The organism is Novosphingobium sp. BL-A-41-Hi4A-0G (genome assembly GCF_055521735.1).
Genome location: NZ_CM145501.1, coordinates 2,634,317 through 2,687,500 on the forward strand (window position 1 = coordinate 2,634,317; position 53,184 = coordinate 2,687,500).

Annotated in this window: 47 protein-coding genes and 1 pseudogene (1 of these 48 running past the window's edge); 23 read left to right on the forward strand and 25 right to left on the reverse strand. The window is 63.5% G+C overall.

The genetic code is table 11. From position 1 onward, the window contains the following. Positions 1 to 53: 53 nt before the first annotated feature. The 5 genes from ACZ1JX_RS12715 to ACZ1JX_RS12735 are packed head-to-tail and all read left to right on the forward strand — an operon-like array spanning position 54 to position 5,915. Entirely contained in the window at positions 54 to 794 is a 741-nt protein-coding gene (locus ACZ1JX_RS12715; protein WP_465123914.1) for a FadR/GntR family transcriptional regulator, read from the forward strand. Positions 795 to 826: 32 nt separating this feature from the next. Beyond that, on the forward strand, positions 827 to 2,392 hold the full coding sequence (locus tag ACZ1JX_RS12720) for a class I adenylate-forming enzyme family protein (RefSeq protein ID WP_465123915.1): 1,566 nt from the start codon (positions 827 to 829) through the stop codon (positions 2,390 to 2,392). Next, positions 2,389 to 3,858 carry a thiolase C-terminal domain-containing protein gene (locus tag ACZ1JX_RS12725; protein ID WP_465123916.1) on the forward strand — a complete coding sequence of 490 codons (1,470 nt, stop codon included), beginning with the start codon at positions 2,389 to 2,391 and terminating at the stop codon, positions 3,856 to 3,858. The genes ACZ1JX_RS12720 and ACZ1JX_RS12725 overlap by 4 nt, the downstream gene beginning before the upstream one ends. Next, a complete protein-coding gene (locus tag ACZ1JX_RS12730) occupies positions 3,855 to 4,724 on the forward strand; it encodes an HTD2 family dehydratase (protein ID WP_465123917.1) in 870 nt (289 codons plus the stop codon). Before ACZ1JX_RS12725 ends, ACZ1JX_RS12730 begins: the two co-directional genes overlap by 4 nt. Before the next feature lie 39 nt (positions 4,725 to 4,763). Continuing rightward, on the forward strand, positions 4,764 to 5,915 hold the full coding sequence (locus tag ACZ1JX_RS12735; protein ID WP_465123918.1) for an FAS1-like dehydratase domain-containing protein: 1,152 nt from the start codon (positions 4,764 to 4,766) through the stop codon (positions 5,913 to 5,915). 313 nt (positions 5,916 to 6,228) lie between these two features. Here the strand turns inward: ACZ1JX_RS12735 and ACZ1JX_RS12740 are convergent, their stop codons facing one another. Continuing rightward, positions 6,229 to 6,495, reverse strand: coding sequence for an alpha/beta fold hydrolase (locus tag ACZ1JX_RS12740; RefSeq protein WP_465123919.1), 267 nt, complete (start codon positions 6,493 to 6,495; stop codon positions 6,229 to 6,231). Between ACZ1JX_RS12740 and ACZ1JX_RS12745 the strand changes: the two genes are divergently transcribed. Together ACZ1JX_RS12745 and ACZ1JX_RS12750 are read left to right on the forward strand one after the other, a co-directional pair. Further along, positions 6,494 to 7,183 carry an FCD domain-containing protein gene (locus ACZ1JX_RS12745; protein ID WP_465123920.1) on the forward strand — a complete coding sequence of 230 codons (690 nt, stop codon included), beginning with the start codon at positions 6,494 to 6,496 and terminating at the stop codon, positions 7,181 to 7,183. The two genes, ACZ1JX_RS12740 and ACZ1JX_RS12745, sit on opposite strands and share 2 nt — an antisense overlap. Before the next feature lie 183 nt (positions 7,184 to 7,366). Then, positions 7,367 to 8,806 carry a wax ester/triacylglycerol synthase family O-acyltransferase gene (locus tag ACZ1JX_RS12750; RefSeq protein WP_465123921.1) on the forward strand — a complete coding sequence of 480 codons (1,440 nt, stop codon included), beginning with the start codon at positions 7,367 to 7,369 and terminating at the stop codon, positions 8,804 to 8,806. Positions 8,807 to 8,932: 126 nt separating this feature from the next. Here the strand turns inward: ACZ1JX_RS12750 and ACZ1JX_RS12755 are convergent, their stop codons facing one another. Then, on the reverse strand, positions 8,933 to 9,709 hold the full coding sequence (locus tag ACZ1JX_RS12755) for an IclR family transcriptional regulator domain-containing protein (RefSeq protein WP_465123922.1): 777 nt from the start codon (positions 9,707 to 9,709) through the stop codon (positions 8,933 to 8,935). Positions 9,710 to 9,819: 110 nt separating this feature from the next. Between ACZ1JX_RS12755 and ACZ1JX_RS12760 the strand changes: the two genes are divergently transcribed. The 7 genes from ACZ1JX_RS12760 (at position 9,820) to ACZ1JX_RS12790 (ending at position 18,092) form a co-directional block, all read left to right on the forward strand. Beyond that, entirely contained in the window at positions 9,820 to 10,521 is a 702-nt protein-coding gene (locus tag ACZ1JX_RS12760; RefSeq protein ID WP_465123923.1) for a 3-oxoacid CoA-transferase subunit A, read from the forward strand. Further along, positions 10,518 to 11,159 carry a 3-oxoacid CoA-transferase subunit B gene (locus tag ACZ1JX_RS12765; RefSeq protein ID WP_465123924.1) on the forward strand — a complete coding sequence of 214 codons (642 nt, stop codon included), beginning with the start codon at positions 10,518 to 10,520 and terminating at the stop codon, positions 11,157 to 11,159. The genes ACZ1JX_RS12760 and ACZ1JX_RS12765 overlap by 4 nt, the downstream gene beginning before the upstream one ends. Positions 11,160 to 11,192: 33 nt before the next feature. Beyond that, a complete protein-coding gene (pcaF, locus tag ACZ1JX_RS12770) occupies positions 11,193 to 12,401 on the forward strand; it encodes a 3-oxoadipyl-CoA thiolase (protein ID WP_465123925.1) in 1,209 nt (402 codons plus the stop codon). A gap of 209 nt (positions 12,402 to 12,610) precedes the next feature. Next, positions 12,611 to 13,915 carry an MFS transporter gene (locus ACZ1JX_RS12775; RefSeq protein WP_465123926.1) on the forward strand — a complete coding sequence of 435 codons (1,305 nt, stop codon included), beginning with the start codon at positions 12,611 to 12,613 and terminating at the stop codon, positions 13,913 to 13,915. A 239-nt stretch (positions 13,916 to 14,154) separates the two neighbouring features. After that, positions 14,155 to 15,387 (forward strand): amidohydrolase family protein, encoded by a 1,233-nt coding sequence (locus tag ACZ1JX_RS12780; protein WP_465123927.1) that lies wholly within the window; start codon positions 14,155 to 14,157, stop codon positions 15,385 to 15,387. A gap of 173 nt (positions 15,388 to 15,560) precedes the next feature. Beyond that, on the forward strand, positions 15,561 to 16,445 hold the full coding sequence (locus tag ACZ1JX_RS12785; protein WP_465126409.1) for a LysR family transcriptional regulator: 885 nt from the start codon (positions 15,561 to 15,563) through the stop codon (positions 16,443 to 16,445). A gap of 114 nt (positions 16,446 to 16,559) precedes the next feature. Then, entirely contained in the window at positions 16,560 to 18,092 is a 1,533-nt protein-coding gene (locus ACZ1JX_RS12790) for a carboxylesterase/lipase family protein (RefSeq protein WP_465123928.1), read from the forward strand. An 18-nt stretch (positions 18,093 to 18,110) separates the two neighbouring features. On the opposite strand, the gene ACZ1JX_RS12795 is transcribed toward ACZ1JX_RS12790, so the two are convergent. The 17 genes and pseudogenes from ACZ1JX_RS12795 to ACZ1JX_RS12875 all read right to left on the reverse strand — a co-directional run bounded on the left by ACZ1JX_RS12795 (position 18,111) and on the right by ACZ1JX_RS12875 (position 37,941). Beyond that, a complete protein-coding gene (locus ACZ1JX_RS12795) occupies positions 18,111 to 18,710 on the reverse strand; it encodes a carboxymuconolactone decarboxylase family protein (RefSeq protein ID WP_465123929.1) in 600 nt (199 codons plus the stop codon). Next, the gene (locus ACZ1JX_RS12800; RefSeq protein ID WP_465123930.1) at positions 18,707 to 19,699 is read right to left on the reverse strand and encodes an alpha/beta fold hydrolase; all 993 of its coding nucleotides are present in this window, start codon (positions 19,697 to 19,699) and stop codon (positions 18,707 to 18,709) included. The genes ACZ1JX_RS12795 and ACZ1JX_RS12800 overlap by 4 nt, the downstream gene beginning before the upstream one ends. Beyond that, a complete protein-coding gene (locus tag ACZ1JX_RS12805; protein ID WP_465123931.1) occupies positions 19,699 to 20,058 on the reverse strand; it encodes a hypothetical protein in 360 nt (119 codons plus the stop codon). Before ACZ1JX_RS12805 ends, ACZ1JX_RS12800 begins: the two co-directional genes overlap by 1 nt. Positions 20,059 to 20,283: 225 nt before the next feature. Continuing rightward, positions 20,284 to 20,931 carry an NIPSNAP family protein gene (locus ACZ1JX_RS12810; RefSeq protein ID WP_465123932.1) on the reverse strand — a complete coding sequence of 216 codons (648 nt, stop codon included), beginning with the start codon at positions 20,929 to 20,931 and terminating at the stop codon, positions 20,284 to 20,286. A gap of 33 nt (positions 20,932 to 20,964) precedes the next feature. Then, positions 20,965 to 21,822, reverse strand: coding sequence for an amidohydrolase family protein (locus ACZ1JX_RS12815; RefSeq protein WP_465123933.1), 858 nt, complete (start codon positions 21,820 to 21,822; stop codon positions 20,965 to 20,967). Continuing rightward, the gene (locus ACZ1JX_RS12820) at positions 21,822 to 22,877 is read right to left on the reverse strand and encodes a Rieske 2Fe-2S domain-containing protein (RefSeq protein ID WP_465123934.1); all 1,056 of its coding nucleotides are present in this window, start codon (positions 22,875 to 22,877) and stop codon (positions 21,822 to 21,824) included. The genes ACZ1JX_RS12815 and ACZ1JX_RS12820 overlap by 1 nt, the downstream gene beginning before the upstream one ends. A 225-nt stretch (positions 22,878 to 23,102) precedes the next feature. Next, on the reverse strand, positions 23,103 to 25,349 hold the full coding sequence (locus ACZ1JX_RS12825; protein ID WP_465123935.1) for a TonB-dependent receptor: 2,247 nt from the start codon (positions 25,347 to 25,349) through the stop codon (positions 23,103 to 23,105). Between the two features lie 413 nt (positions 25,350 to 25,762). Then, positions 25,763 to 28,216: a TonB-dependent receptor gene (locus ACZ1JX_RS12830; protein ID WP_465123936.1), complete on the reverse strand. Its 2,454-nt coding sequence runs from the start codon at positions 28,214 to 28,216 to the stop codon at positions 25,763 to 25,765. Between the two features lie 127 nt (positions 28,217 to 28,343). Then, the gene (locus ACZ1JX_RS12835; protein ID WP_465123937.1) at positions 28,344 to 28,907 is read right to left on the reverse strand and encodes a cytochrome b; all 564 of its coding nucleotides are present in this window, start codon (positions 28,905 to 28,907) and stop codon (positions 28,344 to 28,346) included. Then, entirely contained in the window at positions 28,904 to 29,983 is a 1,080-nt protein-coding gene (locus ACZ1JX_RS12840) for a fumarylacetoacetate hydrolase family protein (RefSeq protein ID WP_465123938.1), read from the reverse strand. Before ACZ1JX_RS12840 ends, ACZ1JX_RS12835 begins: the two co-directional genes overlap by 4 nt. After that, positions 29,961 to 30,893: a VOC family protein gene (locus ACZ1JX_RS12845; protein WP_465123939.1), complete on the reverse strand. Its 933-nt coding sequence runs from the start codon at positions 30,891 to 30,893 to the stop codon at positions 29,961 to 29,963. The genes ACZ1JX_RS12840 and ACZ1JX_RS12845 overlap by 23 nt, the downstream gene beginning before the upstream one ends. An 85-nt stretch (positions 30,894 to 30,978) precedes the next feature. Further along, complete coding sequence (locus ACZ1JX_RS12850; RefSeq protein ID WP_465123940.1) at positions 30,979 to 31,893, reverse strand: LysR family transcriptional regulator; 915 nt, start codon at positions 31,891 to 31,893, stop codon at positions 30,979 to 30,981. Positions 31,894 to 31,955: 62 nt separating this feature from the next. Then, positions 31,956 to 33,029, reverse strand: coding sequence for an amidohydrolase family protein (locus tag ACZ1JX_RS12855; RefSeq protein ID WP_465123941.1), 1,074 nt, complete (start codon positions 33,027 to 33,029; stop codon positions 31,956 to 31,958). Then, positions 33,026 to 33,358: a hypothetical protein gene (locus ACZ1JX_RS12860; RefSeq protein ID WP_465123942.1), complete on the reverse strand. Its 333-nt coding sequence runs from the start codon at positions 33,356 to 33,358 to the stop codon at positions 33,026 to 33,028. Before ACZ1JX_RS12860 ends, ACZ1JX_RS12855 begins: the two co-directional genes overlap by 4 nt. A gap of 178 nt (positions 33,359 to 33,536) precedes the next feature. After that, positions 33,537 to 34,079, reverse strand: a pseudogene (locus ACZ1JX_RS12865) (Rieske 2Fe-2S domain-containing protein); the annotation flags it as partial. A gap of 195 nt (positions 34,080 to 34,274) precedes the next feature. Beyond that, on the reverse strand, positions 34,275 to 37,316 hold the full coding sequence (locus ACZ1JX_RS12870; RefSeq protein WP_465123943.1) for a ligand-binding sensor domain-containing protein: 3,042 nt from the start codon (positions 37,314 to 37,316) through the stop codon (positions 34,275 to 34,277). Further along, the gene (locus tag ACZ1JX_RS12875) at positions 37,306 to 37,941 is read right to left on the reverse strand and encodes a response regulator transcription factor (RefSeq protein ID WP_465123944.1); all 636 of its coding nucleotides are present in this window, start codon (positions 37,939 to 37,941) and stop codon (positions 37,306 to 37,308) included. Before ACZ1JX_RS12875 ends, ACZ1JX_RS12870 begins: the two co-directional genes overlap by 11 nt. 328 nt (positions 37,942 to 38,269) lie before the next feature. On the opposite strand from ACZ1JX_RS12875, the gene ACZ1JX_RS12880 reads away from it, so the two are divergent. From ACZ1JX_RS12880 to ACZ1JX_RS12915, 8 genes are all read left to right on the forward strand, one after another. Continuing rightward, complete coding sequence (locus ACZ1JX_RS12880; protein WP_465126410.1) at positions 38,270 to 39,100, forward strand: alpha/beta fold hydrolase; 831 nt, start codon at positions 38,270 to 38,272, stop codon at positions 39,098 to 39,100. Positions 39,101 to 39,104: 4 nt separating this feature from the next. Next, on the forward strand, positions 39,105 to 39,587 hold the full coding sequence (gene dps / locus ACZ1JX_RS12885) for a DNA starvation/stationary phase protection protein Dps (RefSeq protein ID WP_465123945.1): 483 nt from the start codon (positions 39,105 to 39,107) through the stop codon (positions 39,585 to 39,587). A 24-nt stretch (positions 39,588 to 39,611) separates the two neighbouring features. Continuing rightward, complete coding sequence (locus ACZ1JX_RS12890) at positions 39,612 to 40,289, forward strand: hydrolase (RefSeq protein WP_465123946.1); 678 nt, start codon at positions 39,612 to 39,614, stop codon at positions 40,287 to 40,289. Positions 40,290 to 40,320: 31 nt separating this feature from the next. Further along, positions 40,321 to 40,566, forward strand: a complete 246-nt coding sequence (locus tag ACZ1JX_RS12895; protein ID WP_465123947.1) for a DUF1427 family protein — start codon at positions 40,321 to 40,323, stop codon at positions 40,564 to 40,566. Positions 40,567 to 40,664: 98 nt separating this feature from the next. Beyond that, entirely contained in the window at positions 40,665 to 42,512 is a 1,848-nt protein-coding gene (locus ACZ1JX_RS12900; RefSeq protein WP_465126411.1) for an amidohydrolase, read from the forward strand. 4 nt (positions 42,513 to 42,516) lie between these two features. Further along, entirely contained in the window at positions 42,517 to 42,945 is a 429-nt protein-coding gene (locus ACZ1JX_RS12905) for a DoxX family protein (RefSeq protein ID WP_465123948.1), read from the forward strand. 29 nt (positions 42,946 to 42,974) lie between these two features. Next, complete coding sequence (locus tag ACZ1JX_RS12910) at positions 42,975 to 43,682, forward strand: YoaK family protein (protein ID WP_465123949.1); 708 nt, start codon at positions 42,975 to 42,977, stop codon at positions 43,680 to 43,682. Continuing rightward, positions 43,679 to 45,031, forward strand: a complete 1,353-nt coding sequence (locus ACZ1JX_RS12915) for an alginate export family protein (RefSeq protein ID WP_465123950.1) — start codon at positions 43,679 to 43,681, stop codon at positions 45,029 to 45,031. Before ACZ1JX_RS12910 ends, ACZ1JX_RS12915 begins: the two co-directional genes overlap by 4 nt. An 86-nt stretch (positions 45,032 to 45,117) precedes the next feature. Here the strand turns inward: ACZ1JX_RS12915 and ACZ1JX_RS12920 are convergent, their stop codons facing one another. The 6 genes from ACZ1JX_RS12920 to ACZ1JX_RS12945 all read right to left on the reverse strand — a co-directional run bounded on the left by ACZ1JX_RS12920 (position 45,118) and on the right by ACZ1JX_RS12945 (position 51,165). Then, the gene (locus ACZ1JX_RS12920) at positions 45,118 to 45,972 is read right to left on the reverse strand and encodes a TorF family putative porin (protein WP_465123951.1); all 855 of its coding nucleotides are present in this window, start codon (positions 45,970 to 45,972) and stop codon (positions 45,118 to 45,120) included. Positions 45,973 to 46,198: 226 nt separating this feature from the next. Then, positions 46,199 to 47,734 carry a SulP family inorganic anion transporter gene (locus ACZ1JX_RS12925; protein ID WP_465123952.1) on the reverse strand — a complete coding sequence of 512 codons (1,536 nt, stop codon included), beginning with the start codon at positions 47,732 to 47,734 and terminating at the stop codon, positions 46,199 to 46,201. After that, positions 47,731 to 48,426, reverse strand: a complete 696-nt coding sequence (locus ACZ1JX_RS12930; RefSeq protein ID WP_465123953.1) for a carbonic anhydrase — start codon at positions 48,424 to 48,426, stop codon at positions 47,731 to 47,733. The genes ACZ1JX_RS12925 and ACZ1JX_RS12930 overlap by 4 nt, the downstream gene beginning before the upstream one ends. Positions 48,427 to 48,541: 115 nt before the next feature. Beyond that, the gene (locus ACZ1JX_RS12935) at positions 48,542 to 49,849 is read right to left on the reverse strand and encodes an ATP-binding protein (protein WP_465123954.1); all 1,308 of its coding nucleotides are present in this window, start codon (positions 49,847 to 49,849) and stop codon (positions 48,542 to 48,544) included. Then, the gene (locus ACZ1JX_RS12940) at positions 49,849 to 50,571 is read right to left on the reverse strand and encodes a response regulator transcription factor (RefSeq protein ID WP_465123955.1); all 723 of its coding nucleotides are present in this window, start codon (positions 50,569 to 50,571) and stop codon (positions 49,849 to 49,851) included. The genes ACZ1JX_RS12935 and ACZ1JX_RS12940 overlap by 1 nt, the downstream gene beginning before the upstream one ends. Positions 50,572 to 50,829: 258 nt before the next feature. After that, positions 50,830 to 51,165 carry a DOPA 4,5-dioxygenase family protein gene (locus ACZ1JX_RS12945; RefSeq protein WP_465123956.1) on the reverse strand — a complete coding sequence of 112 codons (336 nt, stop codon included), beginning with the start codon at positions 51,163 to 51,165 and terminating at the stop codon, positions 50,830 to 50,832. A gap of 226 nt (positions 51,166 to 51,391) precedes the next feature. On the opposite strand from ACZ1JX_RS12945, the gene acs reads away from it, so the two are divergent. Next, positions 51,392 to 53,184 carry the 5' portion of an acetate--CoA ligase gene (gene acs, locus ACZ1JX_RS12950; protein ID WP_465123957.1) on the forward strand. Its footprint extends 157 nt past the window's final position, so only the first 1,793 of its 1,950 coding nucleotides appear in the window; its start codon is at positions 51,392 to 51,394; its stop codon lies off the right edge, out of view.

Genomic DNA, 53,184 nt, shown 5'->3' on the forward strand with positions numbered 1-53,184 from the left:
ACCACGGAAGACAACACGGAAATGCACGTTGGGGAAGTGGATCGGGAAGGCAGATGCTGGACGCGCTCGGCAGGATCAAAGTTCTCAAATCCAGCGACCTGCTGGCCGAGCGCCTGAAGGAAGGCATCCTCAGCGACGAGTATCCGCTGGGCGCGGCCCTGCCGACCGAGCGCGAACTTGTCGAGACGACCGGGCTCAGCCGCGGCTCGGTGCGCGAAGCGCTGCGCATCCTTGAAGCGCAAGGCCTCGTCGAGACCCGCTCGGGCCGATACGGCGGCTCGACCGTTGCCCAGCCGAGCGATGCCCTGCTGGCCAGCCACATCGCGCTCTATGCCAAGGGCCGCAGCGTCTCTTTGCGCTCGTTGGTGGGCGTCAGGCTCGCACTTGAGCCGATGGTCGCCCAGCTCGCCGCGCAGAACCGGACCGACGAAGACCTTGCAGCCCTTCGCGCAATCTCCGCGCGCCTCGAAGCCGCAGCGGCAAACGACGTGCCCTCGTTCCTGCAGGAAAACGTGAAGTGGCACGATGCGCTGGCTCTGGCGAGCGACAACGAACTGCTCTGCACGCTCAGCCGCTCGGTTTCCGGCCTGATGTTCCAGGCCTCGGCCATCGAGAACTTCGCTTCGTCCGAAATCCGCCAGCGCGTGGTCCGCGCGCACGAGCGCATCCTTGAGGCAATCGAAGCGGGCGATGCCGAAGCGGCAAGGCGCAGGGTCGAGCGTGACGTGCAGGCCTATGCCACGTTCCTCGAAGCGGCTGTCGCGGCAGCGGGCATCAAGCCTGACGGACATTGACGTGAAGAAGTAGAAGAAGAGGATACCGGGAGTTGGAAACGAGACGGGAACTGCACTGGGGGCGGGTCACGGAATGCTACGCCGAGCGTCCGGCGAGCATCCCCGCGCATCTTGCGCAGGTGTTCTCCGCCCGTGCGGACGCGACCGCGCTGGTCGATGGCGATGCGCGCATTTCCTACGGTCAGCTTGACGCCGACGTCCGCTCACTCGCTGGCGAGCTCTCACGGCGCGGCATTTCGCATGGGGACCGGGTCGCCGTGATGGTCGGCAACGAAGCCGATGCCCTGCGCGCCGTTCTGGCCATCGCCTGGATCGGTGCCATCGTCGTCCCCGTCAGCACCCGCTCGCGGGAGCCGGAAATTGCCTACATCCTGCAGGATGCTGCTGCCGACCTCATTATCCATGCGGCCCAGTTTCGCGCGGAATTGCCCACACGCGGCCCGCAGCGGGTTGAGACGGGATCGGCAGACTGGGCTGCAGCTCTCAAGGGCACGCCTCTTGCCCGTCCGGCAAGTGGCATCGATGAGGAGGATATCTTCGCGATCCTCTACACGTCGGGCACCACGGGCCGTCCCAAAGGGGCGATGCTGACCCACTTCAACGTGATCCATTCCAACCTGCACTGGATCGAAGCCTTCGGCATCGGTCCAGATGACGTGACCATGCTTTGCGTGCCCTGGGCGCATGTCAGCGGCTTGTGCGGCGTGGCCATGCCGTTCCTGCACGCAGGTGCAACGGTGGTCCTGCTGCGTGATTTCAAGCGGCGTGAGGCGCTCGAACTGGCAGCACGCGAGCGGATCACACACGCCCTGATGGTCCCTGCCATGTATGGCCTGTGCCTGCTTGAGCCCGACCTTGCCGACTTCCCGCTGAGCGCATGGCGCATCGCGGCCTACGGCGGCGCTCCCATGCCCGAACCAACCGCCGCCCGCTTTGCCGAGGCCTTCCCCGGCCTTGCCATGTGCAATTGCTACGGCGCGACCGAGACTACCTCGCCCACCACGATCATGCCGCCGGGCGATTGCGCGGGTCGCCTCGACAGCATCGGCAAGGTGGTTCGCTGCGGCGAAGTCCGCGTGATGGACGATGTTGGGTGCGAAGTTGCTCCGGGCGAAACGGGGGAGCTTTGGATCGCAGGGCCAATGGTCGTCCCCGGTTACTGGCGCAATGAAGCTGCTACCCGGACCGCCTTCGTGGGCGGCTTCTGGAAGTCCGGCGACATCGGCAGCGTCGACAAGGACGGCTACGTCCGCATTGCCGACCGCAAGAAGGACATGATCATCCGCGGCGGCTTCAAGATCTACCCGGCAGAACTCGAAAGCGTCCTCACCGGCCTTTCCGGCGTGGTCGAGGCAGCCGTTGTCGGGCGACCCGATCCGATCCTCGGCGAGATAGTTGTCGCCTTCCTGTGCATCGAGGACAGCACGATGGATGAACATGAGGTCCGCGCATGGTGCGCCGAGCGGGTCTCCGATTACAAGGTGCCCGGCGTCGTCCACATCTTCACCGATCCCCTCCCCCGCAACGCCAACGGCAAGATCCAGAAAGCCGATCTGCGCGAACGGGCCGCGGCGCTTGGCCCCGGAGTTGCCGCATGACCCCGCTCGATCCCCGTACCCCCGTCCTTGTCGGCATCGGCGTTGTCCAGTGCCGCGAGGAAGACTGGACACAGGCACTCGAACCGCTCGACCTGATGATCGAGGCCGTCCGCTCCGCCGGTGAGGACTGTGGCGCGCCTGCCCTGCTCGCCGATGTGGAACTGGTCTCGGTTCCGCGTGGTCGGTGGACCTACGCCAATCCCGGCCGAGCGATCGCCGATGCGGTCGGAGCCAAAAGCGCCCAGAGCCTCCTGTCGACGGTCGGCGTCCTGCAACAGACGCTGGTGGCCAATGCCTGCTCGCGGATCGCGCATGGCGAGATTGCCAGCGCCATCATCACAGGCGCCGATGCCGGATACCGCATCCTGCGGGCAAAGATCTCCGGCGCGCGCGCGGGCGAGAGACAGCAGGATGACGCTCCGGACATCATGCTCGAACCCGCTGCCGAACTGCGCCACCCGGCCGAGCGTGCAGTCGGCTTCGCCATGCCCGTAGGCCTCTACGCGATCATCGACAGCGCGCTGCGGGCCAAGTCGGGCATCACGATTGACGATCACCGCGACGCGCTTGCGGCCCGCCTCAAGCGCTTCAGCGAGATTGCCTCGGCCAACCCCCACGCATGGGACCGCCGCGTTCGCGATCTTGCCGATATCCGCGACGAGGCCCCACGCAATCCGATGCAGGCCTTCCCCTATACCCGAGCCCACTGCTCCAGCTGGAACGTCGACCAGAGCGCCGCGCTGCTGCTGTGCTCGCTCGCCAGGGCCGACGAGCTCGGCATCCCGCAGGACCGCCGCATTTTCCCGCTCGCCAGTGCCGAAGCCAACCACATGGTCGCCGTATCCGAACGCGCGGATCTGACCGAAGTGACCGGCGCGCGCCTTGCCGCCGAGGCTGTCTACACCGCCTCAGGCCTCGGCCCCGCCGATGTCGATCTTGTCGAACTATACAGCTGCTTTCCGGTCGCCGTCGAAGCCTTCGCCCAGGCGGCAGGGCTGACCGGCAAGACCGATCTGACCATTACCGGTGGGATGCCCTACGCAGGGGGCCCCTATAACAACTACTTCCTGCAGGCGACGGCCCGCGCCGTCGAACTCTTGCGCGCAAGGCAAGGCCATACCGCGCTCCTCTCCTGCATCTCGGGCATCATGACCAAGCAGGCCTTCGCCATGTGGTCCTGCGATCCCGGCACGCGGCCTTATGCCAACGTGAATTGCACGGCCGAAGCGGCTGCAACGCAACGGACGGTCGAGGTGCTCGAGAGCTACAGCGGAACCGCAACGGTGGCGGGTGCAACCGTGCTCCATGGGCGGGGCGAACAGCCGCGCGCGGTCGCACTGGTCGATACGCCGCAGGGGGCTCGGGCCTTTGCCTGCAGCCATGATCCGGCACTGGTCGAGCGCTTCGAGACGGAGGAATGGGTGGGACAGGCCGTCACGGTCAAGGACGGGGAACTGGTGCCATGAGCCAGACCATGACAACTGGAGAACCCGACACCGCAAGCGAAGTGCAGGTCGCGCATGACCGCTGCGCCCTCTCGCTCGTCCGCAGGCTCGCCGCCCTGCTCGACCGTGATCCATTGACCATCGACGAGGGCCAGCCCCTGCCGCGCGGGTGGCATGTGATCATGTTCAACGTGCCCACCCGGCAGGCCGATCTGCGTCCCGACGGTGCCGGAGCGCTTGGCGTCGTCCTGCCCGATCTCGGCCTGCCGCGACTGATGATGGGAGGGCGCAATATCCGATTTCTCGGCGACATTCCGATCGGCGCCAATGTCCGTCGCGACACGCGCCTCGCCAAGGTCGCGCAGAAAAACGGGCGCTCCGGGCCCTTCGCTCTGATCGACATCGAGCACAGCCTGTTCGTCGAAGGCAGCGCAACGCCCGCACTGGTCGAAACCACCAGCTACGTGCTGCGTCCGGAAGCCGACGATACCGGAGCCGAAGGCGCGGAGCCGTCGCCGCTTCACGGACAGCCGACCGGCCTGCCCATGGCCATGGCAAAACGGCAATTGCTACCGACAGAGCCGCTGCTGTTCCGGTACTCGGCGATCACCGACAACCCGCACCGCATTCACTATGACCTGCCCTATGCGCAGGACGTTGAAAAGTATCCGGCCCTGCTGGTCAATGGCTCCTTGCCATCGATGTTCCTGCTCGAAATGCTGCGCACGGCCGTTGGACGTGAGCCGGACCACCTCACCTGCCGCAATCTCGCGCCGATGTTCTGCGGCACCGAACTGACGCTGTCGGTGGCCGAGCAGGACGGTGGCTGGGCAATGCTGGTCGAGGACGCCCTCGGTCGCCCCTGCCTTGAAGCGAGCGCATGGTAGTGCTCTCCTGCCAAATCCAGATCCAGGGACATTCCTGACATGACGGAACCATCCGCTTCCCCCGCCCCTATCCCTGCGTCGCAGACGCCAGCCCTCTGGGAAGGTGCGCTCGAAGAGGCGCGCAGCCTGATCGGTGTCGATCTGCGCCGGACCGGCCAGCAGTGGAACACCGAAGCTTCGCCCGATGCGGTGCGCCATTTCTGCTGGGGTATCGGCGACGAAAACCCGCTGTTCTGCGATCCGGCCTATGCCGCACGTACGCGCGCAGGCGGAGCGCTCGCCCCCGGGTGCTTCCTCTATACCATCGACACCACCGTGGTCGCACCCAAGCTGCGCGGCATCCAGTGGCTCTATGGCGGCACCGATTGGGAGTGGTATCGCCCGATCCGCCACCGCGACAGCTTCACCGTGCGCGCACGGCTGCTCGATGCGGTCGAGAAGGAAGGCGGCAACGCCCGCAAGTTCATCCTCCAGACCGGCGAGACGCTCTACACCAACCAGCACGGCGAACTCGTCTGCCGAGCCATGGGCAGCACCGCACGCACTGCCCGCGCCAAGGCCGAAGGCGGCCTCAAGTACGCCCCGCGCGAAACGCACCGGTATTCGCCCGAAGAGCTGGAACATATCGCCCACGCCATCGAGACCGAGGAATTGCGTGGGTCCACGCCCCGCTTCTGGGAAGACGTGACAGTGGGCGACATGGTCCAGCCGATGCTCAAAGGCCCGCTCAACATTACCGACATGATCTGCTGGTACTCCGGCGGCGGTCACAGCTACCAGGCCCACCGCCGCGCCACGATGCACCGCAAGCGCCACCCCGCCGATGCCTTCGTCAATCCCGAGACCGGCGCGCAGGACAGCGCCGCGCGCGGTCATGCCGAAAGCAAGATGGCGCGCGAAGTCGGCATGCCCGGCGGCTACGACGTTGGCCCGCAGCGCATTTCCTGGCTTGGCCAGCTCATGACCAACTGGATGGGCGACGACGGCTTCCTCCATCGCCTCAACGTCTCGGTCCGTCGCCCAAATATCTTCGGCGACGTTTCGTGGTGCCGCGGCCGCGTGGTCGACAAGCGCATCGAGGACGGAGCGCACTGCGTCGATCTTGAACTCTGGGTCGACAACCAACTCGGCGAAACGACGGCGAAGGGCGCTGCGACAGTACATCTACCCTCGCTGGCAAACTGGACCTGAGTGCACCGTCAAACCAAACCCATCGGTTGGAGCGAGATGCCCTGTCAGCTAGCTTTGGCTGCAGGCAGATGAAGGCGCTACAGAAGTCCGCCCCGGTACACCGCCAACGCGCCCAGGAACGACGCCTCGTCGACAGACAGACCTTCAGGCAACCACACTCGGCAGCCCTTGCCGAGTCGCAGTCACTCCAATGCTGACGTCTGGTCGCTCCTGGGGCCTCTAGGTGGGCAGAGAAGATCTCGTCTTTTTAGACTGACAGCTTCCTTCCCTCTCATGGTCCCGCCAGATACTGGCTCAAATCCTTCCAAACCGCTTAAGATGCGCCTGTAAAGAACTCGATGCTTATCCGGTTCAATGCATCAGCCTCCTCCCACTGCGGCCAGTGCGAGGCATAATGCAGTTCGCGCCACTCGACACCTGGAATCAACGCCTTGTATTCCATGGCATTCTTCAGAAAGATGTCCGGGTGGCCCACGCAGGCCACAACCATCGTCGGTCGGGAAACGCTGCGCAGATCGTCGTCGGTCAGCATGTTCTCTTCCCACACGCCAGGGGCAATTCCCCCAAAGACATTGCGCATGCGCAACGATATCGTGACGTGCCAGCTCAAGCCGTTTGACAGGCTTCGGTTCGATGCCCTGCGGAAGACATACGGCGCCGGAGTGGGAACGTTGCGAGAGGCACTCTCACACCTCGTGTCCGATGGCCTGGTGCGAACCGAAGCAGGGCGGGGCTTCTTCGTGGCGCCAGTCTCGGCCTCAGATCTCATCGACATTACCCAGTGGCGGATCGAATTTGAGGCAAGAGCGATTGTGGAGTCGATCCGCAATGGCGACGATAAGTGGGAGGCAGGCATCGTGTCGAGCTTCCACCTGCTTTCGCGCGCCGGTCGGATCTCCACCGCACCGACACCCGAGATCCTGGCGGATTTTGGCGAGAAGCATCGCCAGTTCCACGACGCTCTCGTCTCCGCTTGCGGCTCTCCATGGCTGCTCTACTTCCGCGGCGTCTTGTTTGACCAAGCCCTCCGCTATCAGGCACTTGCCGTGATGAGCCGAAGAAACGAGCATCAGCGCACGCAGGATGACCACCGAGTACTGATGGATGCAGTTCTGGACAGGGATGAGGTTGCGGCCACAGGTCTGATTGCAGAACACATCCAGAGCACAACCGAAATCGTCTTGCAGAGCTTACCTGCCGACACTCCCGAAGTCGCAAGCAGGTCTGGGCGAAAGGCGCGGGCTCGCGCCGTTTCCGTCGAAGCATGAAACTAGCCATCACAGCCTTCATGGAGACGTCGCGGAGCTTCTGATTTGCTCGGTCCGGTACGCCCCGCAGGCATTAGCGGGTTCTCCGTCCCTACCGACTTCATCGGTGCTGTCCTTCGATCAGTTCCGAGGGAACTGCCATGACAAGCAGATTACAAGACTGAGGAAACAGCTATGCCCAGAATGTCGGCGACCGACACGCTTTGGCTGGATATGGAAACGCCGCAGACGCCAATGACGCTCGGCGGGGTGTTTGTCATCGATCGTGCATCGGGAGGCGCCAACGCGCTGCCTCCTGCCCGGATCATGGATTACATCGCGCAGCGGCTTCATCGCGTGCCCCTCCTGCGCCGGAAGCTGGTGAAGTCACGTACAGGACTTGCCGAGCCTTCGCTCGTTGAAGATCAGGACTTCGATCTTGCGTTTCACGTCCGCAAGGTGGCCCTGTCGAAGCCGGGCAATCTGGCACAGTTGAAAGATCTGGTGTCGCGCCTGATCAGCACATCGGTTGACATGGCGCGCCCCCCTTGGGAACTCTACGTCATCGAGGGACTTGACGACGAGCCCGGAATTGCGCCCGGAGCCTACGCAATCCTCACCAAGTTCCACCATTCCGTGTTCGATGGCGGTTCGGTCGGTGCAATCCTGTGGGAGTTCATGCAGGACCATCCCGATCAGGAGGTCAATCAAGCTCCACGCGAGAGTCAGGTAACGACAAGTGACGGGGAGACAGACTGGCTGACCTTGCCGCTGCAGGCTGGGCTGGGCCAATGGATTGCAACCATCAAGGGCATGAACAGCGTAGGTCAGATCGTATCGAATACGTTGGGCCGCAGCATGACATCCCCGACGGAGCAAGAAGAGGAATCTGTTCCTGCCAATGCAATGCTGGCACCGGCAACTCGTCTGTCCGCGAAAGTTACGGCCAATCGGGTTTGTGACTTTGTCGCAATCCCGATGGACGAACTGCGCGACCTGCGCGAGGCCCTTGGCAAGCCCAAGGTGAACGACCTTTGGCTTGCGATCGTTGCCGGCGGATTGCGCCATTATCTTCTCGCTCACAACGATCTTCCTGAAAAGCCACTGATGTCGATGTGCCCGATCAGCGTCCGCGAGGGACACCCTCTGGATGGCGGCAACTTCATTTCAGGCATGCGCGTGACTCTGGCGACTGACATCGCGGATCCGATCGAACGCCTGGAGGTTATCGCTCAAAGCTCGGCCGCAGCCAAGGGCATGGCAAAGGACCTCGGGAACAGCTTCGTCGAGGACCTTCTGGGCCTGCAGCCTTACTTCGTTCGATCACAGATGGCGAAGATTGCCGCGACACTTCCCAACAAATTGAACATTGCGATGCCCTCACCCGCGAACGTGATCGTCTCCAATGCTCCGCCGCCGAAGGGTGGCCACTTCTTCGCTGGCGGGAAGGCGGTTACCACCTATGCATTCGGCCCGCTTCTGGAAGGATGCGGTGTGATACACTCGATCACGGGATTCGATTTCGAGTCCACTGTAGCGGTCACGTCCTGTCGCGAAATCCTACCCGACATAGAGTTCTATATGGACTGCATCCGCCGCAGCTTTGCTGATCTCAAAGCGGCAAGGGCTTCGAGGTCAGCTTGAACCGCATCCACTTTGGCTCACGAATGGCCATGCAGGGGTGCCGATGTTCATGTCGATGGTCTCCTGATGCCATCAGCCCCTCATGGCGTGCTCTACCCAAGGAGTTCGGTCGGTGGCAACGGCTTGTCACGCGAACAACGAAAACTCTCGTGCCGCCTGCTGCAGAACCGGCACGATATGGGTTCGCAGTTTGTCAACGCTCATCCGCGCGCTGGACGTGCCGACGTTGACTGCCGATGTCACGCCGCTCGGACCGACTATAGGCACCGACACTGATCGCAGACCAACTTCAAGCTCTTCATCAACGATCGCGAACCGCTGACGCTCGACCTGCGCAAGGACCGTGGCCAACTGGGCCTTGTCGACGACCGTGTTGGGTGTGAAGGCTGTTGGGACGATCCGATTGAGATAGGCTTGGCGATCCGCCAACGTGCACCCAGCCAGTAGCACCCGCCCCATGGATGTCGCATAGAGCGGCAAACGGCTGCCAATCCTCAGGTTGATCGACATGATACGCGAAGTTTCGGATCGGGCGACGTATCGTACGTGATCGCCGTCCATCACTCCGATCGAGCAGGACTCACCCAGTTCATCGCGCAAAGCATCCAGCAAGGGTTGCGCCCGCACTGCCAGCGAGTTGGGATTCATCAATCCCCGGCCCAGCGCCAGCACATCGTGGCAAACCTCGTAGCCGACAGCGCCCTGCCTCGCATAGCCGAGCCGGCATAGGGTGTAGAGGCAGCGCCGCGCCGCGGCACGGCTCAACCCGCTGCGGCGACTGACATCCGCAAGAGAGATCGGGTGCTCCAGGCCGGCAAGGAGGCGAAGCACGAGCAGGCCCCGGGCTAGCGACATCATGAAGTCGGGATCGCCGGAATAGTCGGCAAGCTGGCTCGCATCCACGGGCTGACCCTTTACGGAATTTCGTTCGATAATCGAACAATACATGCGATTATCGATTGACTCAAGTCCGCCCTGACGGAAACGCAGCACCCGGAAGAGTGGAGATGCCTGTGATCGACAAATCGGTTCGTTCCATCGACGAGGCGGTCGCTCCCATCGGGGACGGCGCGACGATAATGATCGGAGGGTTCGGCAACGCCGGCATGCCCGACGAACTGGTCGAAGGGCTGCTTCGTCGGGACGTGAAGGGCCTGACGATCATCAGCAACAACGCCGGAAATGGCGAAACCGGGGTTGCCGCGCTGATCAAGGCCGGGCGTGTCCGGAAGATGGTCTGCTCGTTTCCGCGTCAGCCGGATTCCCACCATTTCGATGCCGCCTGGCGTGCGGGCGCGATCGAACTCGAACTCGTACCTCAAGGCAACCTCGCCGCGCGCATTCACGCGGCCGGTTCGGGTCTTGGTGCCATCTTCACGCCCACCGGGTTCGGCACGCCACTGGCAGAAGGCAAGGAAGTCCGAAAGATCGATGGCAAGGACTACGTCCTCGAGATGCCGATCAGAGCCGATTTCGCCCTGATCAAGGCGAGCCAGGGTGATCGCTGGGGCAATCTTGTCTATCGCAAGACCGCGCGCAACTTCGGGCCGATAATGGCGATGGCTGCAAAGTGCACAATCGCGCAAGTCACCGAAGTCGTGCCCCTGGGTTCGCTTGACCCTGAGACCGTGGTCACTCCGGGCATCTTCGTGAACCGAATCGTCGCAACGCCGGATGCCGGCGTGAATGCCAACATGCATCGAGGTGCCCAATGACCCCTCTGGATCGGGCCGGTATCGCCCGCCGCGTGGCGCAGGACATCCCGGAAGGCGCGTACGTCAACCTCGGCATCGGTCTGCCGACCCGCGTCGCGGACTTCCTGCCTGCCGATCGCGAGATTTTCCTGCACAGCGAGAACGGAGTGCTCGGCATGGGGCCGTCTCCCGCTCCCGGCGAGGAAGATCCGGATCTCATCAACGCCGGTAAGCAGCCCGTCACGCTGCTCTCGGGTGGCTGCTACTTCCACCATGCCGACAGCTTCGCGATGATGCGTGGCGGCCACATAGACATCTGCGTGCTGGGTGCCTTCCAGGTTGCCTGCAATGGCGATCTTGCCAACTGGCATACCGGAGAAGCAGGAGCGATCCCGGCAGTCGGCGGGGCTATGGACCTCGCCGTGGGCGCACGACAGACGTTCGTGATGATGGAGCTGTTCACCAGGAGCGGAGACAGCAAGCTCGTCGAGCGCTGCACCTATCCGCTGACCGGCCTGGCCTGCGTTTCACGGGTCTATACCGATCACGGCATCTTCGAACTGCGCGATGGCCAGGCCCATGTGACGGAACTGATCGCCGACCTCACGATCGAGGAACTGCGCACGCGCGTCGGCATCGATCTTGTCGACGCCCGCTGAGCGCTGGCACCCCGAGGAGGACAAGACTAAGCCATGACAGACGCATTCATCTGCGACGCCATCCGCACCCCGATAGGCCGCTATGGCGGCGGCCTTGCCGGGGTCAGGGCAGACGATCTCGGCGCAATCCCCTTGCGGGCTCTGCTAGAACGCAACCCTTCGCTCGACCCTGCTCAAGTGGAGGAAGTGTTTCTGGGGTGCGCCAACCAGTCTGGCGAAGACAATCGCAACGTTGCGCGGATGAGCCTGCTGCTCGCGGGCCTGCCCCACACCGTACCAGGCGTCACCCTCAACCGGCTTTGCGCGTCAGGTCTGGAGGCGGTCGGTGCTGCCGCCCGGGCGATCCGGACGGGCGAGATCGGCCTCGCCCTTGCCGGCGGCGTCGAGAGCATGACGCGTGCGCCCTTCGTTCTGGGCAAGGCGGTGGCGCCGTTCGACCGGAACCAGAAGATCGAGGACACGACAATGGGATGGCGCTTCGTCAACCCCGCCCTCGATGCGGCTTACGGCACCGACCCGATGCCGCGCACGGCCGAAAACCTTGCTGCGCACCTGCAGATCAGCCGCGCCGACCAGGACAGCTTTGCATTGCGCAGCCAGCAACGCGCCCACGCTGCCCAGACCAGCGGCTTCTTCGCTGAAGAGATCGTCCCGGTCATGGTGCCCGGCAAGCGGCGTGGCGAAACTATCACCTTCGATACGGACGAACATCCGAGGTCGGACACGACAAGCGCAGACCTCGCCAGACTGAAGCCGCTGTTCGCCCCTGACGGGACCGTCACTGCAGGCAATGCATCCGGGATCAACGATGGTGCGGCCGCACTGGTGATCGCAGGCGAGCAGTCGATCAGGGAAAATGGCCTCGTACCGCGCGCGCGCATTCTCGGCATGGCCTCGGCGGGCGTCGAACCGCGCCTGATGGGATTTGGCCCCGCTCCTGCTACGCGCAAACTGTTGCAGCGTCTGGGCATGACAATCGCTGACTTCGACGCCATCGAACTGAACGAGGCCTTTGCCAGCCAGACGCTCTCCTTCCTGCGCACGTTCGGGCTCGAGGACGATGCGCCGCAGGTCAATCCCAATGGCGGGGCAATTGCCTTGGGTCACCCGTTGGGCATGTCAGGCTCGCGGCTCGCCATGACACTGGTCCACCAGCTTGAGGTTACCGGCGGCAAGCGGGGGCTTGTGACGCTCTGCGTTGGCGTCGGGATGGGACTGAGCCTTGCGGTCGAACGGCTGTAAGGAGCGGTATCCGAACGAGCGACGCGAAGCTTCAAGAGAGCCAGCGAATTCCTGCATAGGGTTCGAACAAATTACTATCGCTTCGCGGCCGCGCGGCGATTGCATTATGATGCACACGGTTCTTAGTGAAAATCACTGAAAAGCCAGGGCCTTCACGTGATGATCGCGAACTGGCTATCGGCAACAACCAGCCTGCCGGGGGAGAACCAATGAACGGTATCGCAATGCCTGCGTCCAGACTTGACCGTACGGCCAGAAATACTCTGGCGGCGCTCTTTCTGGTGCACTTCTTCGCCAGCATGGACCGATACGCGTTCACCGTCCTGCTCGAACCGATCAAGGCCGATCTTGGCGCAACCGACACGGAAATGGGACTGCTTTCGGGCCTCGCCTTCGTGGTCTGCTATGTGGCATTCGGCATCCCTTTCGCCAGGCTGATCGACACCGGAATCCGGCGGACGCTGGTGATTGCAACGCTGGCGGCGTGGTCTGCGGTCACAGGGCTCGCCTCGCTCGCCACTTCCGTGCTCGGCATGGGCCTCTTCCGGGCGGCGCTCGGCTCTGCCGAAGCGGGTGCTTTGCCCGCATCTCTTTCCATGATCGCCGACACTTTCCCCAAGGAACGCCGCCATCAGGCCGTCAGCATCTTCCAGCTGGGCGCAGGCGTCTCGCCGATCATCGGTGTGCCGCTGGTGGCCATCATCGCCGACAATTTCGGATGGCGATACGCGATGGTCGCGCTTGGTGCCGGAGGTCTCATTCTGGCCGCGCTCCTGATACCGGTGCTCAAGGAACCCCAGCGAGGGCGTTTCGACGACCCGACCCAGAACCGCGCAACACCCTCTCTGGGCGAAAGTCTCAAGACGCTTGCCCGGAACCGCGGGTTTGTCTTCCACGTCCTTTCGCATACGCTGATCACCTGCACGACGACGATTTTCGTGATCTGGCTGAATGCCTATTGCGTCCGGGTGCTGAAGTTCTCCGTCACCGAGGCTGGCCTGGTCACTGGGGCCAGCGGCGTTCTGACGGTTGCCGGCATTCTTGGCGGCGGCTGGATCTGCGCCGCCCTGATCAAGGCAAGGCAGGATGATCGCCTGATTGCAGCGTTCTCGGGCATCGTTGCCGTTCTGTGCGCGATCGGCCTTGTCGTGATGCTGTGGCGTCCGGACAGGAGCAACTTCTTTATCGGTTTCGGCATCACCAGCCTCATGGTGTTCGCGCGGGTTGCACCAGCCATGACCTTGTCGACGGACCTGGTGCCACCTCGCATGCGCGGTCTCAGCTCGTCTCTGACTGTCGGCCTCTCAAGCCTGGTCGGCGGCGGGCTCGCCCCCGTCGTGATGGGCAAGCTGTCGGATCACTTCGGCCAGACCATGGGTTATGCCGAGGGGCTCAGGCTGGCATTCCTTTACACCACGGTGCCATGCGCACTGGTCGGTGCGCTGCTCGCTGGTGTTTCGGCGATGCTGATAGCCAGGCCGCAAGCGCGCGCCGGGGCATTGCAAACCGCCTGAACGTCTCGCCAGCATGAACGCGCCCGGTTTCCATCAGCACTGGCAACCGGAGTGTTCTGCTGCGCCACTTCACAGCCCGGGTACGTGAGTTCCGGTTATAGCGTCCCGCTGTTTGAGCATTGGACCTGCCAAAGCAGGCACTCCAAAAACAGAGCGAGGGTGCACCAGTTGTCAGATCGGTCGCGATGAGCCGCGAGCGTCGAGCAACTTGCGTGACAAGGCAGGAAATGGTTCAGACAATGCTTGTTTTCGAGAATGCTTCAATATTCGACGGCACCGGCCAGGCTTGTTTCAATGGTTCGGTGATCGTGAACGGCAACCGCATCGTCGATGTCTGCCGGGGACGCCCCGAAAGCTTGCCAGAACACGCGGTGCGCGTCGATGCCAGCGGCACCACGCTTATGCCGGGCCTCATCGAATCCCACAGCCATCTCGGATTTGGCTCCACGGTCGAATGCGAACTCCCGCTGGGACCGCATTCTCAGGAGTTGCGCCTGCTCCGCACTGCCATGGCCGCGCGCGTCATGCTCGATTACGGATATACCAGCGCCTATTCCGGCGGTGCCATCAATGCCCGGGCCGAGGTTGCCCTGCGTGACGAGATTGCCGCCGGTCGTCAGGTCGGCCCCCGGATCCGCGCATGCTCGTTCGAGCGCGCAGCCGAAGCTGCAAGCGTGGTGGCAAAGCCCGGAAGCGTCAGGACCTATGCCGGTATCGCTGGTCGGGAGTCCGACCCGGCCGGGATGCGGGACTTCGTGAAGGAGATGGCCGACATCGGGGTCGATACGATCAAGATGCTGCTATCCGGCGAATCCGCCGTCGTCCTTGGCACGTCGATGATCATCCAGTTCTACGACGAGGAAGTCGAAGCCGCAGCGGATGAGGCCCGCAAGCACGGGCTGCGGCTCAATGCCCACAGCCACTCGCCCGACTCCGTCAAGATGGCGCTGCGCCACGGCTTCGACGTCCTGTATCATTGCACCGTCCTCGACGACGAAGCGCTTCAGGCGCTGGGCGCAAACAAGGACCGGATCTTCGTGGCCCCGGGCATCGGCGTGAACTGGTTCAGCGTGAACGCCTACTGGAAGTCTGGCACCCCGGAGAAGATCAAGCAGCAGACCGAGACGATGGAATCGGTGCGCGAACTCGCTCCGAAGATCCGCGATCTGGGCGTGCGCTATCTGCCCGGAGGCGACTACGGATTTCCGCATACCCCGATCGGACGAAACGCCAAGGATCTGGAACTCTTCGTCGATTTCCTGGGAATTCCGCCACTGGAGACGCTCCATGCCGCAACCGGGCTGGGCGGACAGATCATGAGCATGGGCAGCGAACTCGGCCTGATCAAACCGGGATACCTCGCCGATCTGCTCCTGGTCGAAGGCGACGTGACGCAGGACGTCACCATCCTACAGAACAAGGACAAGATCCGGGCCGTCATGAAGGACGGACGATTTCACAAGCATCCATGAAGTCTTGACCGGTTCCATGTCAGCGGCACCTTGCTGGACGGTGCCGCTGATTTGCCTGAAACATGATGGCAAAATCGTACGTGCGGTCTAGGATGGCTTCACCGTTCTAAATAACCGGATGAGCAAGGGGTACTGCTATCTCCGAGCTGAAAACAAACATTGATCCGCGCCACCTGCTTCACGTGCGGGCAATCGCAAGGGCCAAGTCCTTCGCGCAGGCATCGCGCGACATAGGTCTCTCGCAGCCGGCGCTGTCGCGCAGCGTGGCGGTGCTCGAGGACAGGCTGGGCGTAAAGGTTTTCGATCGGCACAGAACCGGGGCGGTTCTCAACGCGGCGGGCGAGATTTTGCTGCGGAACGCTGACGGTCTCGTCGACATGCTCAATCGCACCACGGAAGAGGTGCGATTGGCGGCGCGAGAGATGCAAGGGCCGCTGACCCTGGGCGTGACCACTGGGGTCATCCCGAAGTTTCTGCCTGACGTCCTCGAGCAGCTTCACCAGAATGCCACGGGCATGCAACTCCACGTCGAGACGGCCTCGGCACCTGAGCTTCTGGCGCGGCTGGAAGCGAGCCACTATGACCTGATCATCTGCCCGGTCGAAGGCAAGCTCTCGCTCCCCAAGGGCATCGAGCAGGAAGCGCTGTTCAACGATCCCTTCAGTATCGCCTATGGCCCGGGCGGCAGATTTGACCATGGCGACGAACTGGCGATCGAGGACGTTATCGACCGGCCCTGGGTTCTACCCGAGGCTGGCGGCAACTTCGTGCGTTCCTTCTTCGATGTCTCCAACCTGCCGCTGCCCAAGGACTGCATCACCACGAGCAGCCTTTCGCTGGTGATTTCGATCGTCCAGACAACCAACCGCGTCACTCTCGTTTCCCGCACGGCAGCGCTGGGCTTCGGTCCTGCCTTGACCACGGTACCGCTCAAAAGCAGCGGCAAGCGCATGATCGGCTTCATGCGGCGTTCGGCGATACGGCCATCGACGCTTGCAGAACGGCTGATCACCATCTGCCGCGAGGTAGCAAGCGCGCCCCCTTACCGGGTCGAGTGATCGTCCGGAGCCTGTGCTATGAAAAGGGCGGAACAGGCGTCCACATCTTGCGATTGGACTTCCCGACCTGAACCGTGACGATCATTCCGTCAAAATGCATCGGGGGGTATGATCTTGAGAGTTGAATTGGCCTGCGGTCCGGTCCGCGGTGAGCGGTCTCCGCTCGGCGGGTGGCGCTTTCTGGGCATACCCTTTGCCGCGCCGCCCGTAGGCACGCGGCGCTGGCGTGCGCCCGCACCGGTAGAGCCATGGAGCGGGGAACTTTCAGCCACGCGCTTTGCGCCGGCACCGGTTCAAACGCCGCCCGCCCGCGATCATCTGATGAGCCAGTTCTCGTTCGGCACACCGCCAGAGTCCGGCATGGACGAGGATTGTCTCTACCTCAACGTCTGGGCACCCGATGGCATTGCCGCCGGGGGCAGCGCGCCGCTGCCAGTGATCTTCTGGATCTATGGCGGAGGCCACCGCGTCGGCTCGGCGTCGCATCCCTCGACGTGGGGCGAGCGTCTTGCCGCTCGGGGCGCGATCGTGGTCGCAGCAAACTACCGCGTCGGCGCGCTCGGCTACCTGGCACATCCCGCACTCACCGCCGAGAGCGGCAGTTCGGGCAACTACGCCTCGCTCGACCTGCTCGCGGCGTTACGCTGGGTTCGCGACAACATCGCGGCCTTCGGTGGTGACCCGCATCGGGTCACGCTTTACGGTCAGTCCGCCGGCGCTGCGCATGCCAACGTGCTTCTGGCCTCTCCGCTGGCACAAGGTCTTTTCCACCGGGCCATCGTGGTCAGCGGGGGGCGGATGGCCGGAGGTCCCATGGGGCGCCTCAAGCCGCTCGGTGATGCCGAAGCTGAAGGCCTCGAACTGATGGCCAACCTTGGCGCGCCCACGTTGGAGGACATGCGAAGCCTGCCAGCTGCACAGATCATGCAGGCCCACGCCATGTGGAACATCGTCGAAGACGGGCTGGTCTCGACCGGCCAGCCGCAGCAGCAGTTCTCGTCCGGTGCGCATCACGTCGTGCCGGTGCTGGCAGGCTTCAACGCCAACGACTCCGCGCCCTACCCCTCTCCGCAATGGGCGACCATAGAAGGGCTGGCCGCCTTTGCCGCTACCTTCGGCGAGGGCAGCCAAGCATTCCGCGAGCTCTACCCCGCCACAAGTGATGCCGAAGCGTGGGAGCAAAGCTACCGGTTGCGCCGGGACATCGCCTTTGCCTATCAACCCTGGCGTATAGCCAGAGCGATGTCAGGCAATCGGGCCGGTCAGCCGCAACGGCGCGCGACCTCCTGGCTCTTCATGCTCGATCAGGCACCGCCGCTTCCGCAGGAAGAGCACTTCCACGAACCCGTGCCCCCGCAGGGTTACGGGACCTACCATGGAGCCGATATCTGGTACGCTTTCGGCAATTTCGAGGCTGCGCGCTTCGACTGGAGCGATGCCGACCGCCGGGTCCACGCGCTGCTCGCCGATGCCTTTGTTAGGTTTGCGACCGATGGGGAGCCCGGCGACGTCGATGGCATGCCATGGCCTGAACTGGACGGGCAGAATCAAGCGCTCCTGCTCTCGGCAAAGCCGAAGATCGCACCGCTGCCCAACCGGGCGGCCCTGCAGCTCTTCGAGGAGGCATTCACCAGGCGTAGGGCCTGATCGCGTTCGCCCGACGGGCTATGCGTCACGCTCCTGCCCCGGAACCGCGAAGGCCTCTCCGGGACAGGGCGTGCGCGCGACGTTCATCACCATCGCCAGCAGCGAGTAGTACCCGCACAGCGCGGCAAGCTCGACCACCCCCTGCTCGCCCAGAAGGTCTGCGACCAGCCCGAAGGCATCGTCGTCGAGCCGATGTTCGACGAGCAGTCGGGTGCAGCAGGCAAAGACCAGCCGCTCGTCGGCGGGCGCCTCGGCATGGCATTCCCCGTCGCGCAGGGCAGCCAGGGTCACGGAGGCGACGCCAGCGACATGTGCCAGGCGGGCATGGGCACTCCATTCGTATGGCTGGCTCCAGAAGCGTGCGACCACGCAGATCGCGAACTCGCGCAAGCGCTCGGGGATCGTGCAATCGTAGCGAAGGAAGGCGCCAAGCTTCTGCGCTCGGTCGAGGAGTTCGGGGCTGCGCAACAAGGGAACGAAAGGCCCGCGCACTTCCCCGCGCGGACTGCTGATCAGTTCAGCAGCCGCCTCGCGCATGCGCTCGGTCCAAAGCGAGGGATCAATCGGGGGAAAGCGGTCGCCACCTTCAACCACGTCCAGCGGCGGCAGCACACTCATGTCCGCTTCTCCTTTCTGCCCGCCCGCGCCAGAAAGCTGCTCAGTGCACGATTGAACTGCGCGGGCCTTTCCCATTGCGCGGCATGGCCTGCGCCCGCGATCACCACGAGATCGCACCGCCTGAAGAACGTCTGCAGACGCCGGGCCAGCGGCGGCGGGGAATACAGGTCGGCCTCGGCATAGATGAGCAGCACAGGCACGTTGATTGCTCCCAGATCCGCCGGGGTCAGCGCAGGGGCTCGCGCCATCGCCGATCCGAAGCGGGCTGCCGAAGTTCCACTCCTGCCGATACTGGCCGAAACCGATGACGCCTCGATCTCGAGCCACCGCTTGACCCCTTCGGGTTGGGTCGCACGGTAGGACGGAGACAGCTCTTTCAGAATGCTTGGCAGCGCAAGGAACTCGGGGCTGGAAAGGCTTGCCAGCATCCGGGCACAGACACTGTCGTCAACCGCCACGACGCTGCAGGATATCGTCAGCGAAGCCAGGCGTGAGCCATGCCTGCTGGCAAGACGAGCGACCAGCATCCCGCCTGACGCGGTGCCGACGAGATGGCACTTCGACAGGCCCAGCGTATCGAAGATTGCAAGAAGGTCGTTGATCTCGGTTTCGATTCCCGCCCCCGGCGCACTGGCCTCGGCGGTGCCCCGGCGCGAATAGGCAATCACCCGCCAGCCCTCTTTCCGCAGCGCGTCGAACTGGTACTGCCAGGCTGCCGCAGTGCCGCTGGTGGCGTGGACAAGAACCACAGGAATGCCGCTGCCGCCGCTGTCCCAGACGGGAAGCTCGCCCCCCTCGACCACAACCTGGCGCTTCAGGGCAGAGTCCAGGCCGGCAGGCACATCCAGCACAGCATCGATATCGCTCTCGTCCCCTGGCGCACAGGCGCGCAAGCTCCTTGCGCTGACTGGCGCAACCGCCGCCGAAAGCGCGCCTGCTCCCAGGATCGCGCTTTGCCAGGCTTCCCGTCTCGTCAGTTTTCCCGTCATCACTGCATCTCCGGCAAGTCTGGCCGATAGAGAAACCGTCCGGCCGCTTCGAACCAGGGCAGGCTTGCGAAGCGGGCCCGCCAGGGCGTTGTCCGCGCCAGCCGCCGCTCTTCCGAATCCAGCACCTCAAGCGACGATAGCAGATGAACGGCAATGCTCGTCCATCCTGCGGCTCCTTCCCCACGCCCGGTCACGGTAAACCGGCGCGCGCGCAACCAGCCCTCGGCCTTGAGCAACATGGGAATGTGCTCGCTGGCGTACCACTCCTCGAAAGCGGCGGCGGACTCCGGCGGAACGTCGAAAGTGATCAGCATCATCGCGGCGGGACGTCCGGGCTTTGCCCCGCTGTCTGTCACCATTTTGCAGCGAAACCATTCGGCTTGGTCACTTGCGCCATCGATCACCGCTGCCGCCTCCCGCCACGGGCAAAGCACAGCGCAACCTTGGGTTCCTTCAATTCCATCGAAGACTTCGGCTCCGGCGGGCAGACCAAAGCGGCGCCAATCGCGGCCGGGTGCCATCAGAAAGAGATGTTCGATGTCCATGAGTGCCCCTTGCGCACGATGCCAGTTCGGGATCGCGGTTCACTGCTGCGGTGAATAGTCCGTCGGCAACCAGAGTTCGGTCTCGATCGAGGTGATCGCATCACCTAGCCCCTCGTCGCCCAACAGCGGCGAAAGGGCCGGGGCTTCGTCGAGCGCGGTTCTTCGCGCCGTATCGTCCGGATAGCGACTGAGCACATGCACGGTATCGAGCGCGCCTGTCAGCGGGCGCAGGACGCCTGCCGGTTCCATGCCGATGCACCGTTCGGACCAGGACGTCAGCAGGCGGCGAAATGCGCGAGCCGGTCCACGTTCGCGCCGCAGTTCGAAGAGCCCTCCGCGTTCGCCAGGACCCGGCTCGAACAAGCGCCCCGGCCCTTCAGCCCAAGCTCCCGCGACGGGCTCTAGAATTGTGTTCTCCTGCTCGCGTATGAAGGGTGCCGCCTCCTTGATGAAGCTCAGCCACTCCTTGTCTTGACGCAAGCGGGCGCGGCATTCGTCGCGATGCGCAAAGTCGCGATAGGCAAAGAGCTGCAGCGTACGGTTCGCCTTGCCGCTGTGCGAGGTGAAGATGCCCAGCGTCGTCCCCAGACATCGCGTGGTGATCGCAAAGCCGGTTTCCCTGTACATGCGCAGGAACGTCGGGAAGCCTGCCGGAAAGTAGGTATAGGTGCGGAAATCAATGATCATGTTGGTTCCTGGAAAGCAGGGACAGGCACGCAATCAGCAGCTGAAATAGAGCCGCCCCGGATTCTCGACGAAGACCTGCCGGATCGCCTCCGGCTTCGACAGCGCGTCGAGCGCGAGGTCCAGCAGGTCGCGATCCTCGGGCTTCCATCTGACATTGGGATGGGGCCAGTCGAAGCCCCAGAGCGACCTGTCAGGCGCCGCTGCATGCAGTCGCGCAAGGATCGGCTTCATCTTGGGTAGCTCGGTGCGTGCCCGCACGGCACGGTCTGCTCCCGAAAGCTTGATCCAGACGTTGGGTGCCTTCAACAGGTCCTCGATGAAGGCGAGATCGGCTTCCAGACCCGGCGCATCGAGACTGATCCGCGCCATGTGATCGATCACGACGGGACAGTCGAGCGACGCGATGAGGTCGGCCTGCTCGCGCAAGGCGGTCATGTCGAGATGAATGCAGACGTGCCAGCCGATCGCACCAAGTCGCCGAGCAAGCGATCGCATCTCCGGCGGCAGGGGCGCCGGTCCCAGATGGGGCATGAAGTTGAACCGCGCGCCTCTGAGCCCTGCAAGATGCAACAAGTCGAGTTCGACCTCGGCAACGTCGCATTCGACCAGTCCCACCCCGGAACTGAGGCCGGAACTGCGCTGCAAGGCGTCAATCAAGGCGCCATGATCGCTGCCGTAAACCGCAGGCTGCACAAAGACGGAGCGCTCGAGGCCCAGGCTGCCGATATGCCCCCGATAGGCATCGTAGGGTGCGTCCACCGGGTCGTAGGTCCGGTCGGGACGGTAGGGGAATGCCGAAGCAGGTCCATAGACGTGGCTGTGTGAATCGCAGGCACCCGATGGCAGCAACGGCGTCCCGGCATGTCCGGACGGGCCCCGATGCACCGACATCAGCTGTCGCTTCCGACCGCCATCTCGGCCTTGATCTGCCGTTCGATCAGATAGCGCACCTTCAACGCCGGCGTATCGATCCGGGCAGAAATCTCGGGCTGGAGCTTGCGCGTGGATTGCAAGCCTTCCTCGATACGCTCGAGGATCAGCTTGTCCTCGGGCTGGATCTTCTTGTAGCTCGCCAGGCTCGCCGCATCGAAATCGGCATCGCCTTGCCGGATATCGCGAGGCACGAGGATGAAGTACAAGGTGTTGTATTCGTCCACAGGCGTCATGGCGTGCATGTAATGCACCGAGCCCATGTACTCCCCGGTCTCGGTATTGAACATCTCGCCGCCGGTACGGATCAGGCACGGTCCGAAAAACTCGGAATCGAAGTGACGGTCGATCGGCCCGGTAAAGCCGGGGAAAAACAACTGGTGCAGCGGATTGGTCGGCAAACCCCTGCCTCTGCGGACGGCGTTCACCCGCCCGTCCTTTTCGGTCATCTCCACCGGAATCTTCACAACCGCGGCACCGCCCGGAATCGAGACTGGGTGGATGAACGTCACATGCGACAGGTCCATCAGGTTCTCGATCAGCAGGGTGTAGCGCGACTTCAGTTCGAGGATCGGGCGCTGCTCGACGTGCCAGGCCGGATCGCCGATCCCGTAGCCAAGGAGATCGGGCACCGTGCTCTCGTCCGCCAGGGCCGGATCGCCGGTCCAGATCCACACGAAGTCCCCACGCTGGGCGAGCGGATACTTGCGCGTGCAGAACGATGCCGGGACCTTCTCCTGCGATGGAATGCCCACGCATTTGCCTGAGGGGGCAAAGCTGAAACCATGGTAGCCGCAGGTCAGGACGTCGTTCTCCAGCGTTCCCATTTCCATCGGAAAGGAGCGGTGCGGGCAAAGTCCCGCCAGGGCAACGGGCTCACCTGCCTGAGTCCGGTACATGACGACGCGTTCACCCAGGATCGTTCGCCCGAGGGGAGTCTGCGTCAGTTCATTCGCGTAGGCGGCGACCCACCACTGGTTGTACGGGTAAGGTTGGTCGACCTTCAGAGGATGCATGATGTTAACCGCCTTTGAAACAGGAAGTGATTGTTGTCCCGCTGCCTTCGCCAGATTCGGAAACTGCATGGATCCGAACGGACTTTCCGTCATGGTGACTGCGCGCCGACAAGCTCCCGAAACGATGGTTGAAGCGCGATTGGTTAGCAAGACGGCAGCAGGCGGGACTGCCCGCAAGCTGCCGTCGTCGTTTCTAGTGCGAGCGGATCACGTCGCGCCTCGGCATCAGAAGTTGTACCGCAGGCTCATGCCGTAGGTCCGCGGCGGACGGATGGCAGCAACCGACGGCGCATCACCACCCGGATTGGTAAAGTTCGATGTCGCCGACGCCTGTACGTAAATCGGCTCGTTGGTGATGTTGCGGACGTAGCCCTGCAAGGTCCACTTGCGATCGGGCGAAGTGTAGGACAGGCTCGCATCGAAAGTGACGTATCCGTCATCCCTGAAGTAGCGCGATGCGAAGTTGCTGCCCGCAAGGATCGTGCTGCTGGCGAACTTCATGTCCCCGGCAAACTCGATGCCGCCGCCATTGGCCAGCGGAAACTGCTGGGTATACCGCGCGTTGCCAGACCACTTGGGTGCCTGGGGCAGCGGCTGGCCACTGCAATCCACGATCCTGAGCGAACCGTTGGAGCCTCCGCTCAGACAGCCATCCGAACGCACCTGTCCGGCTGGCACTGCAGCGCCCGTGGTTTCGAACACGTAGGTGTCGAAATTGGTGTTGAGGTATTCGCCCGAGACGCTCAGGCGCCCGTTCTTACCGATCGGAAGGACGCCCTCGACGCTGAAGCCCCAGATCGTGCTCTGCCCGGCGTTCCGCGTGACGAACGTCGTGACCCCATCTTCGATCGTCACGAAGGAAATCTGCTGGTCCTTGTACTTCCAGTAGAACGCTTCGAGGTTCAGCAGAGCCGCGCCGAATGTGTTCTTCGAGCCGAAGGTATAGGCCGTCAGGTATTCCGGGAAGAACGGTGAATCGTTGGTTGCCGTGAACCCGCCGCTCTTGAAGCCGCGGCTCGCCGTCAGGTACAGCATGTTGTCCGGCGTGAGATCGTATTCGACACCGCCCTTCCAGGTGAAGGCATCGACGGCGAGCGACGTGTCGATGACCGTTGTCCGCGCGGGATTGATCGTCGGCACAAAGGCCGTGACGGTCCCATTGCGGATTTCGCCCTGCTTGTAGCGGGTTTCCTCGGTGTAGCGACCACCGACGATCAGACGCATCTCGGGCGTGACGTTGATCGTGGTTTCCCCGAACAGCGCCCATGCCTTGGTGTCGAAGTTCGGGAAAATCTGCTGCTGGTAGCGCGTACCGTTGCCGGTCCACTTGTTGATCGTCCGCAGTGTCAGGTCGATCGTCTGGTCTTCACGGAACAGGTAGCTGCCGACCACCCAGTTGCCGAAGCCCGATTCCCCGCCAAGGCGCGCTTCGAGCGAGTACTGGTCCGAGGTTTCGGACGAGATCGTGCCGGTGCCGTTGTCGGTCTCGGCATAGGATGACGAATAACGATAGGCGGGAATGACCGTCAGCGCAGCACCGCCGAAGTCATAGACCATCTCGGTCGATATGCCGTAGTTCTTGTTGTCGAGGAACGGATGATCGAACTGCAACGCCTGGTTGGGATATGCGGCTTGCGTCATGCGGGGATCGTACGGCGACTCCCACGGGTTGCCGAACTGCGCGGGATAGTTGACGCGCCCCGGACCGACGCCACCGACCTTCGAATAGTCAAGCGTGGTCTTCATCGTGAAGCGTGAACTCGGCTCCCACAGAACCTTCATGCGCACGGACTTCGAAACAAGATCGTTCGCGCCGCTGGTCGTGGTTCCGTCACTGTCGACCATCTGGCCGGAAAACCTGACCGCAAGCTTGTCGGTCAGCGTCAGGTTGGCCGCACCCTCGAGCTTCACGAACGAGTAGTTTCCGCCATCGGCAAGGACGTAGCCATCGGTCTCGCCTACGCGCGGGTCCTTGGAGATGACGTTGATCGCACCGCCTGCAGAGTTGCGGCCATAGAACGTGCCTTGCGGACCAAGGAGCACTTCGACGCGGGCAAGGTCGTAGAAGTTCGTTCGGAATGCCGGCGAACGCGCGATGTACACGCCGTCGACGTTCAACGAGACCGATGCCTGCGTGTAGGGATTGCTGGTGGTGTCGCCAACGCCGCGAACATAAGTCTGGACCTGGTTGCCGAGGAAGCCGATCTTCAGACCGGGCACCACGTCGTTGAGATTGATGGCGTCGGTCACGCCGCGCTGGGCCAGTTCTTCCCCGCCAACGGCCGCAATCGAGAGCGAAACGTCCTGCAACTGCTGCTCGCGACGCTGGGCGGTGACGACAATCCCGGTGGGATCGGCCTCGTCGACATTAGACGACTGCTCGGCCTGCTCCTGCGCATGAATGGCTGGCGAGAAGAGGATAGCCGTACTGGCGATGATCGAGCTGAGAAATGCCTTCTTATTCGACGACACGGATTTATGGCAGATCAGCATTTCTTCCTCCCTGATTATCTTTTTGCCTTCCTTCCGGAAAGCCGAAACCGATCAAGCGGCGCCTTGCGACACCGTTTACTTTGACGGACCAACATCATTCATCGGTCCGCTATCGATCAGTCAGCGGAGGTCTAACAAAGATGGACAAGCGCGAAAAATGCGCATTCGAGCTAGCGTATGAAACTTTGCGTATAGGTCGGCGCAGGCCGAATGGTTGATGCTCTTCCGGGCCCGATTGTCAGCCCGAGCGCGGGAGAGCGGGCGGTACTGTCAAAGCAAACGCACCGGTTGCAGGTCAGGACGCCAACGAAAGCTTCGCACAGGACTTGGAGTTGGCTGCAGCGGCACGTCTTGCACAGGCAAGCGTCGCCGCTGCAGCCCTTTGCGCTCCCTCAGAAAGAGAAGCTTGCCCTCATGCCATAGGTGCGTGGCGGCGCGTAGTTTGTGACGACGACGTTGCCTGTGGTGCCCGCGAACTGGGACAGCGTCGGGATCAGGCGGTTGCCGATGTTCTGCACGAAGCCGGTAACCGACCAGTTCCCGTCTTGTCGGCCGAAGCGAAGCGAGGCATCTGCCGAAAAGTCGCTGCCCGAGTTCTGGAAAGCCAGAAACTCGAACGAGGTCATGCGGTTCGAACGATACCGCCCGTCAACAGTGGCGACGAGTTCATAGTCGCCCAAGGCGAAAGTCTGTTCAATTCCGCCATTCAACGCCAACTTCGGCGAGTTGAAGCCATTCTGACCCGAACAGTCGACGACCCATACTGTGCTGGTCGCACCGGTGGTCGAACCCGGGATCGGCGCGGTGCCCGGCGAGGTGCGGCACCCGACGGGCGGCGGCAGCGCATTGTTCGTGGCGTTGCGCTGGGTGTTGTAGACGAAGCTCGTCAGCTTGTTGTCGAGGACCTGCACGGACCCGCGCAGAAGCGTCGTCGCAGTAGCCCGGAACTGCAGATCGAGATCGATGCCCTGGATACGCGACTTGCCGATGTTCTCGGTAAAGAAGCTGTTTCCACCAGTGGAATCGATGCCGAAATGGGCGACCTGCTGGTTGGTATAGTTCCAGCGGAAAAGTTCGAGGTTCAGCTGAAGGCGATTGTCGAAGAAGCGGTTCTTCATCCCCAGAGTCCAGGCGCGGATGTATTCCGGCTCGTAGCTCTCACGCCCGAGGCTGAAATTGAACCCGCCCGACCGGAAACCCGTCTCGTGACTCGCATAGAGGAGCGACTGCGGCCCGACATCGAACTCGACGGCACCACGCCAGGTCGTACGGCTGCGATCGAGCTTCTGATTGAGCGTAAGGGGTGCGAAGAACAGCCTGTTGCCTGACGTTCCGAAGGCGACACTGTTGGCCGGCCCAGGCAACGTAGGGAGCGTGATCTGCTTGCCGAGGTCCTCGAAGGTCAGCGCGACGGGAACCGATGGGCCGCCGATGCAGCCTGCAGGCCTGGTGCAGATCTGGATCAGGTTTCGACCGACACCCACGAACTGCTTCTTGTCCCGCGTGTAGCGGATCCCGCCGACCACCCGCAGGCGATCGGTGGCGTTGAGAGTCAGGCGGCCGAACACGGCCGACGATTTGTTGTCGGCATCGAAGGCCTGAAACGAGTTGACCGTATACTGGCTGAAGTTCTGACGCCCCTTGACGTTCTCGTCGAAATAGAACGCGCCCAGAAGCCAGTCGAACGGACCGATAGGTTCACCGGCGATCCGCGCTTCAAGGGAGAACTGCTCGGAATCCTCATGGACGAGTCCCCCCCTGAACGCAGGACCATTGAACAGACTGCGGACTTGCGCACTGTTGTATGCCGGGATGACCGTGATGGTGCCAATGCCGGTCTTCCAGGTGATCTCGGCGTTGGCACCGAAATAGTCGTTGTCGAGGAAAGGATAGGCCAGCGGCCCCGGATTGATACGCGGTCCGCCCAGCACACGCTGCGCGAAGAATGCTGCGTTCGACGGCGAATGAAGTCCCGAGCGCGGGTCGAAGCCGGTAGGAACCACGGTGTAGTTTGCAGGCGAGGTTGCAGTTGCCTGCGAGCCGGGGCTCAGGTTGATTGCGTGCGTATAAGTTCCACCGACACCGACGCCGCCCACGTGTGAGTAGTTTCCGCTGACCCGAAACGACAGGTCCGGTGTGAGGTTCGCAAGCAACTGTACGCGCAGGGCGTGGCCCTTTTCGTCTCCAGTGCCATCGGCGTTGTAGCCATCGCGGTCGACGAGCTTTCCACTCACGCGCAAGGCGCCGTCCTGGCCAACGGGAACGTTGACGAACCCTTCGGCGTCAAAGGCGTTGTAGTTGCCGTAGCCTATGGCAACGCGGCCGGCCCACTCACCGGGAACGGGCTTTGCCGGAATGACGTTTACTGCGCCCCCCGTCGCGTTCCGCCCGTACAGAGTGCCCTGCGGCCCCTTTAGCACTTCGATCCGCTCAAGGTCATAGAACGCACCGATGGTCGAGCCAGGACGCCCGAGATAGACACTGTCGACGTTGAATGCGACTGCGGGGTCCGTATAACCATTGTTGGTGAAATTGCCGACGCCGCGGATGAAGTAACTCGTATTCACGCCACCGCCGCGGGTGATGTAGAGCGCCGGAACGGCCGCATTGAGCGTGCTGCTGTTCACGATGCCCGCGTTCTCGAGCTCCGAGGTGGAGACAACGTCAAGGGCGACTGCGGCCCGCTGCGAGCTTTCCGTTCGATGCTGGGCGGTGACGACGATCTCTTCGAGGCCGATCACGGTCTCCGGCGCGGCCTGCTCGGCCTGCTCGGCCTGTGCCGCAGCGGGCCTAGCCAGAAGCGTCAGGCAGATTGCGCTCGTCGTGAACAGTAATGTGTGCCGCATTGGTCCCTCCCCTTGGCGGTTTTATTGACGTTGTCGGGGTGATCCGCCGATTGCCCGGCAACGTCCAATCGATAGTAAGGGCACAACTTATAAGCGCTATGAATGGGATGACGCGCGCTCCACCGCCTCAGCCCTTCATCCGATCGAGCAGTCCGTCCTTGAGGACCCACTGGTGCCAGACTGCCGCGACGAAATGCCCGAAGACGAGCGTCACCATGAGAGCAGCGAACACTTCATGGGCGCCATGTGCCTTAACCGCGAGCGGAAGACTGGGCTCTACCGGGAGGAAGGGGAGATCGAATGGACCGGCAGTGATCGGATGTCGCTTGGGAAAACTCGACGTCACCAGCCAGCCCGTGAGGGGCGCGGCGATCATCAGGACATAGAGCGCACCATGCATCGCGTGCGCCGCCCATCGCTGCGCCTGGCCGTTGAATGCGAGGGCTGGCGCCTTGTGGGTAAGCCGCCAGCCAAGCCGGTAAAGGCTGAGGACGAGGATGAGCAACCCCGAGACCTTGTGAATATCGAGGACGAGATCCTCGGAGACAAACTCGATGTTGGCGCAGAGGTACCCCATCGCCAGATTGCCGATGATCGCCGCCGCAATCGTCCAATGGAGGAGCGCGGCAGTTCGCGTGTAACGCTGGGACGGCTGAGCCGTCCCAGCCGATTCCACGGGACCGCTGGTCACGTCGGCCACTCGGTAATGAACGGACCGTAGTTCGGCTTGCCGCTCGTCTCTTCGGCCACGACGACATTGGTCTGGCGCCCCAGATAAGTAATCTCGCTTTCGAGGATATCGCCCGGTCTCATCCAGCGGCCACCGTGCATCGCACCATTGCCTGGGGGCGACCCGGTCAGCAGGAAGTCCCCCGGCATCAGGCGGATCCGCTCCGACGCATAGGAGAGAACCTGTTCGGGCTGGAAGATCATGTCGCTGATCGGCCAGTCCTGCATGACCTCTCCGTTGAGCTTCATGCGAATCTGGACCTTCGAACGATCAACGAACTGCTTGGGAACGATGAACGGACCTGCAGGCTTGAAGTTCGGTTGATGCTTGCTGACCCAATCATGACCCCAGCGAGCGTCGATGCGGCGAAACTCGTCGACCGTCCCGAGATCATTGACCATCACGTAGCCGGCGATCAGTTGATCGGCATCCTCCGGGCGCACGTAGCGTCCGGTGCGGGCAACCACTGCAGCGAACTCCAGCTCCCAGTCGTGGTGCTCGCCGACGAGCGGAAGCGGAATCGGGTCGTACGCGCCGCAAAGCGAACTGTGCAGACCTGTCCAGAAGAATGGCATCCCCTCGCGCGCGCGCCGGTCGACTTCCTCCAGGTTGCGCAGGAAGAACGCTTCGTCGCTCTCTCCCGGAAGGCGCTTGTCCTGATTGAACTTGTTGTAGGTCATCATCTCCGCGACGTGCTGCCGGTAGTTGGAACCGGTGCACAGCATGTTGGGTCGGGAGACGGGTGGGAGACATTCCACATCGGCAAAGGCCAGATCGGCCCCGGCGTCCTTTGCCGAAATGTCAGCAAGAAGGTCGAGTGCGCGGTCCCAATCCTCGAAAAGCGCAAGGGTATCGGCGTAGTGGCTCGACAGGTCGTAAACACTGCCTGCAGCCTGCACGAGCCCGGGGAAAGTCCTGCCCTTGGCACGGTAAGTGCCGATGCCGAAGCTTCCGTTGATCAATCCGGTGGCTTCGTTGATTCCTTCGGGCCGCAGCGCAGGTTTCGGCTTCAGGTCATGCAAAGTAGATTTCGACATTGCGGTCGCTCCATAGATCCATTTCCATATCCTGGATGGCGTGCAGCCCCGTGGTGGCCGAAGCATCCAGCAAGTCGGTGTCCGAGAAGGTTTCGTATCTGAAGCCGTTCGGGTCCTTCCAAATGTCGAAGACATGGCTGCCGAGCGGGTGGCGACCCACGCCCCAGATTTCAGTGCGCTGGCGCCGGGTCAGCCAACGGTGCGCCACAAACTGGTCTTCGGAATTGGGCACTTCGAGTGAAAGATGGTGAAGCCCCTGCTTGCCCGGCATTCCGAACATGCCCAGCACGTGATGGTCCACATGCTCCGAGCCACGATCGAGGCGATAGAAGCCGCCGATCTTGTGGGCTTCATCGCCCAGGTACATCAGATCGCTGGGGATGAGCCCGAGGACGCTGCGGTACCACGCGTCGGTCGCCTGCCAGTCCTGGACAAAGATGCCGACATGGCCGAGCCGTATGATCGGGGGCGGTCCGAGCGGCGACTTCTCCTGAAAGGTGCCGATCCGCGGCTTGTCGTAGCCCTGGTTCAAAAGCAGTGATGGCGGCAGAGGGTCCGGAGCCCGGTCCTGAATACCGTGCACCAGTGAAATATTGAATCCATTGGGGTCCACCAGATCGACTGCGACCCCACCACCGGGTCCGCCCAGCGCACGCAGAGCGCTCGCCCCGTGATCGTCTATCGCCCTGCCAAGGTCGGCTTCGTCATCGACTTCAAATGCGAGGCCAGAAAATTCTGACTCATCGGCTGCTTCGAGCACGACTAGGTAGGCGTGGCGGCCAAGGCCGCGCATGTACCTCTTGCGCCCCAGTGCCGCCGCTTCGACGAGTCCGAAGTCCTGCGCAAACGCGACCCCTCCTGCGAGGTCGCGCACAGCGAGATGAATATGATGCAGTCCCTTGATCGCCATCGAGCGTCCTCCTGTGAGAGGACGAAATGGCGGAAGCTCTGCTATCGGTCTAATTGAAAGAGAGACTGCTTCCTATCAGTCTTGCCTATAGGTTTCCGAACTTGTCCGAGCAGCGCGCGACAATGAGATTGCGCAACCATTGCATGCCGGAATCCTGCGCCCGGAGGCGATGCCAGTTGAGGATCTGTTCGATGGGAGCAATGGGAACCGGCACCCGGTGCAGCCGGATCGGGTAGAGAGGCAGGAAGTGCTCCGCCAGCTTGCGGTGCATCGTAGCAAGCCGCTGCGTTCCGACGACCGACTGCGCAAGCGCCGAAAAGCTTGGGACCAGCAATTCGATCCGGCGCTGGTCCCTGAGATGCTCCAGCGAGATTTCAGACAGCGCCGGGCGCCGGTCCCGGCCGAATGTTGCCGCAACATGGCCCGCAGCCAAAAACTCGCCTTCCGAAATCTCGTCCGCATATTCGGACCCTGTCCACGATACGAGGACGTGCTCGTCCGTGAACAGCGGCATGCTTGGATGGTTATCGAGGTGAAAGGGCCTGACGGTGATCATAAGATCCGCTTCGGCGCGCTCGAACCGCTCTTCGGTGTCGCTGCTGGGGCGCAGGATCTCGACGGACACTTTGGGGGCCTGCCGCGAAACCTCGGCTATGACCTCCGCCATCAGGACCGTCTGGATGTAGTCGGAGGAAACGATAACGAACCTGCGGGTGGACGTCGATGGATCGAAACTGCCGGGCTGGGTGATCTCGCTGCGGATGAGCTCGAGAACTTGCTTGACCGGTGCAGCCAGCTTCTCCGCCTTGTACGTCAGCCGCATCTGGCGACCCTCGAGCACGAGCAACTCGTCGCCGAAGTAATCCCGGAGGCGGTTCAGGGCGGAGGTGACCGCGGGCTGGCTGAGGAAAAGGCGCTTTGAAGCACCCGTCACGCTCTGCTCGCTGATCAAGGCGTCCAGAGCCACCAGCAGGTTCAGATCGAGCTTATCGAATCGCATATGGCCGCATAGCATCAACACGAGAAATGCGTCACCCGCGGGGTATCAACAGGTGAAAACCCTCAAGCCTCCTCCGCGCGCGGCGCGATGTGCAAGCCAAGCAGGTCTGCCGCATTGAGGCCCAGAATGCGGGCCCGGACATCAGGCTCGAGGTGGCTGTGGAACGCCACGGCATCGGGCTCGGCCATGTCGAACGGATAGTCGGTCCCAAGACACAGGCGCTCGGCGCCATGGGTCCGGATCAGGCTGTCGAGCTGTTCGCGATCAAAGACCAGCGTGTCCAGCCAGATGTTCCGCAGATACTCCGACGGCGCGCGCCTGGCGTGCACCCGGCACTCGGGTCGAACCCGCCAGGCGTGATCGAACCGTCCCCAATAGGCAGGCAGGAAGCCTCCACCATGCGCGACGCAGAGCTTGAGAGCGGGATAGGCGTCGAGCACCCCTTCGAAGATCAGGTGGCTCAACGCGATGGTGGATTCGAGCGGATTGCCGATGATGTTGTCGAGATAGTGCTCCGACATGCGTGCGCCGTGGGTAAAGCCCAGGGGATGGATGAACAGCAGGACGCCGAGTTCCTCGGCAGCAGCGAAGAAGGGCCGCACATCCGGCGATGCAAGCTCGCGACCGGCAATGTTCGAACCGATCTCGATACCGCGCAATCCCAGTTCATCGACGCAGCGTCGCATCTCGGCAATGGCCATCCCGGTGTTCTGCAGCGGCACTGTTCCCATGCCCACGAGCCTGTCGGGATGTTTCGCGACAGCCTCGGCGATGCCGTTGTTGACCAGTTGCGCGGCTTCCCGGCCCACTTCGGGCGGTGCGAAATAGTAATACTGGCCGGGAGACGGACTGATGGCCTGCACATCGACCCCTAGCCTGTCCATGTCCGCCAGGCGCTCCTCGACACCGTTCAGGCGCGATCCGATTGCTGCGAACAGTGCCGCATTTGTCGCTCTGGACGCAGGGGACACGAACCGCAGTGGATCGGGCGCGTCGGAAACTTCCCGGCGCACGTAAGCGTCAGCCGCTGCGACGTTGAGATGGCAGTGCAGGTCGACGACAAGGTCCTCGCCGCGCCGGACCACCGGGATGACGGGCTTGCCGTGGCCGCAGGTCGTCAGGTGGTCGCAGCTCATTGTTCTTCATCCAGCATATTCTGGATTAACCGGCGCACCTTCACCGCCGGCGCATCCGATCTGACCAGAAGTTCGCGTTGCTGCGCTGCAGCCTGTTCAACTCTCGTCTCGATGGCTTCGACCGCGTCAATGTCCTGTTGCCTGATCTTCTTGTCGGACTCGAGCTGGAACGCGTCGAGCGTCTCGTCGTCGAGGCGGAAGTTCCGGCAGGCGAAGCCGAAATAGTGGGTCGATGTCGCTGTCTCGGGCGTGATCGCATGAAGGATGTGCAAGTGACCGAGCGCGGGGGGCACGGTGTCGTGACCGGGCACTTTGGTAAACAGCGGCATGTTGGTCCGGATGAGTTCCGGCCCATAGAAGTCCGTGACGGATTCCCAGTCCGCCAAGCCCTCGTAGCGGTGCTCTGCCCCCCCACATCAGGTCGGCGAAATCCGTCCAGGGCAGCTTGCCGGTGCGCACCAGCCGATAGCTGCGCTCGCGCAATTCCTCGCGCATCGGCATGGCCTTCATCGCCTCCCCTCCGGACACGTGGTGATGCAGATAGGGCAGGTGCGTCAGGTCCATGAGGTTGTCGATGAGCAACTGCGCTCTCGCTTTGATGGTGAAGTGATTTGCAGAGCTGAAGCGCCAGCCCGGCAGGCCGAGGCCGAAGTCCTCGACAGGAGGGATCAGGGCGGGATCACAGCGATCCGGATCGCCCATCCAGATCCAGCATAGTTCGCCGGTCTCGCGCAGCGGGTAGCTTGGCTGGCAAAAGCCGGCGGCCGTTCCCTGGGAAGGAATGCTGACGCACTTGCCATCGGCTGCAAACGCGAAGGCATGATATCCGCACACGATGGAATCGCCGTCGACCCAGCCTTTTGCCAAGGGAAAATAGCGATGCGGACACAGGCCGTACAAGGCGATCGGCGCCCCCGCTTGAGTCCGGTACATGACCACGGGTTTGCCGAGAATTGTCCGTTCGATCGGCTGCCGGCTGATCTCGTCCGAGAAGCCGGCCAAGTACCACCGGTTCCTTACGAAGGTCTGGCCATTTTTGAACGGGTACATGAAACTCTTCCTGAAAGGTCAGGAAAGATAGCCGCTTCATGAAGCCAGATGTAATCGATTGAGGGGTCTGGATGCATCAGCGATGCTGATACATCGACGCGGTGGCCTGCAACACGGCATCCCCACCGGTCGAGGGAGGAACAGCTTTTCGGCAGAAAATGCCTCGCCTCAGGCTGAATGCGCTCTCCCGCCCTGCTACCGCGCCTGCAACGTGCGGAGGATGTTTCTCACCTTCTGCATGAACTTGCCGGGCGCTGGCTTGTAGGCGATCTTTGCCGGCAGGATCATGCGAACCGTGGTTCCGAAACCCTCGGCGCTCTCGATGCTCAGCTTCCCACCAATCGAAAACATGCGCTCGCGCATGCCGAGCAGACCGAAATGCCCCTTGGGGGAACCCTTGGCCAACGTCTCGTTGCTTATGCCGATCCCGTTGTCCCGAACATAGGCAGAGAACTCCCAGCGACCGTAGCGCACCCCGACATCGACGCGGTTCGCCCCCGAATGGCAGGCGGCGTTGTTGAGGGCCTCGCCGATGACGGAAAGGAGATCGTCGATCATGCTTTCCGCGATCGGTCTTGGCGTGCGCTGAACGACAAGCGGGGCAATCAGGTCGGCCGGGTAGATCTCGTTCTTCATCAGGCGATTGAGTTCGCGATGCAGATTGCGGGATCGCTCGTTGCGCAGGCCGGTGACCCTCTCGCGACCTTCCACCAGCATTTCCTCGGCGCGTTCGAGCGCGGGTAGCAGAACCGCCTGTGCATCGGGGTCACCGGCAAACTTGTCGGCCACGGCCTGGAAGCGCAGGATCAGGCCCTGCACGCCCTGGATCATGGTGTCGTGCAGTTCCCGGGCGATACGCTCGCGCTCGCTGTTGCGCGCAGCCATCCGGTTTCTGATGCGCGCCGAAACCTGCCGCAGGCGCATCTCATAGAAGCCGTAGAGCATCGCTCCTGCTGCAAGAACAACCGCGATCCGGAACCACCAGGTTTGGTGAAATGCACTGGCAATGGTGAACTCCGCCACCGCCGGTCGCTTGCTCCAGACCCCGTCTTCGTTGGCGGCAAGCAGCTCGAAGCGGTATCTGCCGGGGCCGAGACCGTCAAAGGCCGCCGTACGCTTGTCCGACGAAGTCCAGACAGCGCCGTCCCTGTCCAGGCGATAGCGAAACCGCAGCCGCTCAGGCACGGAAAGGCTCGTCGCCGTGTAGTCGATCTCGACCCGCATCGTGCCGGCAGGCAGCATTGCCCCCGCAGGGTAGTAAGTGCCGGGCCCAATCCTGAAACCACGCACGATCACATCCGGAGCGCGGTCGTTGATCCGGATCATCGCCGGGTCGATGCTGGAAACGTTGTTGCGAGTGGCGAACCAGATGCGGCCGTCGCCCCCGGCTACGATCTGCGCGCCCGATGACTTCTGCGCAAAGCTGGCCAGGCCATCACGGAAATCGAACTGCCGAAAGGCAACCTCTGCCCCCGGATGGGCAAACGCATGGCGGACCGCTGAGGCCTTGAGCCGGACAAGCCCCGTGTCACCTATGGCCCAGATGTCGCCGGACCTTGTCTGGACCATGCCGTTGAGCGAGCTCGCCCAGGGATAGCGTGTTGCGGACAGCAAGGGCGCACCCGGCCGGAACGGAGCGGAGAGTCCGAGATTGCCGCTGGTGAAAAAGTCGTCGCCCGAAGGCAGGAGACCATCGATGCCACCACTCGGCACGTCGCTGTCGGCCAGTGCGTCGAAAGGACCGCCTGCGAGCTGCGGAGCCATGCCCCTGAAGTGGATCGCCGCGCGGCCATCTTGCCGCACGGCGACGTTGCCGGGAATGGCTTTTGCCGCATCGATCCCGGGATAGGCCGTGGCGGTGCCCCGCTCGACAACCCAGAGTCCCTTCTGCAAGGCCGGAAGCCACAGACGGCCCTGACCGTCCTCGCCGCACGAATTGGCGGCAAAGCTTGCCGGCAAGGCAAGGCGCCTGATCACACGCCCTTCGCGCACGAGCACGGCCCCACCACGCTCGATTGCCCAGATACCGCCTGAGTTCGCGGTGCAGATCGCCTCGATCAACCGCATGGTCAGGCCGACCCGAACCGGATTTCCGTTCAGCGGTATCCGGTACAGCGCATGATCATCTGCGACATAGACCTCGCCCGAGCGATCCGCTGCCAGCATGTGGTTGGTCGCAGGGTCTGCCGGGATACCTGCGGCCTGCGCGATCGGCACCCGGCGCAGCATGTTGAGGCCCATCTCTCCGCCGATCCAGATGTTGCCCTCGCGATCCTCGAACAGCGCGCGCACGGGGTCGGACAGGAGCCCGTTGCTCGTGTCCAGCCGCAGCATCTGCGCCGTCTTGTCCGGCCGGAGATGATCGACCCGGAACGCACCGTCGCTCCAGGTAGCGCCCCAGAAGTCGCCATGGCGGTCAAACAGTGTCCGGATCGCGAAAGGCGTGGCGAAGCCCGGTTGCTCAGGGAGAACCTTCGCGCCCTTGGCGATGGGACGGGTCCGGCTCTTGTCGGTCAGCCATATCGCCCCGTCGGCTGCCTCGGCGAGCGTCGCGCGGGGAACGGTGGCGATACCGGTGCTCTCGAACCGTTCGGCACCCGGCGGTCTGCGGTACACGCCGGTCTCGGTCGTCAGCCAGAGCGTGCCGTCCTTGGAGAAAAGCGGGTTCCAGGCAGGCTCTTCAGGCAGGCCGGACGAGGTGTCGAACTCCGTCCAGCGCCCTTTGGCAAAACGCGCCAGCGACAGCGTGCCCCGCCCCCCGCGCGTAACCCAGATTGCGCCGTCGGGACCTTGCGCGATGTCGTTCACTTCGCGCGAAGGATTGGGCATCTGCGCATCTGCGAGCCGCCCATCGCGCCAGACCATCACGCCCTTGCGCCGCGCCAGCCCGATCCACACAGCACCGTCCCTTGCAGCCAGCAGCCTTGCAACCACGATGCGGTTGGGACTGGACGGAGGTGGTCCGATGCGTTCGAAGGTAATCCCGTCGAAGCGGACGAGGCCATCCACCCCGCCGATCCACAGAAAGCCGTCGCGCGACTGGGTGATGGCATTGATCCGGCTTGGCGCGCCTTCCTCAAGCGACCAGTGGCGCAGCTTGAAGCCATGCAATGCGCCGGTCCCGGCGGCTTCGCGCGGACTCGACGGCGCGGCAGGCAGGGGCGGACCAGACATGGCCACGAGCAGTGCCGCTGCCAGCAGCCGCACCATCGCCGTGCGCGGCCGGTCAGAGTTCAATGATGCCCCGCTTGGCAGCCGTCGTCACCGCGTGGGTGCGATCGTTGACCCTCAGCTTGGCGAATATGCTCTTGATGTTGGACTTGATCGTTTCCTCTGCCACGCCAAGCCGCCATGCCACCTGCTTGTTCGAATGGCCGCCCGCGATCATCTGGAGAATTTCCACTTCGCGAGGGCTCAGCGATTCCTCGATAGCGTGAAGCGCGATGTCCTGCGCCACCTCGGGGTGGAGATGGCGCTGGCCGCGGTGGACGGCGCGAATCGCATCGAGCAGTTCCCGGCGCAGGCTGGACTTGAGCAGGAACCCCGCCGCGCCCGCACGCATCGCCTCGAGGGCCTTGGCATCCCCCGAATAGGTGGTGAGCACGATGATGCGAGCCTCGGGGTGGGCGCTGCGTATCTTCTCGATCGCCTCGACGCCGTTCATCCCGGGCATGCGCAGGTCCATCAGGACGATATCGGGTCGCAAATCGTCATAGAGTTGCACGGCCTGCGCACCCGTTTCGGCCTCCCCGGCGACTTCCATGTCCTTTTGCAACGAGAGGATCGCCGCCACGCCTTCGCGCAGGATCGGGTGATCGTCCGCCACGAGGATGCGGATCGGGTCAGCGTTCCCCGCCGGCATGTGCAAAGTCTTCCCCTGTAGATGCTGCCCGCACCCCGCCAGCTCCGGCAAGTGCTTGTCACAGCGCGAAGATTATCACGATCCCGTGGTGGTTGGTAGCCACCCGAAAGCGGGCCAAAGGTTCCCCCGACCGGGTGTTTCCCCATGGTCCGAAGCGGATCAACCTTGTGGCACAACAAGGGGAACCGACATGGCTGACGAACCAGCGCATCCGCGCATCGCATTGGAACGGCGCGAATTTCTTGCGGCCGGATCACTTGCGGCAGCGCTCACCGCCATGCCGTCCCTCGCACTTTCCAAGGACACGCCCGCTTCAGGAGAACGCAGGATGGGTACGATCACCACCAAGGACGGCACGCAGATCTTCTACAAGGACTGGGGACCGAAGGATGCGCAAGCCATCATGTTCCACCACGGCTGGCCGCTAAGCGCGGACGACTGGGACAACCAGATGCTGTTCTTCCTCTCCAAGGGCTTCCGCGTCATCGCGCATGACCGGCGGGGCCATGGCCGCTCGACCCAGACCGACACCGGCAACGAGATGGACACTTACGCCGCCGACGTCGCCGCGCTGACCGATCATCTCGACTTGCGCGGCGCGGTACATGTCGGCCATTCCACTGGCGGCGGCGAAGTGGCGCACTATGCCGCCCGCGCACGTCCCGGCCGCGTGGCCAAGGCCGTGCTGATCGGTGCCGTACCGCCGATAATGCTCAAGACGCCAGCCAATCCCGGCGGCCTGCCGATGGACGTGTTCGACGGCTTCCGCGCGGCGCTCGTCGCCAACCGCGCACAGTTCTTCCGCGATGTGCCGACCGGCCCGTTCTACGGCTTCAACCGTCCGGGCGCGAAAGTCAGCCAGGGCCTGATCGACAACTGGTGGCGCCAGGGCATGATGGGCGGTGCCAAGGCGCACTATGATTGCATCAAGGCCTTCTCGGAGACCGACTTCACCGAGGACCTCAGGAAAATCGACGTGCCGGTGCTGATCATGCACGGCGAGGACGATCAGATCGTTCCCATCGCCGATTCTGCGCATCTCGCAATCAAGCTGGTCAGGAAGGGCACGCTCAAGACCTATCCGGGCCTGCCCCACGGCATGGCCTCGACCCACCCGGACGTGATCAACGCCGATCTGCTCGCGTTCATCAAGGCCTGATGCGATGACCTACACCAGCCGCATCGACCTGTCCGAACACGTGCGCAAGCACGCCTGCGCCCTGCTGCAGGCCCGCCTGTCCGACGCGCTCGATCTGGAAGCGCAGGCCAAGCAGGCGCACTGGAACGTCAAAGGGCCACACTTCCTCCAGCTGCACCAGCTGTTCGACAGCGTGCACGACGAGATCGAGCAGTTCGTCGACCTGCTCGCCGAACGCATCACCACGCTCGGGCACGTCGCGGACGGGCGCGTCAACACCACCGCTTCGGCCACCACACTCTATGGCTACCCGCTCGAAGCCACGGGCGGCGAGGCGCACCTCAAGGCGCTCTCCGCCAGCATTGGCGCGTTCGGCAAGGCCGTGCGCGCGGCGATCGATCAGGCTGGCGTGATCGGCGATGCCGATACTGCAGACCTGTTCACCCAGGTCTCGCGCGAGACCGACAAGCAGCTCTGGTTCCTCGAAGCCCACCTCCAGGCCCACTGACCTCTCACTCCCAAGGAGATTCCCATGTCCTTCCGATCCAAGACGCTGATCAACGCCGACGACACGCTGTTCATCTTCATCGACCACCAGCCGCAGATGGCGTTCGGCGTCACCAGCATCGACCGCCAGACGCTCAAGAACAACACCGTGGCGCTGGCCAAGTCGGCCAAACTCTTCAACGTGCCGATCATCCTGACCGCGGTCGAGACCGAGTCCTTCTCGGGCTACATCTGGCCCGAGTTGCTGGACGTGGTGCAGCAAAAGCCGATCGAGCGCACCTCGATGAACTCGTGGGACTCCGATGAGCTCGTCGCGCAGGTCAAGGCCAGTGGCAAGAAGAAGCTGGTGATCTGCGCGCTGTGGACCGAGGCTTGCCTGCTGTTCCCGACGCTCTGCGCCATCGAGGAAGGCTTCGAGATCTACATCGTCACCGATGCCTCGGGCGGCACGTCTCAGGAAGCGCATGATGCGGCAATCCGCCGCATGGTACAGGCCGGCGCGCATTCGCTGACCACCATCAACGCCCTGCTCGAACTCCAGCGCGACTGGGCGCATCGCGATACCTACAACGGCGTGATGGACATCGTGCGCGAGCACCTCGGTGCCTACGGCATGGGCGTCGATTACGCCTACACCATGGTCCACAAGGCCCCGCAGCGCGGCGCGTTCCCGCACGAAGCACCCCACCCCGAAGGCCATTGATCTCCCCAAGGCCCAAGGGAGCCTCCTGCCCATGAAACCCTATCTCGTAGCCCTCGGCATCGGACTTCTGGTCGGTGCGCTCTACAGCCTGCTCGGCACGCGATCGCCCGCCCCTCCTGCGGTCGCCTTGCTGGGCTTGCTCGGCATGTTGCTGGGCGAACAGGCCGTGCCGCTCGCGAAACGGGTGATCCATGGGCAGGAGGTTGCTTCGTTCTGGAAGACCACATGCGCCGAACGGGTGACCGGCCTCCCGCCTGCGCCGGACGAAAAGCCATGAGCGCCACGCGCCGCGATACGCTCGCCGGGGCTCTTGGCGCCTCGGCCCTTTCCCTGCTCCCCGGCCTCGCCCGCGCCACCGACAGAAAGCCCAGCACCATGCGCGACGACCTGATCATCGTGAACGCCCTCGTCACCACGCTCGACCGCGAGAACCCCCGCGCCGAGGCCGTGGCGATCCGCGATGGACGTTTTCTGGCGGTTGGCCCCGAGGCCGAAGTGCGCGCCGCTGCACCCGATGCGACCGTGATCGACGCGCGCGGACGCCGGATGATCCCCGGACTTATCGACAGCCATATGCACATCATTCGGGGCGGGCTGAACTTCAACATGGAGCTGCGCTGGGACGGCGTGCCGACGCTCGCCGATGCCATGGCGATGCTGAAAGCCCAGGTTGACCGCACGCCTGCACCGCAATGGGTGCGCGTCGTTGGCGGCTTCACCGAGCACCAGTTTGCCGAAAAGCGCCTGCCCACGCTTGCCGAGCTAAACGCTGTCGCCCCCGATACGCCGGTATTCATCCTCCACCTTTACGACCGCGCCCTGCTCAATGCCGCAGCGCTGCGCGTGGTCGGCTATGGCAAGGACACGCCCAATCCTCCGGGCGGAGAGATCGTGCGCGATGCCGCCGGCAATCCCACCGGGCTGCTGCTCGCCCAGCCCAACGCGACGATCCTCTATTCGACGCTGGCCAAGGGGCCGAAGCTGCCCGAGGACTACCAGATCAATTCCACCCGCCACTTCATGCGGGAGGTCAATTCGTTGGGCGTGACCAGTGTGATCGACGCGGGCGGCGGTTTCCAGAACTACCCGGACGATTACCGCGTGATCGAGAAGCTGCATGACGACGGGCAACTGACCGTGCGCATCAGCTACAACCTGTTCACCCAGAAACCGAAGGAAGAGCTTGCCGACTTTGCCGGTTGGGTAAAGCAGGTCAAGCCGGGGCAGGGCGACGATACCTACCGCCACAACGGCGCGGGCGAGATGCTGGTCTATTCCGCCGCCGACTTCGAGGACTTCCGCGTGGCGCGGCCCGACATGCCGCCCTCGATGGAAGGCGATCTCGAACCCGTCATCCGCCTGCTGGCCGAGAACCGCTGGCCGTGGCGCCTGCACGCCACCTACGACGAGACCATCGGTCGCGCGCTCGACATTTATGAGAAGGTCAACCGCGACGTGCCCCTCCAAGGCATCAACTGGTTCTTCGACCACGCCGAGACGATCAGTGAACGCAACATCGACCGCATCGCCGCGCTGGGTGGCGGTATCGCCGTGCAGCACCGCATGGCCTATCAGGGCGAATACTTCGTCGAGCGTTATGGCCGCCGCGCAGCCGAACGCACCCCGCCCATCGCCCGGATGATCGCTGCTGGCCTGCCAGTCGGTGCAGGCACCGATGCCACCCGCGTTGCCAGCTACAACCCGTGGGTCTCGCTCTCGTGGCTGGTCACCGGGCGCACCGTCGGCGGTCTTTCGCTCTATCCTGGCGCCAACCGCGTTGCCCGTGAAAAGGCGCTGGCGATGTGGACGCACGAAAACACCTGGTTCTCCAGCGAAACGGGCAAGAAGGGCCAGATCAAGGCCGGGCAGCTTGCCGATTGCGCCCTGCTTTCGGCGGACTACTTCACCGTGCCCGACGAGGACATCCCGCACATCCGCGCCGTGCTCACCCTGCTGGGCGGAAAGATCGTGCATGGCGAAGGCGATTTCGGACCACTAGCCCCGGCATTGCCTGCCCCCATGCCGGACTGGTCCCCGGTCCGCACCTTTGGAGGCTACTACCGAGAGCCGCAAACGGCGGCGAAGATGGCCAGCGCCTGCGGTTGCGCCACGGCCTGCGGCGTGCACGGCCACGACCACGCCGCAGCGCTCGCCTCCAGTGTCCCGTCTTCTGACGTGCAAAGCTTCTGGGGCGCGCTGGGCTGTGGCTGCTGGGCGGTCTGATCCCATGCGCGATGCCGAACCCCGCCTGATCCACGCCGTGCTCGACTGGCCGCCGACATGGTTCCTCGCCCGGCTGCTGCTGGTCGGGGCCTACCTTATCGGCGGGCTGGTCAAGCTGGCCGACTGGCCTGCAGCCGTCGCAGAGCAGGCGCATTTCGGCATGAATCCGCCAGCGCTCTGGGCGGGTCTGACCATCGCGGTCGAAATCGTCGGCCCCATGCTGATCCTGTGGGGCCGGATGGTCTGGCTTGGGGCCGGGATGCTCGGCACGTTCACCTTGCTCGCAGCCTTCGTCGCCAACGCCTTCTGGACCATGGCCGGCCAGGAGCGCTTCGCGGCGACCAACGCCTTCTTCGAGCATGTCGGCCTTGTCGGAGGGTTCATTCTCGCCGCGCTGGTTGCCGAGCAGGCCCGGAGACAACGAAGACCTTGACCGTTTCCCGGGTGCGCGAAGGAGATAACATGAATCAGAGCGTGCCACTCAAGACGCCGGCGCCACTGTTCCGCCTGCTTCTCGTTCTCTCGGCCACGACCGGCATGGTCGATGCGGCCAGCATCCTGGGCATGGACAAGGTCTTCACCGCCAACATGACGGGCAACGTCGTGTTCCTTGCCTTCGCTGCGGTCGGCACGCCCGGATTCCATCCCCTAAGCTATGTCGTGGCGCTTGCCACCTTCATGGCAGGCGCCGCCATCGCGGGCCGCTTGTGGCGCAGCGATGGCACGCCCCGGCTCAACCACTGGCTGGTCCTCGCCGCGTCGATCGAAAGTTGCCTGCTGTTCCTCGCCGGCCTGCTTGGCATCTATGCCGCGCGAGCAGATGCGCCCGTCGCCCTGTTGCTGCCCTGCATCATTGCCCTGACCGCAGGCGCGATGGGCTTCCGCAATGCCGTCGTGCGGCAGCTCAAGGTGCCTGACCTCACCACAACCGTTCTGACCCTGACGATCACCGGCATAGCGGCGGATTCCCGCTCGGCGTCCGGCACGACATCAAACCTTCCCGCGCGGCTTGGTGCCGTCCTCGCCATCGTTGCCGGTGCCGCAGCCGGTGCCCTGCTCTTTCACGCCCTCGGCCTCGGCCCAACCTTGCTGCTAACAGGCGGCGTCGTGCTCGTCGCCACGACGATTTTCGTGCGGCATCCGCAAATGGCCGAACTGCAGCGAAAATGATCGGTCGCCTGATCGTCCTGACTGGCCTCGCCCTCGCGACACCCGCGCTCGCCGATGTGCCGGATCGCACGAATCTTCGCTACGACGAGGATTGGTCGCTCCAGCCCGCCGGTCTGAAGAACCTCCCGCTCGATGAACAGGGCGCAGGGCGACTGACTCTCGGCTTGGAGGCCCGCGCGCGGCAGGAGAGTTATGCCAACAGCCTCTGGGGCGATGCGCCTGATGACGGGTATCTGTGGCTGCGGCTGATGCCCCTCGCCGATCTTCATGCTGGTCCGGTACGCGCCTTCGTCCAGCCGATCATCGGCTACGCCCGAGGCGTCAATGGCGGGAACGGGCCTGCCGATCAGACCGGTATCGACCTGCTGCAGGGCTTCGCCGACCTCAACCTGTCTCTCGGCGAAGGCACGAAGCTCACCCTGCGCGGCGGGCGGGAACTGGTCGCGCTCGGGTCGGAACGTCTGATCGGCAGGCGCTATGGTCCGAACATCCCGCAACCCTTCGATGGCGTCCGCGCGACTTCCGATTTGGGCCGGTTGCGCCTCGACCTGATGGACTTGCGCGCCGTCGAGATAAAGCCGGGCGATTTCGACGATCACGCCTCCGACCGGCGGCGACTGCGCGCGGTCTATGCCACACTCAAACCCACTCCTGACGCGGCAGTCGATCTCTACTGGATCGGATACCGCAACAAGACCACCCGTTACGGCACCGTGACTGGAGCGGAACGGCGCGACACTTTCGGCCTACGCCTGTTCGGCCACCATTCCATCGGCCGCCATGCCCGTCTGGCATGGAACTGGGAAACCATGATCCAGCGCGGCACTTTTGCCAACAAGAGCATCCGCGCATGGTCGCAAGCAACCGAAACCGCGATCAGCTTTCCCGACACGAAACTCCGGCCTCGCCTTCGTCTGCGCGCAAACTACGCCAGTGGCGACAGAAGCCCGGACGACCACGTGCTGGGAACCTTCAACGCCCTGTTCCCCAAGGGCCGTTACTTCGGAGAACTGACGCCAATCGGCCCGCGCAACATCTTCAACGTGAACCCCAGCATCGACATCGATGCCGGTGGAGGGGTTACGCTGGAGGTCTCAGCCGCAAGCTTCTGGCGCGCATCGGTTCGTGACGGCATCTACGACTTGCCCGGCAGCGAAATCCGCGCCGCAAGTCCGTCAACGGCAGGGCATATCGGCAACCAGATCGAGCTCGGCGTGCAATGGAATGCGAGCAGCGTCCTGACGCTGTCCGGCTCCATCGCCACGTTCACGGCCGGCTCCTATCTGCAGCAAAGCGGCCCGGCATCGCCGATCTACATGGCGGGGCTCGAAGCAACCTATAAACTGTAGCCTGCAAGAAGCTCGGGCTCCCGAAAAGGAAAACCCTCCCTTCCCGAAGGAAGAGAGGGTCCCATTTCCAGCAGGTGCTGTTCGGATCAGAACGCAGCAGTCAGCGAAACCACGACGGTCGAGCCGGCGATCGAGCCGATACCGTCCTGGCCGCGCGAGAAGCTCGGCTGGAGGTAAGCAGCTTCGGCATCGCTGATGTTGGTGTCGATGTAGGAAACGCCCAGCGTCAGCGGAGTGCCCTTGATCGCGTAGTCGGCACCCAGCGACCAGTCGACGTATTCGCCGGTCGGAGCAACCGAGGTTGCGAACGGCCCGAGGCCTTCGTTGCCCTTCGAGTAACCGATGTGCGCCTTCAGCGTCAGGCCGGTGTCCGGGATGCCGGCGGCAGCGTCGGTCCAGACATAGAGGTTGTCGTTCTTGTCGCCGGGAGCGGTGTAGACGCCGGCAGCAGCGGCAGCGCCGTCAGCATACCATGCGCCAAGCGCTTCCTGCTTCGGTGCATAGGCGATACCGGCGGTGAGCGATGCCGGGCCGAGCGAACCGGAAACCTTGAAGTAGGGCTCGATGAAGTCGGTGTTGTCGAAGCCGCGCGGATACATGTACCAGGTCGCGCCGACGTCGATCGTGGCGTCGCCGAGTGTCTTCTTGTAGCCGGCGATCAGGTCGAGCTCCATGTTGGCGCCGCCGAAGGTGCCCCAACCGGCGAGGTTCGAACCCCAGGTCCCGATGTAGAAGCCGCTTTCATGCGCGATCGTCAGGCCACCCTGAACCGCCATCGAGCGGTCGGACTGCGAAACGCCGCGGAAGCGATAGTCGGACACGAGGCCGACGCTGCCCGAAACGGTGATGGGCTTGGATTCTTCCGCTTCCTGAGCGAAGGCGGGGGTCGCAAAGAGTGCGAGGGCGACAGGTGCCACAGCTGCGGCAAGACGGAACTTCATACGGAACGCTCCCTGGATAGGTTATCACGTTCCACCTGCGTCTGCCGTGCGAGCGCTTCTCATGGAGCGACGTCACTGCAGATGAGTCGTTTCCTACATCCCGATTTGCTGCACTGCAAGATCGAATGTCGCACGCAAATCGGCTCCCTGCCTTATCGACAGGGAGCCGTGGTATTTTGGCATCAGGTCGCCCCCGCCTGAGGGGGCGGGGCGGCGGGGGCGATGATCAAGCGGCCGGCGTCAGGGGCCGCAGGATGGCATCGGGCCCGGTCACGCGCACTTCGTCCCCCCGCAAACGGCGGCGGGCCAGCCATTCGGTGAGCATTTCGGCTGTCGTATGGTCCATGGCATGAACCCGTTCGAGGTCGACGTGCACAGCCTTGCGCGGCGGAACCTGCTCAAGAGCGCTCGTCAGGCGGGTCAGGCCAAGGAACGTCGCCGCCCCCTCGAGCTCGAGCCGAACCGTCTCGCCGATCGTGGTCTCGCCGACCTTGAATCGTAGATTTCGCAGATGCGGCACGAGTTCAAGCGCTGAAAGCGCCAGGCCGACCAGCACGCCGGTGAGCAGGTCGGTCGTCACCACAAGCGCAAACGTCGCCGCCCAGATCAGGGCGGGCATGAAGCCGTGAACCTCGAACAGACGGCGCACCTGCTTCAGGCTGACCAGCTTCCAGCCCGTCACCACCAGCACCCCGCCCAGCGCCGCCATCGGCACTTCGCGCAGGATGAAGGGCAGCAGGGCCACGAAGCCGAGGATCCACACGCCGTGGACCATGGCCGAGAGCCGCGTCTTGGCACCTGCCTGGACATTGGCCGAACTGCGCACGATCACGCCGGTCATCGGCAGTGCGTTGAACACCCCGCACAGCAGATTGCCCACGCCTTGCGCGCGCAGTTCCTTGTTGTAGTCGGTGCGCGTGCCGTCGTGCATGCGGTCGACCGCAGCGGCCGAGAGCAGCGTTTCGGCGCTGGCGATGAAGGCGATGGCAATGGCCGAGACGATCAGCGATCCCTGGGTCAGCGGCGCAAGGAAGCCCCCGTCGGGCAGGGCGAAGGCGGCACCGATCGAATCGGGTACCACGATGCGGGCAACGTCTAGCCCTGCTCCCCACGCCACAAGCGTAGCAGCAAGAACGCCAAGCAGCGCGCCCGGCAGCAGGCCCAGGCTCGCGGGCTTGAGCTTCTCCCACGCGATCATCGTGCCGATGGTCAGCAGGCCGAGCATCAGCGCAAGTTCGGTCGAGCGCAGATCGAACGGCGTCAGGCCAAGGACGCGGGCAGGCATCATCGCCAGATTGTCGATCCCGTTGGACTGGGGCTTGGCATCAAACAGGATGTGGAACTGGCCGATCACGATCAGCGCGCCGATCCCGGCGAGCATGCCGTGCACGACCGCCGGCGAAATCGCCCGGAACACCCCACCGAGGCGCGCGACGCCCGCAATGAGCTGGAGCGCACCTGCCAGCACGAGCACCGGCCCCAGCGCCGAGAGGCCGTTGTCGCGCACGAATTCGAACACGATGACCGCAAGCCCGGCGGCCGGACCGCTGACCTGCAGCGGCGACCCTGCAAGCAGACCCACGACGATGCCGCCGATGATCCCGGTGACCAGTCCCTTCTCTGGCGGCACGCCCGAGGCGATGGCGATGCCCATGCACAGCGGCATGGCGACGAGAAAGACCACGATCGAGGCGGTCAGGTCGCGGGCAAGAAAGCGGAATGGACCGCTGCGCTCACCTGCATCGGCGGCAGGCGAAGTCATTCTGCTGCCTCTGCTGTCCAGTTGTCGATCACCGAACGGCGGCGGGCAGGAAGGGCCACCGGCAGCGGCTTGTCCTCGCGCAGCGGTGAGAACTCGCCGGTTTCGCCATCAAGGCCCAGCACCATCCCTGCGCTGATGTCGACGAACCAGCCATGCAGCGCCATCTCGCCGCGCGCGATTGCTGCGGCGACCGAGGGATGCGTGCGCAAGTGCGCCAGCTGTGCGATCACGTTCTGCAGGCTGACCGCACGCACACGCTCGTCGCCATGAAGGTTGGGCGAGCAACTGGAGACGACATGCTCGGCCGCCGCGCCATGGCGCAGCCAGGCAACGACGTTGGGCATCCCTTCGGGCAGTTCGGGCGCCGAAAGCGCCTTCATCGCGCCGCAGTCGGAGTGACCGCAGACGATGATGTCACGCACGCCCAGCGCCATCACCGCGTACTCGACCGTCGATGTCACCCCGCCATTCATCGTGGCAAAGGGCGGGACCATGTTGCCCGCATTGCGACAGACGAACAGTTCACCCGGCTCTGCCTGCATGATCTGTTCGGGCACGATGCGCGAATCCGCGCAGGAGATCATCAGCGCCTTTGGCGATTGCCCTTCGCTGACGAGCTTGCCGAACAATTCGCGGCTGTCGGGAAAGACAGTCTTCTCGAAGCTGAAGACACGACCGATGAGTTCGTTCACGCAAGGAACCTTTCGTTAAGGCGGGCAATCCTGCTGGATTGTCAAAACCATAACCAAAGTATGCCTCGTCTCTTTCTGTTTCGGCGCGCATGCGTTACGAAGTGTTGCAGGCACCTCAGCTGGTCGCGAGTGGAAAGCGCAAGGTCGCGATCAGCCCACCCGTAGGACGATTGCGCAAGTGCAACGTGCCATTGTCGAGCTGCACCGCGCGACGGACTATGGCCAGTCCAAGGCCCATGCCGGGCGTATCGCGAGAGCGGGCGGAGTCGAGTCGCACGAAGGGTTGCAGCACGTCGTCGAGCCGGTCGCCGGGAATGCCGGGCCCGTCATCCTCGATGACGATCTCGGCCAAGTCCCCGTCCCGCCGCACCGTGACCCTGACGTTTCCGGCATAGTGCAGCGCGTTCTCGATCAGGTTGGAAAGCGCCCGCCGCAACGACACCGGACGGGCAACGATCTCTAGGCTTTCAAGCCCGTGAAACGTCGCATCGCTGCCATTGTCCGCGGCAGTATCGACCAGCGTCTGCGTCATGACCGCAACGTCGACTCGCTCGGCAGGCAGGCGCGAGCCGCCGGTTTCGACGAAGGCCTGGAGGGATTCGAGCATGTGGCGCATCTCGCCAAGGTCAGCGCTCATCCCCTCGCGCGTTTCGTCGTCGAGATCGAGACCCTCGACGCGCAGTTGCATTCGGGCAAGCGGCGTGCGCAGGTCGTGCCCGATAGCCAGCATCGAGTGCGTGCGATTGGTCATCGATTCATAGACCCGCTGCTGCATCTCGTTGAACGCATGGATCAGGTCGCGCACTTCGGCAGTACCTTGCTCGGGCAAGGGCTGTGGCGGCCCTGCCCCGACGGTCTTTGAAGCACGAACCAGTGCGCGCAGCGGGGAAAGCGTTGCCCGAAACAGCACCCATGCCAACAGAACCAGCGCCAGCGTAGGCAACATCAGCGTGATGATCCGACCGGCGTTCAGACTCCAGGCATCGCTGGCGTAAGTCTGGAACAGAACGACGCTGCGGTCAGGCAGAAGCAGCGAGCCGGAGACATTTCCGGCAACACCGACAGGCCTCAGATGCAGCTGAAGGTCGGCATGGCCAAGCTCCGTCGCATCCTCAACCATCTGCTCGCGCAACCGGGAAAGCTGGACGGAACCGGTCGGCCGGGCACCGGACGGCTGCCAGTCGAGCGCGAAGCGGCTGGAGCTGAGCGCCCTGGCCACTTGTCGCCGCTCCGCCACCGGCGCGCGTCCGATCGCCCGGCTGGCGATGACGAGATTCTCGGCCACGCGGGCCGCATCATCCTCGCGCAGCGCAAAGCGGCTGGCACGTTCAAAAAGCAGGGTGTTCGCCGCGAAGTCGACGAGCGCGACAAGCAGCAGGATCGCAAGCAGCCGCTCGGGCAGGCCAAACCGGCGCGCAAGCATCAGGCGCGCTGCACCTCTGCCTTGAACATGTAACCGACCCCGCGAACCGTGACGATCGGCGCATTGCCTCCTGCCGCCGACAGCTTGCGGCGGAGACGGCTGACCAGCACGTCGACGCTGCGGTCGGAACTGTCACCCAGGCGAGTGCGTGACAGTTCGATCAGGCGCTCGCGCCCGAGGACGCGCTGGGGCTGGCTGATGAAGGTTGCCAGCAAGTCGAATTCCGCTCCGGTCAGGTCGACCATGGCCCCGCTCGGCGAATGGAGTTCGCGCCGCGCCATCGAGACGGTCCAGCCATCAAAGCGGATATCGCCGCTGCGGCTGCCGGTGTCGCCCGCAGTGTCGGTGACGGCGGTGGTACCTCGGCGCAGGACTGCGCCGATGCGGGCAACCAGTTCGCGTGTGCTGAAGGGCTTTGGCAGGTAATCGTCGGCACCCAGTTCGAGGCCGAGCACACGGTCTTCCTCGCTGCCGCGGGCAGAAACGAAAATTATCGGCACGTCGCTCTGCTTGCGCAGTCGGCGGAACAGTTCGATCCCGCTGGTCCCCGGAAGCATGATGTCCAGCACCACGAGATCGGCAGGCTCGCTTTCCAGCGCCACCCACATTTCCGCGCCCGTTGCAGCCGTGCGCACCGTGTAACCGTTTTCCCGCAAGGCGCGGGCGGTGAGTGTCCGCAGCGGACCGTCGTCTTCTACCAGTACGATCGATGGAGATTGCATAAGTTCCCAGCGCGATTGCGGCAGCACGGTTCACGATAGCAGCGGCGTACGTGGTGCCAAGGTTGAAGAGCAGTGTCGAACGCGGCAGATCGATTGGATCTGGTGGAATGCCGGCGATTGAAAGCCGTGAAAGGCCTTCAAAGTCCCGGCTTCTTCCAGATGATCCCCATACCGAACTGCACGAACTCTAGCTGGGACGGTGCTTTTGCGGGCAACGGGCGCATTCACGACAAAGTGTTGCTAAAATGCAGAATGTGATCATTTCACTCCGAATTGAGCGAGATTTAATGTTTCGCTATCGCCAAGCCACATCACATGGGCGGTGTGATCGGCAAGATCATCGCCACTGTTGCCATGGCAGAACACGGTGAACCGGCCTCGATTGTCCATCATCCACGGCAACGCTTCGCCAATGCGGTCTGCAGGGATTGTCATCTGGCATGATCCTCGCGGATGTGGCCCGACCGGGCGGGAATGCACGCGTCCCATCGCCACTCCCAGCGCTTCGCGCATCGCCAGACAAAGGCGCTCGGCTTCACCGGCTTCATGCGGATCGAAATAGATGTGGGCGTGATAATCGCGAAACTCTGCCATGTCGCGCTGATGGCTTGCACTGATCGCCAAGGCAAGAGGCGCACCCGCGTCAATGGTGGAGCGCATGGCAGCAAATTCGCAACATCCTGCTGCGTGACGGGTTTGGCAGACACTTGCCTTCCGGGCTTTCACAGGGTCTGGTTCTACGACTATTGTCTAAAAGCCCGACGGCCCGGCAAACGGTAGACCTGTCGGCAAGAGCAAGCATTCGTGAGGAGAGTCTGACATGGGCGAGGCAGTCTACCCGGTCCCGGCGCAATGGGCCGCCAACGCGCTGGTCGACGAGGCGCGCTATTTCGAGATGTACCGCCAGTCGGTTGAGGCCCCGGAAAGCTTCTGGGCCGAACACGGCAAGCGGCTCGACTGGATCAGGCCCTTCACCAAGGTCAAGAACACCTCATTCCACGAGGCCGACTTCGGCATTCGCTGGTTCGAGGACGGCACGCTCAACCTCTCGGCCAATTGCCTTGACCGCCATCTGGCGACCCGCGGCGATCAGGTCGCGATCCTGTGGGAGCCCGATGGCCTTGACGAGCCGCATCGCGCGATCACCTACCGCCAGTTGCACGAAGATGTCAGCCGCTTTGCCAATCTGCTCAAGTCGCGCGGGGTCAAGCGCGGCGAGCGCGTGACGATCTACTTGCCGATGGTGCCCGAAGCCGCCGTCGCCATGCTCGCCTGTGCGCGCATCGGCGCGATCCACTCCATCGTGTTTGCCGGCTTCAGCCCCGATGCCCTGGCGGGACGCATCATCGACTGCGACAGCCGCATCGTCCTGACGGCGGACGAAGGCCTGCGTGGCGGGCGCAAGGTGCCGCTCAAGGCCAATGTCGACGAAGCCCTGCAGCAGTGCCCCGCCGTCGATACGGTGATCATGCTTCGCCGCACCGGCGCCAACGTGAACCTGGTCGAGGGCCGCGATGTCGACTGGGCCTCCGGGATTGCCGGACAGAGCGGCGATTGCGCGCCTGAGGAAATGGGCGCGGAAGACCCGCTGTTCATCCTCTACACCTCGGGCTCCACGGGCAAGCCCAAGGGCGTCCTCCACACTACCGGCGGTTACTCGGTTTGGGCGTCGATGACGCACCAGTACGTGTTCGACTATAGGCCCGGCCAGATCTACTGGTGCGCTGCCGACATCGGCTGGGTCACCGGCCACTCCTACGTCGTCTATGGTCCCCTCATGAACGGCGCGACCACAGTGATGTTCGAGGGCGTCCCCAACTTCCCCGATCCCTCGCGCTTCTGGCAGGTTGTCGACAAATTCAAGGTCGAGATCTTCTACGGCGCCCCCACCGCCCTGCGCGCACTGATGCGCGAAGGCGACGAATGGGTGAAGAAGACGAGCCGTCAGTCGCTGCGCCTGCTGGGCAGCGTGGGCGAACCGATCAATCCCGAGGCATGGGAATGGTACCACAAGGTCGTGGGCGACAGCCGCTGCCCGATCGTCGATACCTGGTGGCAGACCGAAACCGGCGGCGCGATGATCACGCCGCTGCCCGGAGCGACCCCTCTGAAGCCGGGTTCGGCCTCGCGCCCGTTCTTCGGCGTCAAGCCCGCGCTGGTCGACAACGAAGGCAATTTCCTCGAGGGCGCGACAGACGGCTGCCTTGTCATCACCGACTCCTGGCCAGGCCAGATGCGCACCGTCTGGGGCGATCACGAGCGCTTCTTCCAGACCTATTTCAGCACATTCAAGGGCCTCTATTTCACCGGTGACGGCTGCCGCCGCGACGAGGAAGACTACTACTGGATCACTGGCCGCATCGACGACGTGATCAACGTCTCGGGCCACCGCATGGGCACCGCCGAGATCGAGAGCGCGCTCGTCGCCCATGCCAAGGTAGCCGAAGCGGCGGTCGTCGGCATGCCGCACGACATCAAGGGTCAGGGCATCTACGCTTTCGTCACCTGCAACGCCGAAGTCGAGCCCGACGAGGCCCTGCGCAAGGAACTGATCCAGTGGGTTCGCCACGAGATCGGTCCGATCGCCACGCCCGACGTGATCCAGTTCGCCCC

Excerpts from the sequence above, each read along its gene's own strand:
- ACZ1JX_RS12715 (WP_465123914.1), top strand. The coding sequence starts at position 54 with ATGCTGGACGCGCTCGGCAGGATCAAAGTTCTCAAATCCAGCGACCTG.
- ACZ1JX_RS12725 (WP_465123916.1), top strand. The coding sequence starts at position 2,389 with ATGACCCCGCTCGATCCCCGTACCCCCGTCCTTGTCGGCATCGGCGTT.
- ACZ1JX_RS12730 (WP_465123917.1), top strand. The coding sequence starts at position 3,855 with ATGAGCCAGACCATGACAACTGGAGAACCCGACACCGCAAGCGAAGTG.
- ACZ1JX_RS12735 (WP_465123918.1), top strand. The coding sequence starts at position 4,764 with ATGACGGAACCATCCGCTTCCCCCGCCCCTATCCCTGCGTCGCAGACG.
- ACZ1JX_RS12745 (WP_465123920.1), top strand. The coding sequence starts at position 6,494 with ATGCGCAACGATATCGTGACGTGCCAGCTCAAGCCGTTTGACAGGCTT.
- ACZ1JX_RS12740 (WP_465123919.1), bottom strand. The coding sequence starts at position 6,495 with ATGCGCAATGTCTTTGGGGGAATTGCCCCTGGCGTGTGGGAAGAGAAC.
- ACZ1JX_RS12750 (WP_465123921.1), top strand. The coding sequence starts at position 7,367 with ATGTCGGCGACCGACACGCTTTGGCTGGATATGGAAACGCCGCAGACG.
- ACZ1JX_RS12765 (WP_465123924.1), top strand. The coding sequence starts at position 10,518 with ATGACCCCTCTGGATCGGGCCGGTATCGCCCGCCGCGTGGCGCAGGAC.
- pcaF (WP_465123925.1), top strand. The coding sequence starts at position 11,193 with ATGACAGACGCATTCATCTGCGACGCCATCCGCACCCCGATAGGCCGC.
- ACZ1JX_RS12775 (WP_465123926.1), top strand. The coding sequence starts at position 12,611 with ATGAACGGTATCGCAATGCCTGCGTCCAGACTTGACCGTACGGCCAGA.
- ACZ1JX_RS12780 (WP_465123927.1), top strand. The coding sequence starts at position 14,155 with ATGCTTGTTTTCGAGAATGCTTCAATATTCGACGGCACCGGCCAGGCT.
- ACZ1JX_RS12795 (WP_465123929.1), bottom strand. The coding sequence starts at position 18,710 with ATGAGTGTGCTGCCGCCGCTGGACGTGGTTGAAGGTGGCGACCGCTTT.
- ACZ1JX_RS12800 (WP_465123930.1), bottom strand. The coding sequence starts at position 19,699 with ATGACGGGAAAACTGACGAGACGGGAAGCCTGGCAAAGCGCGATCCTG.
- ACZ1JX_RS12805 (WP_465123931.1), bottom strand. The coding sequence starts at position 20,058 with ATGGTGACAGACAGCGGGGCAAAGCCCGGACGTCCCGCCGCGATGATG.
- ACZ1JX_RS12810 (WP_465123932.1), bottom strand. The coding sequence starts at position 20,931 with ATGATCATTGATTTCCGCACCTATACCTACTTTCCGGCAGGCTTCCCG.
- ACZ1JX_RS12815 (WP_465123933.1), bottom strand. The coding sequence starts at position 21,822 with ATGTCGGTGCATCGGGGCCCGTCCGGACATGCCGGGACGCCGTTGCTG.
- ACZ1JX_RS12820 (WP_465123934.1), bottom strand. The coding sequence starts at position 22,877 with ATGCATCCTCTGAAGGTCGACCAACCTTACCCGTACAACCAGTGGTGG.
- ACZ1JX_RS12830 (WP_465123936.1), bottom strand. The coding sequence starts at position 28,216 with ATGCGGCACACATTACTGTTCACGACGAGCGCAATCTGCCTGACGCTT.
- ACZ1JX_RS12840 (WP_465123938.1), bottom strand. The coding sequence starts at position 29,983 with ATGTCGAAATCTACTTTGCATGACCTGAAGCCGAAACCTGCGCTGCGG.
- ACZ1JX_RS12845 (WP_465123939.1), bottom strand. The coding sequence starts at position 30,893 with ATGGCGATCAAGGGACTGCATCATATTCATCTCGCTGTGCGCGACCTC.
- ACZ1JX_RS12850 (WP_465123940.1), bottom strand. The coding sequence starts at position 31,893 with ATGCGATTCGATAAGCTCGATCTGAACCTGCTGGTGGCTCTGGACGCC.
- ACZ1JX_RS12855 (WP_465123941.1), bottom strand. The coding sequence starts at position 33,029 with ATGAGCTGCGACCACCTGACGACCTGCGGCCACGGCAAGCCCGTCATC.
- ACZ1JX_RS12860 (WP_465123942.1), bottom strand. The coding sequence starts at position 33,358 with ATGCCGCTGTTTACCAAAGTGCCCGGTCACGACACCGTGCCCCCCGCG.
- ACZ1JX_RS12875 (WP_465123944.1), bottom strand. The coding sequence starts at position 37,941 with ATGCCGGCGGGGAACGCTGACCCGATCCGCATCCTCGTGGCGGACGAT.
- ACZ1JX_RS12880 (WP_465126410.1), top strand. The coding sequence starts at position 38,270 with ATGGGTACGATCACCACCAAGGACGGCACGCAGATCTTCTACAAGGAC.
- dps (WP_465123945.1), top strand. The coding sequence starts at position 39,105 with ATGACCTACACCAGCCGCATCGACCTGTCCGAACACGTGCGCAAGCAC.
- ACZ1JX_RS12890 (WP_465123946.1), top strand. The coding sequence starts at position 39,612 with ATGTCCTTCCGATCCAAGACGCTGATCAACGCCGACGACACGCTGTTC.
- ACZ1JX_RS12895 (WP_465123947.1), top strand. The coding sequence starts at position 40,321 with ATGAAACCCTATCTCGTAGCCCTCGGCATCGGACTTCTGGTCGGTGCG.
- ACZ1JX_RS12900 (WP_465126411.1), top strand. The coding sequence starts at position 40,665 with ATGCGCGACGACCTGATCATCGTGAACGCCCTCGTCACCACGCTCGAC.
- ACZ1JX_RS12905 (WP_465123948.1), top strand. The coding sequence starts at position 42,517 with ATGCGCGATGCCGAACCCCGCCTGATCCACGCCGTGCTCGACTGGCCG.
- ACZ1JX_RS12910 (WP_465123949.1), top strand. The coding sequence starts at position 42,975 with ATGAATCAGAGCGTGCCACTCAAGACGCCGGCGCCACTGTTCCGCCTG.
- ACZ1JX_RS12915 (WP_465123950.1), top strand. The coding sequence starts at position 43,679 with ATGATCGGTCGCCTGATCGTCCTGACTGGCCTCGCCCTCGCGACACCC.
- ACZ1JX_RS12920 (WP_465123951.1), bottom strand. The coding sequence starts at position 45,972 with ATGAAGTTCCGTCTTGCCGCAGCTGTGGCACCTGTCGCCCTCGCACTC.
- ACZ1JX_RS12925 (WP_465123952.1), bottom strand. The coding sequence starts at position 47,734 with ATGACTTCGCCTGCCGCCGATGCAGGTGAGCGCAGCGGTCCATTCCGC.
- ACZ1JX_RS12935 (WP_465123954.1), bottom strand. The coding sequence starts at position 49,849 with ATGCTTGCGCGCCGGTTTGGCCTGCCCGAGCGGCTGCTTGCGATCCTG.
- ACZ1JX_RS12940 (WP_465123955.1), bottom strand. The coding sequence starts at position 50,571 with ATGCAATCTCCATCGATCGTACTGGTAGAAGACGACGGTCCGCTGCGG.
- ACZ1JX_RS12945 (WP_465123956.1), bottom strand. The coding sequence starts at position 51,165 with ATGGCAGAGTTTCGCGATTATCACGCCCACATCTATTTCGATCCGCAT.